Genomic DNA, 56553 nt, shown 5'->3' with positions numbered 1-56553 from the left:
GGCGTGGTCAGGCCTTCTTCAGCTTGAAGGACCACAGGCCCTTGGCCGGGTTGGCGCCCATCTGGATGGAGACCGTGTTGGTGTTGCCCTGGGTGCCGTACTGCACGTTGAAGAACGCGCTGCCCGGGATGGTGGTGTAGGTCTTCATGCTCTTGTCGGTGAACTGGCGGCCGTTCACGAGGACGATCCAGCCGTTGTCCGCGATCTTCGGGTCCACGCCGAAACGGACCGTCTGATCCGGGTCGACCTTGATCGACTCGATGTCGCCGGCCTTCTTGGAGCACTTCGCCAGCGACTCGGCGTCCAGCGCCTTGCCGTCGTTGTAGCAGAGCGCCTCGGAGTTGACCGAGCTTCGGCCTACGGTGATCGTCGCGACGGGCGACGGCTTGTCGCAGGCCGACAGGACGAGCAGTCCGGCGGAAACGGCGCCGGCGGCGGCGACGGCGCGGCGGCGTCGCAGGGCGGATTGCAGCGTGGTCATGGCCGAAGGCTATCGGGCACCCGGAGCCGTCCGCCCATGTGGGGTGCGGCGTGCCCGGTTTCGTTACGCCACTCGCGCTCGCGGCCTGCTGCCGTGCCGTGCCGAGGCGAGCAGCCCGCGCAGCGTGGCCAGCCAGCCGGCGGCCACGATCGCCGCGGCGACCACGAGGCCGAGGGCGCCGTTGAGCGGCATCACGATGCCGATCGCGCCGCCGAACACCCAGGCCACCTGCAGCAGGGTCTCGGAGCGCGCGAAGGCCGAGGTGCGCACCAGCTCCGGCACGTCCCGCTGGATCAGCGCGTCCAGGGACAGCTTGGCCAGCGCCTGCGCGAAACCGGCCACCGCGGCCAGACAGGCCACCAGGAGGGCCCCGAAGAACAGGGCGGCCACGATCGAGGTACCGAGCACCACGGCGACGACGGTCACGATGATGATCTCGGGAGCCTTGGATTTCAGCCAGGCTCCGACGGCCGTGCCGAGGGCGTTCCCCGCGCCCGCCGCCACGCCCACGATCCCCAGCGAGACCGCCGCGCTCTCCCCGGTCAGCGGGTGCTCGCGGAGCAGGAAGGCGAGGAAGAAGATCAGGAAGCCGGACAGACAGCGCAGGGCGGCGTTGGCCCCGAGGGCGTGAGTGACCGCGGGTCCCACGGTCCGCAGTCCGGGCCGCTTGAGCTGCTTGCGGTGCGGCCCGTGCAGATGCTGCTCGTCGGCCGCGAGCAGGGCCACGTCCTCGCCCTTGGCGGAGTCCACCTTGGGCGGCAGCGAGAAGGACAGGAACGTGCCTGCAACGAAGATCACGAAGGCGCCGTACAGCGGCCAGGGATCCCCGACTGCGTGCAGCCCCGCCCCGATCGGCGCGGCCACACCGGTGGCCAGGAGCCCGGCGAGGGTGACCCGGGAGTTGGCCTTCACCAGGGAGAACGTGGGCGGCAGCAGTCGGGGCACGACGGCACTGCGGACCACTCCGTACGCCTTGGACGCCACCAGCACACCCAGCGCGGCGGGATACAACTGCAGACTCCCGCTGGCCACGGCTCCCGAGATGATCAGCGCGAGCAGCGCACGGGCCAGCATGGCCCCGGCCATGGCGGCACGCCGCCCGTGGGGCAGCCGGTCCAGCAGCGGCCCGATGACGGGCGCGAGGACGGTGAAGGGCGCCATGGTGATGGCGAGGTAGAGCGCGACACGCCCCCGCGCTTCGTCCGTGGGCACGGAGAAGAACACGGTCGAGGCCAGCGCGATGGTGATCATGACATCGCCGGCGCCGTTCACCGCGTGCAGCTCGATCAGCTTGCCCAGCCCCGACTCGCCCGCGCCATGGGCGTGCGTGGCCTTCCGGATCCCGCGCGCGGTGCCGGTCACCGGGAAGTGCAGGGCACGCCCCACCGCGCGGACGGCACCGCCGACCCGGCCCGAACCGCCACCTCGAACGCTCCCCCTGTCCGCGGCTGCCACGTCGTTCATAGTGCCCCGAGACGACGCCTGATAGTGCGGTTTGAAACCAAGCGAGTCGGGCCGACGGGAGGCCGGGACTGACGGCCGGGCGGCCGAGCCGGCTGCCGGTGCCGCTTCGCGGCCGATCGGGACCGGTGGGAGGGTGGGAATCATCGCCGCGAGGCGCCGGACTGTCCCGGACCATCCACGACGGGGTAGCGTGCGTATCTCGGCCATGAAGCAGAATAGATGGCAGAGGTGCGCCCGAGCGCGAGTCGGATGCAGACGTTGATGCGGTCCCCCGGTCCGCTCCGTCCGCCTGACCGCCGGAGGCAGCCGCACTCATTGCAGACGGCGTAGGAGAGAAGCGATACCTGTGAGCGCAGCGACAACGCGAAGCCGCACCCCCGACCGTCTGTGTGCCGAGGCCGTGGACCTCGCCCGTGCCGCCGCAGAGGAGGCCGCCGCGCCAGGTGTGGTCGGTGAGCACGTCGGCCTGGTGTCCGAGGGCGACCGTGTTGTCACGCACTTCTTCGAGTGCAAGGAGCTGGGCTACCGCGGCTGGCGCTGGGCGGCGACGGTGGCCCGCGCCTCCCGTGCGAAGATCGTGACCCTGGACGAGGTGGTCCTCCTACCCGGCCCCGACGCCCTTCTCGCCCCGGAATGGGTCCCGTGGAGCGAGCGTCTGCGCCCCGGCGACCTCGGCCCCGGCGATCTGCTCCCCACCGACCAGGAGGATCTGCGCCTGGAGCCCGGCTACACGGGCGACGAGGAGCCGCCGCCGAACTCGGTCGTGTCGGAGGAGATCGCGGAACTGGCGGAGGCGGAGGACGCCGATGTGACGCCCGGTGCGCCCGCCGTCCAGCCGACGACCCCCACCCGTGGCTCGATCGCCGCGCTGGCACAGGAACTGGGCCTGCGTCGCGCCCGGGTCCTGTCCCGCTACGGCCTGCACAGCGCGGCCGACCGCTGGGAGGAAGGGTTCGGCCCCACGACGCCGATGGCCCAGGCGGCCCCGGCGACGTGCATGACCTGCGGCTTCCTCACCCCCATCGGCGGCTCCCTCGGCCAGGCCTTCGGCGTCTGCGCGAACGAGTTCTCCCCGGCCGACGGCCGTGTGGTCTCCCTGGCGTACGGCTGCGGCGGCCACTCGGAGGCGGCGGTCATGCCGAAGCCGCCCCAGCCGGCCCCTCCGGTGATCGACGAGACCCGGGTCGACCCGTTCCCCCTCCGTCCGTCCCGCGACTCGGGTTCGGTCCCGGAGGCGGGCGACGAGGAGACGGCGGAGCTGGGCCACTCGTAGCGGCGCCCGTCAGCCCTCCCGACGAAGTCCTCGGGGCCGTCCGGCGCGGCCCGTCGTATGTCTGCGGTTGCGCGCTCTACGCTGTTGCGCTTTTCTGCGGTTGTGCCGTCGCGCTGAGCGTGGAGCGTGCAACAGGGCGTCACGCCAGCCCAGTTGCCGGTGGAGACAGGCGCACGCAGCAGTCGGGGAGGGGGCGGATATTTCGCCCCCCACATGCTGACCCGCTGACCGGATGACCCGCTGACCGGATGAAACGGCTGCTCCATAAGGGGTGCCGCGCACCGTCGTCGGCCGCCGCACGGAACCCGCTCCTTGATCATCACCGCGTCGGCGCTCGGCCGGCCTTGAGGCGAGGAGCGGCCCGATGGCGGATCGGAGTGTTTCCCGAAAGCGGTCGAACCGGCGGTGTCACCGGTGGGCCGGGGTCTGTGCGGGGCTCGCCCTGGCGCTGGCCGTGGGTCAGGGCGAGGCGGCCGCGTCCGGCGATCCGGCGCCTCCGCCGCCGCAGGGGCGGATCCTCTCCTTCCCCGTGGCGTTGGCCGGGGGGCTGGCCCACCCGGATGCGCCGCCGTCCGGGGCCGACGACTGGAGCTGCCGGCCCACGCCCGAGCATCCGCGCCCGGTCGTCCTGCTGCACGGGACCTGGAGCAACGCCCATGCCGACTGGAGCCTGCTGGCTCCATGGCTGAAGCAGGCGGGCTACTGCGTCTTCGCCCCCGACTTCGGCGGGGCGCCCGGTGATCCGTTCAAGGCCACCGCGCACATCCCGGTGTCCGCCCGGCAGATCGCCGGCTACGTCGACCGCGTCCTGAAGGCCACCGGCGCCCACCAGGTCGACCTGGTCGGGCATTCCCAGGGCGGCGGTCTGCTGCCCCGCTGGTATCTGCGGTTCGAGGGCGGCACGGACCCCGCGCACCCGGAACGGAACAAGGTGCACAGCCTCATCGGCCTGGCGCCGTCCAACCACGGCACGACCGGCTCCGGCATCGGCACGCTGACCACGAAGCTGGGTCTCGACAAGCCCGTGTCCCTCGTCCTCGGGGAGGCGTACGAGGATCAGCTGGTCGGCTCCGAGGTGAACACGACGCTGGACCGGGACGGGGACACGCAGCCCGGGGTCGACTACACCGTCATCGCCACCCGGTACGACGAGGTCGTCACCCCCTACCAGCACCAGTTCCTGACCGCGGGACCCGGCGCGACCGTCCGCAACGTCACGGTCCAGGACGTCTGCCGCCAGGACGTCTCCGAACACGTGTCGATCACGTACGACGCCAACGCTCTCCAACTCGTGGGCAACGCCCTCGATCCCGCCCACGCACGGTCCGTCCGCTGCGGCATCTCCCTGCCCGTGCTCGGCGGCTGAAGGGCGTCGCCCGCCCGGCCGCCCGACGGTGCCCGAGCCCCGGCCACCCCGCTCGCGCTGTACCTTCGTCCTCACGTCGACGAGGAGAGTGAACGTGAGCAAGTACGTGCGGCCGGCGGCCGAGGGCGCCGACCCCTTCGGCACCGCCCGTCTGCGCCGCGGTGTCCTCGACGCCTGGGCCACCAGCCCCGCCCGGTTCCGTGAGGACGCCAACGCCGAGGAGGACCTGGTCCTCGGCGGCTACCGGGACCGGCTCGTGGTGGAGCTGGCCCAGAACGCCGCCGACGCCGCCGCCCGCGCGAAGGTGCCGGGCCGGCTGCGCCTCACCCTCCGCGACGGCGTCCTGGTCGCGGCTAACACCGGCGCCCCCCTGGACGCGGCCGGTGTCGAGTCGCTGTCCACCCTGCGCGCCTCGGCCAAACGTGAGGCCCAGGACACCCACGGCGCCGTGGGCCGGTTCGGCGTCGGTTTCGCCGCCGTCATCGCCGTCACCGACGAGCCCGCGATCGTCGGCCGGCACGGAGGGGTCCGCTGGTCGCTGGCCGAGGCGCGCGAACTGGCCGCCGAGACGGCCCGGCACAGCCCCGGCCTCGGTGACGAGATCCGCCGCCGCGACGGCCATGTCCCGCTCCTCCGCCTTCCGTTCGCCGCCGAGGGCTCCGCCCCGGACCCGTACGACACCGCCGTCATCCTGCCCCTGCGGGACACGGCCGCCGCCGACCTCACCGAGCGCCTCCTCGACGCGGTCGACGACGCCCTGCTCCTCGCCCTGCCGGGGCTGGCGGAAGTCGTCGTCGAAGTGGGCGACAGTGCCCCGCGCACTCTGAGCCGCCGTACCGAGGGCGCCGTCACCGTCGTGGAGGACTCGCGGGAGGGGACCACCCGCTGGCGTACCGTCTCCGCGCACGGGTCGCTCACCCCGGACCTGCTCGTCGGCCGCCCGGTGGAGGAGCGTCTGCGCCCGCACTGGTCGGTGACCTGGGCCGTACCGGCGGATGCCGACGGCCGTCCGGCGCGGCCCCGCACCACGCCCGTCGTGCACGCGCCCACCCCCAGCGACGAGCCCCTCGGCGTCCCCGCCCTGCTCATCGCGTCCTTCCCGCTGGACACCACCCGTCGGCACGCGGCACCCGGTCCGCTGACCGACTTCCTGGTGCAGCGGGCGGCGGACGCCTACACCGAACTGCTCGCCGCCTGGCGCCCGGTGACCGAGGGTGTGATCGACCTCGTACCCGGGCCGCTGGGCAAGGGCGAGCTGGACGGATCGCTGCGGCAGGCGATCCTGGAGCGGCTGCCGCGCACCGCGTTCCTGCCCCCGGCCGTCGCTTCCAAGGGCGACGACGAGCTTCCCGAGGCGCTGCGCCCGAGGGACGCCGAGGTGGTGGAGGGCGCGGGGGCGGACACCGTACGGGTGCTCGCCGAGGTGCTGCCGACCCTGCTGCCCGCCGGGCTCGAACGCCGCGTCGAGCTGCGCACCCTGGGCGTCGCCCGGCTGCCGCTGGCCGACGCCGTCGACCGGCTCGCCGGTCTGGAGAAGGACCCCGACTGGTGGTGGCGGCTCTACGACAGCCTCGCCGGGGTCGACCCCGACCGGCTCTCGGGGCTTCCGGTGCCGCTCGCGGACGGCAGGACCACGATCGGCCCCCGGCAGATCCTGCTCCCCACCCCGGACGCCGCTCTCATCCACCCCGACGTGCTCGGCCGGCTCGGGCTCAAGGTCGCCCACGAGGACGCCGCGCACCCGCTGCTGGAGAAGCTGGGCGCACTGCCCGCGACCCCGCGCGCGGTGCTGACCACCCCGCAGGTGCGGGCCGCCGTGGCGGCCTCGCTGGAGGACGAGGGCGGGGCGCTGTGGGAGGAGGACGCCCCCGACGCCGAGGAACTCGCCGACACCGTCCTGGCCCTGGTGCGCGACGCGGGTCTCGAACCCGGTGACGAGCCGTGGCTGGGCGCCCTCGCGCTGGCGGACGAGGACGGCGAACTCGCCCCGGCGGGCGAACTGGTCTTCCCCGGCAGCGCCTTCGCCCGGGTGATCCGTGAGGGCGAACTGGCTGCGGTGGACGCCGAGCTGGCCGGGAAGTGGGGCGAGCAGCCCCTGACCGCCTGCGGGGTCCTCGCCGACTTCGCGCTGGTCCGCGCCACGGACGTGGTTCTCGATCCGGACGAACTGGAGCCCCGGGAGGGCGACTTCGCCGAGCCCGACGACGCGGGCCTGCTCGACTCCGTGGACGTGTGGTGCGAGGACATCCTCGACCGCTTCCCGGACACCCCGGTACCCCCGGTGGCCACCGAGCTGGTCGCCGTGCGCGACCTCGACCTCGTGGACGACGACTACTGGCCCGAGGCGCTCGCCCTGCTCGCCCGCCCGCCGCTGCGCGACGCCCTCACCCAGCCGGTGCGGATCCTGCTGCCCGACGGCACCCACGAGGTCGTACGCCCCTACACGGCGTGGTGGCTGCGCGGACATCCCGTCCTCGACGGGCGCCGGCCCGCCGGTCTGCTCGCCGCCGGCGGTGACCCGCTCCTGCGCGGCCTGTACGACGAGGCCGACGCCACCGGATTCGACGACGAGCAGGTGCTGCGCGCGCTGGGCGTGCGGACCTCCGTGTCCGCCCTGCTGGACGAGCCCGGCGGCGCCGCCGAACTGCTGGACCGCCTCGCCGACCCCGAGCGCCCGGTCGGCCCGGCCCAGCTGCACGGCCTGTACGGCGCGCTGGCCGAGCTGGACCCGGAGCAGGTGACGCTGCCGGACGAGCTGCGGGCCGTGGTCGACGGGCGGGTGGCGGTGGTGGACGCGGCCGACACGGTGGTGGTCGACTCGCCCGATCTGCTGCCCTTCACCTCCGGCGTCGCGCTGCTGCCCGTGCGCCCGTCCCGGGCCGCCGAGCTGGCCGAGCTGTTCCAGGTGCGGCGGCTGAGCGAGTCCGTCACCGGTCGGGTGACCTCCGAGGGTGCCGAGCACGACGTACCGGACTCGGTGCGGGTGCTGCTCGGGCCGCGGACGCCGGGCACCTACGTCGAACACGAGGAACTGGTCGTGGACGGCGTGGAGATCGACTGGCGGCTGACCGACGACGGCGTCCTGCACGCGGCCACTTTGGAGGGCGTCGCCGCAGGTCTCGCCTGGGCGTCCGGCCAGTGGCCGCGCCGTTTCGAGGTGGCGGCCCTGCTGGAGGACTGGTCGCGGACGGAGGAGCTGGCGCGGGACCGCTGGTTCGACTGATGCACCGGTTCACTGGTTCATTGCGAAAAATTCAAATCCTGTACAACCATTCGCGCGCCTCGCGGATCTGATCACGCGAGCCAACAGGCTCCTGAGATCACTCGGGCCCCGGCGGCGACGACGCGCCTCCGGGCGCGGCCGCCGCCGGGGCCCACTCTCCATACAGGGGAACGCATGCGCATTCGTGCCACTGTGGCCGCCGTCTCCGGCGCCCTGGCCCTTTCCGCCCTCGCCGTGCCGGCCGCGCAGGCCGCCGAGTCGAGGGTCCCCTCGGACACCTCCGCCGCGAGCAAGGCCGCCCACACCACCGAGGGCAGGGGCAAGACGGCCTTCAGCACCGCCGCCGCCGAGGGCACGCCGTACGCCCTGGACGCCTCTTTCTCCAACGTCAAGGTCAACAGCGGCAAGAACATCGCCGTCGGTACCACCAACCTGGTCAAGGTGCCGGTCTCCTTCACCCTGACGCACGGTGCGGACGTCAACATCAAGGCGTCCGACTTCTTCGCCGGTGTCGAGCTGTACCGCGGTGAGTCGTTCGAGAACGAGATCTACTTCTTCGACAGCAACGACGCGTCCTGCACCGACTCCTCGGCGACCGTGGCCTCCTGCAAGGCCACCATCGAGATCGACCCGTTCGAGCTGCTGAACGAGGACGCCACCACCTGGAAGGCCGCCGGCTTCGCCGTCGCCTTCAACGGTGAGGACCCGGAGAACCCGAACCTGGACAACGTCGGTGTGGCGGTGAACGACCCGGTCACCTCCGTCAAGCTGCAGCGCTACTCCAAGCTGACGGTCAACGCCTCGCCGGAGCCGGTCACGAAGGGCAAGACCATCACGGTCACCGGCAAGCTCTCCCGTGCCAACTGGGACGACAGCCAGTACCACGGCTACACCGGCCAGTCGGTGAAGCTGCAGTTCCGCAAGAAGAGCTCCAGCACCTACACCACGCTGAAGACCATCACGTCGGACAGCACGGGCAACCTGAAGACGACGACCAAGGCCACGGTCGACGGCTACTTCCGCTACAGCTTCGCGGGCACCTCGACCACCCCGGCGGTCAGCGCCGCGGGTGACTTCGTCGACGTGAAGTAAGCACCGGGTTCCGGCTCCGGACACCCGCTGTTTTTCGGAGCCGGAACGTTTCTTCTCGCTTGCGCCACGGGCTGGCAATCCCGGATCAAAATCTGGCCGGGAACGACCCCTGCCGTACAACCAGCCACACCCCTCACGGATCTGATCGCGTGAGTCGACCGACTCCACGATCACCTCTCCCTCCAGGGGAAACGCACATGCGCATACGTGCCACCGTGGCCGCCGTCTCCGGCGCCCTGGCCCTCTCCGCCGTCGCCGTCCCCGCCGCGCACGCGGCCACCACGGCGCCCGACGTCACCTTCTCGAACATGAAGGTCAACAGCGGGAAGGCCATCACCCTCGGCGCGACCTCCACGGTCAAGGTCAAGGCGACCTACACCGTGACGCACCCCTCCAGCGTCTCCACCAGCAACATCCTGACCGGCCCGGTGCTCTATCGGGGCACCTCGGCGAAGGACGCCGACACGCAGGTCATCAGCGACGACCCGGGCACCTGCAGCAAGGTCTCCTCGACCACCCTGAACTGCTCGGCCACCGTCACCCTCCCCGCCGCCGAGCTGTACAACTCGGACGCCGGCACCTGGAAGACCGGCGCGCTCGCCGTCGACACCAAGAGCGACGCCACGAAGTGGCAGAACGACCTGGGCACCATCCCGGTCCGCCGCGCCGCCAAGCTCAGCACCGACGCCACACCCGAGCCGGTCAAGAAGGGCAAGACCCTCACCGTGACCGGCAGCCTGACCCGAGCCAACTGGGAGTCCGGCAAGTACGCCGGCTTCGCGGGCCAGCCGGTCAGGCTCCAGTTCCGCAAGGCGGGCAGCACCGCCTACACCACCGTCAAGACCATCACGTCGTCCTCCACGGGCGCCCTGAAGACCACGGTCACGGCCGGCTCCGACGGCTACTACCGCTACAGCTTCGCGGGTACGTCGACCACCTCGGCGGTCAGCGCCACGGGCGACTACGTCGACGTGCGGTAAGGCCCGCTGAGCGGCGCCTCTGCTGCCGCTACGCGGCAAAGCGGCGGTCCACCCACTTCCACAGCAACTCCAGGGTGGCCGCCGCCACCACCGCCACCGCCACCGCCGTCCACGGCATCGCGACGCCCACCAGCTTCAGGGCGAAGAAGCTCTGCAGGGCCGGCACGACGAGAACGAACAGGAAGGCCGCGCCCATCGCCGCCACCAGGGCGACGCGCCACCAGGTGTAGGGGCGGGCGATGATCGCCAGGACCCACATGGAGATCAGGAACAGGGTCAGGGTCGCCGCGCTGGTCTCCGCGTCCAGGGCGCCCGGGCCCGTGTAGTAGTGGCGCGCGAGCAGATACGTCACGAAGGTCGCCACGCCGGCCACCACCCCGCCCGGGACCGAGTAGCGCATCACTCTGCGGACGAAGTGGGGGCGGGCCCGTTCCTTGTTGGGGGCCAGGGCCAGGAAGAAGGCCGGGACGCCGATGGTGAGCGTGGACAGCAGGGTCAGGTGCCTGGGCAGGAAGGGGTACTCGACCTGCCAGCACACCACCAGCACCGCCAGCAGCACCGAGTAGACGGTCTTGACCAGGAACAGGGTCGCCACGCGGGTGATGTTGCCGATGACCCTGCGGCCCTCGGCCACCACCGAGGGCAGCGTCGAGAAGCTGTTGTTCAGCAGGACGATCTGCGCGACCGCCCGGGTCGCCTCCGAACCCGAACCCATCGAGACGCCGATGTCGGCGTCCTTGAGGGCGAGCACGTCGTTCACGCCGTCGCCGGTCATCGCGACCGTGTGCCCGTGCGCCTGCAGCGCGCCGACCATGTCCCGCTTCTGCTGCGGGGTGACCCGGCCGAAGACGGTCCCCTCGTCCAGCGCGTCCGCCATGCCCCGCCGGTCGGCGGGCAGCCGGCGCGCGTCCACCGTCGACCCGGACAGGCCCAGTTTGGCGGCGACCGCGCCGACGGACACCGCGTTGTCGCCGGAGATGACCTTGGCGCGCACGTTCTGCTCCGCGAAGTAGCGAAGGGTGTCGGCGGCGTCGGGCCGCAGTCGCTGTTCCAGGACGACCAGGGCGGTGGGCCGGGCACCCCGGGCCGGCTCGGGGTCGTCCAGGTCGCGGGTGGCGCGGGCCAGGAGCAGGACCCGTAGGCCTTGTTCGTTGAGGCGTGCGGTTTCGGCCAGGGCCGGATCGTCGGCCCCGAGCAGCACGTCGGGGGCGCCCAGCAGCCAGGTGCTGGCCTCGCCGTCGCCCTCGCTGAAGGCGGCGCCGCTGTACTTGCGGGCGGAGGAGAAGGGCAGCGACTCGACGCAGCGCCACTCGTCGCTGTCCGGATAGGCGTCGATGATCGCCTGGAGGGAGGCGTTGGGGCGCGGATCGGACTCGCCGAGGGCGCCCAGCACCTTGCGTACGTATCTCTCGTCGGCCCCGTCCAGCGACCTGAGTCCGGTGACGTCCATGCCGCCCTCGGTCAGCGTCCCGGTCTTGTCCAGGCAGACGGTGTCCACGCGGGCGAGCCCCTCGATCGCGGGCAGCTCCTGAACCAGGCACTGTTTCCGGCCGAGCCGGATGACCCCGATCGCGAAGGCCACGGAGGTGAGCAGCACCAGCCCCTCGGGGACCATCGGGACGATGCCGCCGACCGTGCGGGCGACCGCGTCCTTCAGGTCGTTGTTCTTCACGACGAGCTGGGTGACGACGAGCCCGATCGCGGCCGGGACCATCATCCACGTCACGTACTTGAGGATCGTGGAGATGCCGGAGCGTAGCTCGGAGTGGACGAGCGTGAAGCGGGAGGCCTCCTCGGCGAGCTGGGCCGCATAGGCCTCACGGCCGACCTTGGTGGCCTGGAAGGCGCCGCCGCCCGCGACCACGAAGCTGCCGGACATCACCTGGTCGCCGCGGCGTTTGACGACCGGATCGGCCTCGCCGGTGAGCAGCGACTCGTCGATCTCCAGCCCGTCGGCCTCCGCGCACACCCCGTCCACGACGATCTTGTCCCCGGGGCCTATCTCGATGAGGTCGTCCAGGACGATCTCGTTCGTGGCCACCTCGGTGGCATTCCCGTCCCGGCGGACGGTCGGCCGGGACTCGCCGATCACGGCGAGCGAGTCCAGGGTCTGCTTGGCCCGCCACTCCTGGACGATGCCGATGCCGGTGTTGGCGAGGATCACGAAGCCGAAGAGGCTGTCCTGGATCGGCGCGACGAACAGCATGACCAGCCACAGCACGCCGATGATCGCGTTGAACCGGGTGAAGACGTTCGCGCGGACGATCTCGCCCAGCGAACGGCTGCTGCGCACCGGAACGTCGTTGACCTGCCCGCGCGCGACGCGCTCGGCGACCTGGGCGCCGGTCAGACCGGTCGAGGGTGCAGCCGGCAGAGCCACCGGGTGCACGGGGTCGAGTTCGGCGCCCGCGTCGATATGGGTCATGCATTCGACGGTACGTGCGGTTTTGCGCCTTCACCTGCCGAGTGGGCGGAAGTTCCGACTTGGGGAGGAGCCGAGTCGTGCGCCGGTCGTAGAGCCGGCCGCCGGACAGGGACTAGTCCGCGGCGGCCGCCGCCTTCAGTGCCTCGTCCCGCTTGATCGCCGCGTCCCGCCTGCGGACGTACCAGATGCCGATGAGCCCCAGCCCGCCTCCGGCCAGGCAGGTCCACAGCCACCAGGTGCGGTCGTGGTCGTCGAACCAGCCGTAGAAGGGGAGCTGGACCAGGAAGAGGGCGAACCACACGATCGTGCCGCCGGTGATGGTGGCGACCACGGGGCCCTCCAGGGGTTCCGGCGCCTCGTGCTTGGGGGTCCACTTAGCCATGGGGCACAGCTTACGAGGCGATATCGGGGATGAACGGTCTACGCGCGGAGATAGCGCTCTGACTCTCATACGTTCATACTGAAACCGTTTGCCTTTGACCACTTCTGCTCGTATGAAACTCCAACGGGGCTCGGGGGAACCCCGTCGGTGATGAGGTCCCGCATGCCCACCTCGGCACCCGCCAAGGTCCCCGCCCCCGAACAGCCGGGCGGCACACCCGTCTACGGCGCCCTCGACCGCTACTTCCGGATCTCCGAGCGCGGCAGCTCCGTGGCCCGTGAGATCCGCGGCGGTTTCGCCACCTTCTTTGCGATGGCGTACATCATCGTGCTGAACCCGATCATCCTCGGCAGCGCGAAGGACATGTACGGGCACCATCTGGACAACGGCCAGCTGGTCACCGCGACCGCCCTGACGGCCGCGTTCACCACGCTCCTCATGGGCGTCATCGGCAACGTCCCGATCGCGCTCGCCGCCGGTCTCGGCGTGAACTCGGTCGTCGCGCTCCAGCTGGCGCCCCGGATGTCGTGGCCGGACGCCATGGGCATGGTGGTGCTGGCCGGTTTCGTGGTCATGCTGCTGGTCGCCACCGGTCTGCGCGAGCGCGTGATGAACGCCGTGCCGTTCGGCCTGCGCAAGGCGATCTCCATCGGTATCGGCCTGTTCATCATGCTGATCGGCCTGGTCGACGCCGGCTTCGTCAGCCGGATCCCGGACGCCGCCCAGACCACCGTGCCGCTCCAGCTCGGCAGCAACGGTCACCTCGACGGCTGGCCGGTGCTCGTCTTCATCCTGGGCGTGCTGCTCACCTTCGCCCTCATCGTGCGCAAGGTGCCGGGCGCGATCCTGATCTCCATCGTCGGGATGACCGTCCTCGCGCTGATCATCAACTCGGTGGCCACGGTCACCTCCTGGGGCCTGACCGTCCCGAAGTGGCCGGGCAACCCGGTGGGCACCCCCGACTTCGGCCTGATCGGTCAGTTCAGCCTGTTCGGCGGCTTCGCCAAGGTCGGCGTGCTGACCGGCGTCCTCTTCGTCTTCACGGTCCTGCTGTCCTGCTTCTTCGACGCCATGGGCACGATCATGGGCGTCAGTGACGAGGCCAAGCTGACCGACGCCCAGGGCTACATGCCGGGTATCAACAAAGTCCTCTTCGTGGACGGCTTCGCGGTCGCGGCGGGCGGCGCCAGCTCCTCCTCGGCCACCACCGCGTTCGTGGAGTCCACGGCGGGCGTCGGCGAGGGCGCGCGCACGGGCTTCGCGAACGTCGTCACGGGCTCCCTCTTCGCGGTGGCCCTCTTCCTCACCCCGGTCGCCACGATGGTCCCGTCCCAGGCGGCCACCCCGGCCCTGATCGCGGTGGGCTTCCTGATCCTCTCGAACTCCGTCAAGGAGATCGACTGGGCGGACTACACCATCGCCATCCCGGCCTTCGTGACGATGGTGATGATGCCGTTCACCTACTCGATCACCAACGGCATCGGCATGGGCTTCATCACCTTCGTGGTGCTGCGCCTGGCGGCCGGCCGCGCGAAGGAGGTCCCGGCGGCGATGTACGTCGTCTCGGCGGTCTTCGCCTTCTACTACCTGATGCCGGCCCTGGGCCTGGCCTGATCGCCCCGGGGCCTGCCCTGATCGCCCGCCCCGGGGCCCGGCCTCAACGCCCCGGGGCCGGCCCCGGCCGCCGGGGTCAGGTGACCCCGTAGAACTTCTCCGTCTCCTCGACGGCGGTCTGGAACCGTTCGTCGAAGTCGTCCCGGATGAGCGTGCGGATCACATAGTCCTGCACGCTCATTCCTCTTTTCGCCGCATGGTGCCGGAGCCTTTCGAGCAGCTCCCCGTCTATCCGCAGGCTGAGCACACTGGTCCCCATGCGTATGAGGGTCGCCACATCCGGCCACCCGGCGCGTCACTTTCCGGAATGGACTCACTCGTATGAGTGATCGGATGGTTCAGTGGCGTGCGTCACGGGCATTCGGCGTGCCCCGGGTGGTCTTTAGCGAGGGTAATGAGTTACTCTAAAGAACATGCCGGACCTTAGCCATGGCGACGACGTTGCCGCCGTGAACTCCCTCCGCTCCGCCGTGATGCGGCTGTCCCGTCGGCTCAAGCACCAGCGGGTCGACGAGTCGCTGAGCCCCACCGAGATGTCGGTGCTCGGCACCCTGTCCAACTGCGGCCAGGCCACGCCTGGCGAGCTGGCCCGCAAGGAGCACGTCCAGCCGCCGTCGATGACCCGCATCGTGGCGCTGCTCGAAGCCAAGGGGCTGGTCCGTCTGGAGCCGCACCCCGACGACCGGCGCCAGAAGGTCGTCACCAGGACCGAGCAGGCCGAGGCGATGCTCGAGGAGAGCCGCCGCAAGCGCAACGCGTTCCTGGCCGGCCTGGTCGAGGGTCTCGACGAGGACGAGTGGGCCAAACTGCGCGCCGCCGCCCCCGTGCTGGAGAAACTCGCGCACCTGTAAGCAAGCCGTCCAAGGAGGCGAACACTTTTGAGTACGGGATCCGGAGCACCTTCCGCCCCCGCACCGACCACCCCCACCACCCCTGGCCGCACCCGCAGATCCTCGATGTTCAGCTCGCTGAGGATCAGGAACTACCGGCTCTTCTTCCTCGGCCAGGTCGTCTCCAACACGGGCACCTGGATGCAGCGCATCGCCCAGGACTGGCTCGTGCTCAGCCTCACCGGTTCCTCCGCGGCCGTCGGCATCACGACGGCCCTGCAGTTCCTGCCGATGCTGCTGTTCGGTCTCTACGGTGGCGTCCTGGTCGACCGCCTCCCCAAGCGCCCCACCCTGCTCATCACCCAGACGTCCATGGCCGTCACGGGCCTCGCGCTCGCCGCGCTGACCCTCACCGGTCACGTCCAGGTCTGGCACGTCTACGTCGCCGCCTTCGCGGTCGGCCTCGCCACGGTGGTCGACAACCCGGCCCGGCAGTCCTTCGTCTCCGAGATGGTAGGCCCCGAGCAACTGCAGAACGCGGTCAGCCTGAACTCCGCGAACTTCCAGTCCGCCCGCCTGGTCGGCCCCGCCGTCGCCGGACTCATGATCACCGGCGTGGGCACCGGCTGGGCGTTCCTCTTCAACGGCCTGTCCTTCGTCGCCCCGCTCGCCGGCCTGCTGCTGATGCGCGCCCGTGAGCTGCACGTGATCGAGCGCGCGCCGCGCGGCAAGGGTCAGCTGCGGGAGGGGCTGCGCTATGTCGCCGGCCGCCCCGAGCTGATCTGGCCGATCGTCCTGGTCGGCTTCATCGGCACCTTCGGCTTCAACTTCCCGGTGTGGCTGTCGGCATACGCGGACGACGTGTTCCACGCCGGTGCCGGCGCCTACAGCCTCTTCAACACGCTGATGGCCGTCGGCTCCCTCGGCGGCGCACTGCTGGCCGCCCGCCGCGGCACGGCCCGCCTGCGCGTCCTGATCGCCGCGGCCGTGGCCTTCGGCGCGCTGGAGACCGTCGCCGCGCTGGCCCCGTCGTACTGGCTGTTCGCGCTGCTCATGGTCCCGATCGGGATCTTCGGCCTGACCGTCAACGTCACGGCGAACACCGCCGTGCAGATGGCCACCGACCCGGCCATGCGCGGCCGGGTGATGGCCCTGTTCATGATGGTGTTCATGGGCGGTACGCCGCTCGGTGCCCCGGTCGTCGGCTGGATCACCGACACCTACGGCCCCCGGGTCGGCTTCGCCCTCGGCGGCATCATCTCCGCCGTCGCGGCCGCCTCCATCGGACTGGTCCTCGCCCGCATCGGCGGTCTGCGTCTGGCGGTGGGCTGGCACCACGGCCACCCGCAGCTGCGGTTCGTGCCGAGGGAGCGGGAGCAGCTGGCGACCGCGGCCTGACCGGCCCGCCCCGGGGGGTCCTACAGGACCCTCCGGGCCAGCACCTGCCCCGGCCACTGGTCCTCGCCGACGGTGAAGGACTCGGTCGGGAGGAAGCCGTTGCGCTCGTAGAAGGCGACCAGTTTGCGGTCGCCGCCCCCGTAGCAGTCGACGCGGAGCAGCGAGATCCCGGCCCGGCGGGTCTCCTCGGCCGCGTGGGCGAGGAGCGCCGCACCGGTGCCGTGGCCCTTGAAGCGGCGGTCGGAGGCGAGGATGTGGATGTAGCGCTCGGGCTCGTCGGCGGGCTGCAGATAGGGGCCCGGGGCGTCGGTGAGGGTGAGCGTGGCCGCCGGGACGCCCTCGTACTCGGCGATGTACGGTGCGCCCTCGGTGACGTACCGGGTGATCATGGCCACCGCTCTGGGGTTCTCCGACCAGGGAGTGGTGCCCCACTGCCGGGTGCGCCCCTGTGCCACGAGCCACTCGACGCCACTGTCGAACATGCCGAGGATCGCGGGGACGTCGTCCGGCCCGCCCTCCCGGATGGTGATCTTCCCGTTCGTGTCCATGCCCCCGATCATCCCCGGCAGAGCGCCTCGGAGCAGCCGCTTGCCGCACCGCGGGCGGCTGGCCGGGTGATCCGTTCCCTGGAAGGGTGAACGGCATGAGACTCTTCGCCGCCGTGCTGCCTCCTCAGGACGTGACGAACGAACTCGCCGCAGAGGTGGCTCTGTTGCGCGGGCTGCCCGGCGCCGACGGGCTGCGCTGGACCGGCCGCCCCGGCTGGCACTTCACGCTCGCCTTCTACGGCGAGGTCGACGACGAGCTCGTACCCGGTCTGTCGGACCGGCTGGAGCGCGCGGCCCACCGCACCGCCCCCTTCCCCCTCGCCGTCCGCGGCGGCGGGCAGTTCGGGCACGGGCGGGCCCTGTGGGCGGGCGCCTCCGGTGATCTGGAGACCCTCCGCCTGCTGGCCGACCGTGCGGAGTCGGCGGCGCGGAAGGCGGGCGTGCCGATGGGGGAGCACCGGCGGTACAAGGCCCACCTGACGGTGGCGCGAAGCCGGCAGGCCGTCGACGTACGGCCGTACGTCGACGGCCTCCGCGATTTCACGAGCCGCACCTGGACCGTCGCCGACCTGGTTCTGGTGTGCAGCAACCTGCCCAGGTCCGGAGTGCCCGGGGAACAGCCCCGGTACGAGGCGGTCGCCCGCTGGGCTCTCGGCGGGGCCGGTTAGGCTCGGACACGTGGACCCAAAAACCCGGAACCGGATCATGGCCGGTGTGCTCGTGCTGATGTTTGTGGTGGTTGCCCTGTCGGCGGCGGTCAGGTAGAGGCCCCGCCGGGCGCCGGGGGACTGCTGCCCGCCGGCGGCTGTGGGCCGCGTGCGGCCGGTCGCAGTTCACCGGCGCCCCTGGGCGGAGCGTTGCTCCGGCACTACCAGGCGAAGGCCTCCGGGGACGGACCCGGGCCCGGGAAGATCTCGTCCAGGCCCGCCAGCAGCTCCTCGCTCAGCTCCAGCTCCACGGCCCGCAGAGCCGACTCCAGCTGTTCGCCGGTGCGCGGGCCGACGATCGGGCCGGTCACGCCGGGCCGGGTGAGCAGCCAGGCCAGAGCGGCCTCGCCGGGCTCCACACCGTGCTTGTCGAGCAGGTCCTCGTAGGACTGGATCTGCGCGCGGATGGTGGTGTTGGCGAGCGAGTCGGCGGCCCGGCCGGAGGCACGCCGCCCGCCCTGCGCCTCCTTCTTGATCACTCCGCCGAGCAGTCCGCCGTGCAGCGGCGACCAGGGGATGACCCCCAGCCCGTACTCCTGCGCGGCCGGAACGACCTCCATCTCGGCCCGCCGCTCGGCGAGGTTGTACAGGCACTGCTCGCTGACCAGCCCGATGGTGCCGCCTCGCCGGGCGGCGATCTCGTTGGCCTGGGCGATCTTGTAACCGGGGAAGTTGCTCGATCCGACGTAAAGGATCTTGCCCTGCTGCACGAGGACGTCGATGGCCTGCCAGATCTCCTCGAAGGGGGTGCGGCGGTCGACGTGGTGGAACTGGTAGACATCGATGTAGTCGGTCTGCAGACGCTTCAGGCTGGCGTCCACGGCACGCCGGATGTTCAGGGCGGACAGCTTGTCGTGGTTGGGCCAGGCATCGCCGTCGGCGGCCATGTTCCCGTACACCTTGGTGGCCAGAACGACCTTGTCGCGCCGGTCCCCGCCCTTGGCGAACCAGTTGCCGATGATGCTCTCGGTCCGGCCCTTGTTCTCACCCCAGCCGTACACGTTCGCGGTGTCGAAGAAGTTGATGCCCGCGTCCAGCGCCGCGTCCATGATCGCGTGACTGTCGGCTTCGTCGGTCTGCGGGCCGAAGTTCATGGTGCCGAGGACGAGTCGGCCGACCTTGAGTCCCGTGCGTCCTAGCTGTGTGTACTTCATGGTCCACAAGCCAACGGCTTGGAGTGGGCTCTAGGCAAGCAGTTGCCGGGTCAGTCGTGGGGGAAGTCGTCGGTTTTGAGGATGAGGTCGGCCACCGTGCCGGTCAGATCGATGTCGGTGCCGAAGTCCACCGGTGTCCTCTGTTCGTAGTCGCCGTCCTTGGGATCGGTGTAGACGAAGCACCGCCCCTGGTAGGGATCGGCGATGACGTATACGGGGACCTCGGCGACCGCGTAGGCGGTCCTCTTCGGGCCGTAGTCGTTGGCGGCCGTGCCCTGGGAGATGACCTCGGCGACGAACCTCACGTCCTGGTACCGCCAGTGGCCTTCGTCGTCCGCCTTCGCCGAGTCGCTGAGCATGGCGACGTCCGGGCAGAACCCGTTCTCGTGGCCCGGGAAGTCGATCCGGACGTCCGAGAACGCCGTGACCTCCCTTCCGAACCTGTCCTCAAGGGCCCATAGGATCCGGCGGATGATCTGCCAATGCGTGTTCCGCTGCGGCGTCATGTGGACGTTGCCCCCGACGATCTCGACCCTGAATCCTTCGGGGACGGGCATCCGCTCAAGGCGCTCGAACCACTCGTCCAAACGCTTGGTGTTGGCGTCAGCCATCTCGATCCTGTCTGCAAGGACGGTCATCGTGGCGCTCCTCCCCGGCTGCCCATGGACATGTGCAGCCGCGCAGTACAACGATACGCACAGTGACCAGGAGGCGTCGGAATCAAGTCACCTTGTTCCAGCCGCGTACGCCTGTCCGACTCCCCACGCCTCCCACATCGCCCCCGCGAACGCCTCCGCGATCCGGTGCTCCCCGCTCGCGTTGGGATGCGTCCCGTCGTAGGTGTCGCCGTGGATGTCGTACGACTCCGGGGGCGAGGCCAGCAGGATCGGCGACCGGGGCTCGTCCAGGTCGGCGGCCGCCTTGGCGAGCAGGACGTTGAACCGGTCCACCTGTTCGGCGAAGGGCGCGTCCGCCGCCGCCCGGATGTTCGGGATCACCGGCAGCAGCACCATGCGGATGCGCGGGGCGGCCTCACGGGCGCCGGCGACGAAGGCTCGTACGTTCTCCGCCGTCTGCTCGGCGTTCGTGTAGAAGCCCAGGTCGATCAGGCCGAGGGAGACGAGCAGCACATCGGCCCTGTGGTTGCGTACCGCCTCCCCGATCAGCGGAGCCATGTGCAGCCAGCCCTCGCCCCAGCCGGCCAGATGGGAGCGGGGGAAGTCGGGTTCGGCGTACGCGTACGACGTCGGTGCCCCGGCGGTCTTGTCGTACAGCTCCTCCCGCGGGCCGACAAAGGTGAACGGATCGCCGAACGACTCGCACAGGTGCCGCCACAGCCGGTAACGCCACGTGTGTTCGCCCGCGCTCCCGATCGTCATGGAGTCACCTACGGGCATGAACCTGAGCATCCGCTCATCATGGACGATCACGGGGGCGTCCGGGGTGTGAGGCCCACCACGCCCGTGAACACCCCGCCGGGATGGCAGGCTTGGTGCATGCGCCGACCGTTCGCCCTGCTCGCCGGGGTCCTGCTCGCGGGGGCCTGTGCGCTGCCCGCCTCCGCCGCCGACGGTGACAGTCCCGGTGATCAGGGGTTCACCATCAAGGACCCCCGGATCGCCGAGTCCAGCGGCCTGGCCGCCTCCCGTCTGCACCCCGGCATCTACTGGACGCACAACGACAGCGACGACGGCCCGTACCTCTACGCCGTCGACAGCCGGACCGGGAAGACCGTCGCCACGGTGACCCTGCGCGGGGTCGGTTCCCCGCGCGATGTGGAGGCCATCTCCATCGGGCCGGACAACCAGATCTACGTCGGCGACATTGGAGACAACCTCGACGGCACCTGGCCCTACGTCTGGATCTACCGGCTGCCCGAGCCGAAGGTGCTCAAGAACCAGACGGTGACCGCCACGCAGTACGTCGTGAAGTACTCCGACGGAGCGCGGAACGCCGAGTCGCTGATCGTCCATCCCAGGACCGGGCGGGTCTACATCATCGACAAGAAGGAGGACGGCGGGCATCTGTTCGAAGGGCCCGCGAGCCTCTCCACCTCGGGCGCGAACATCTTCAGACCCGTCGCCACCGTCGACCTCTGGGCCACCGACGCCGCCTTCTCGCCGAACGGCCGACAGCTCGTGGTCCGGGGGTACTTCGGCGGCATCTACTACGACTGGAACGGCGGGAAGATCAAGCGGGAAGGGCGGCTCGACGTGCCCCTGCAGGGCCAGGGGGAGTCGGTCTCGTACTCCGCCGACGGCACCAAGCTGATGTACGGCAGCGAGGGGGCGGGCAGTTCGGTGGAGGCACAGGACGCGCCGGGCGGGGGTTCGAGCAAGTCGCCTTCCGGCGGCGGGAGTTCGGCCTCCGGTGGCAGCGGCGGGGCCGGCGGCAGCGGGAGTTTCAAGGTCGGTGCCGTCATCGTCGCCGTCGGCGCGGTCGCTCTCTTCGGGCTTCGGCGGCTGCGGCGCCGGAGCTGAACCGGCGCCGGCACGGGAAGAGGGCGCCCGGTGGAGCACCGGGCGCCCTCATGCTCGTACCCGAAGGGTCAGAGCTTCTCGATCACGTGGTCGACGCACTTCGTCAGCGCCTCGACGTCCGCCGGGTCGATCGCCGGGAACATCGCGATGCGCAGCTGGTTGCGGCCGAGCTTGCGGTACGGCTCGGTGTCCACGATGCCGTTGGCGCGCAGCACCTTGGCGACGGCGGACGCGTCGATCTCGTCGGAGAAGTCGATCGTGCCGATGACCTGCGAGCGCTTGGCCGGGTCGGCGACGAACGGGGTGGCGTACTTGGACTCCTCCGCCCAGCTGTACAGGCGGGTCGAAGAGTCCTTGGTGCGGGCCGTGGAGAAGGCCAGGCCGCCCTGGCCGTTGAGCCACTCCAGCTGCTGGCCCAGCAGGAAGAGGGTGGCGAGGGCCGGGGTGTTGTACGTCTGGTTCTTGCGGGAGTTGTCGATCGCCGTGGGGAGGCTGAAGAACTCCGGGACGTGGCGGCCGGAGGCGTGGATCCGCTCGGCGCGCTCGATCGCGGCCGGGGAGAAGACGCCGATCCACAGGCCGCCGTCGGAGGCGAAGGACTTCTGCGGGGCGAAGTAGTAGACGTCGGTCTCGGCGATGTCGACCGGGAGGCCGCCGGCGCCGGAGGTGGCGTCCACGAGGACGAGCGCGCCCTCGTCGGCATCGGCCACGCGCTTGATCGGCATGGCGACACCGGTGGAGGTCTCGTTGTGGGTGAAGGCGTAGACGTCGACGCCCGCCTCGGCCTGCGCCTCGGGGTGGCTGCCGGGGTCGCTGGCGATGACCGTGGGCTCCGCCAGCCAGGGGGCGAGCTTGGCCGCCTTGGCGAACTTCGAGGAGAACTCGCCGAAGCTGAGGTGCTGGGACTTGTTCTCGATCAGGCCGTGGGTGGCGATGTCCCAGAAGGCGGTGGACCCGCCGTTGCCGAGGACGACCTCGTAACCCTCGGGGAGGGAGAACAGGGAGCTGATGCCTTCGCGGACCTGGCCCACCAGGTTCTTGACCGGGGCCTGGCGGTGGGAGGTGCCGAGCAGGGAGCTTCCGGTCGCGGCGAGGGCGTCGAGCGCCTCGGTGCGCACCTTGGAGGGGCCCGCGCCGAATCGTCCGTCGGCGGGCTTGATGTCAGCGGGAATCTGAATGTCGGCCACGAGACGGAGGGTATCGGCTGTGCGAAACGGGACGGGGCCGTGTCCGTCCGATGAGACGAGATCGCCGAGCCATGGACTTGTGAGGTTGTACGACGAATTTGCGAGGTTGTGGAAAACTCGCGGTGACTGTGTGTGAGCGGATGCATCCTGGAGGCATGACGGATCTCTCGGACCTCTCGGATCTCTCGGGCATCGAGGCGGAACTCCGTGGGCTCGTCCGGGGTGAGGTCGCCTTCGACGTCACCGCCCGGGCGCTCGTGACCATGGACGCGTCGAACTACCGACGGGTCCCGGCGGGCGTGGTGGCCCCGCGGGACGCGGACGACGTGGCGGCGGTGCTGGAGGTGTGCCGCGCACGCGGAGTGCCGGTGGTGGCGCGCGGCGGGGGCACGTCGATCGCGGGGCAGGCGACCGGCACGGGCGTGGTGCTGGACTTCACCCGGCACATGAACGGCCTGCTGGAGCTGGATCCGGTCACCCGCACGGCCGTCGTCCAGCCGGGGCTCGTCCTCGACCGCCTCCAGGAGGCCGCCGCCCCGCACGGCCTGCGCTTCGGCCCCGACCCGTCCACCCACAGCCGGTGCACGCTCGGCGGGATGATCGGCAACAACTCGTGCGGCTCCCACTCCGTCGCCTGGGGGACCACGGCGGACAGTGTGCGGGAGCTGTCCGTCATCACCGCGCGTGGGCAGCTGCTGCGGCCCGGGCAGGACTGGGCGGGCGCCCCGGACGGGCTGCGCGCCCTGGCGGAGGGCGAACTGGCCCGTCTGCGCACCGGCTTCCCCGACCTGCCCCGGCGTATCTCCGGGTACGCCCTCGATGCCCTGCTGCCCGAGAGGGGCGCCGACGTCGCCCGCTCCTTCTGCGGCTCCGAGGGCACCCTCGGCATCCTCACCGAGGCGGTCGTACGGCTGGTGGAGGCCCCGCGCGCGCGTGCCCTCGCGGTGCTGGGCTACGGCGACGAGAGCGGCGCCGCGGAGGCCGCCGCCGGACTCCTGCCGCTCGGGCCGCTGACGGTGGAGGGCATGGCGGCCGACCTGGTGCGCTCGCCGGCCGGGCTGCCCGAGGGCGGTGCCTGGCTGTTCGTGGAGACCGGCGGGGAGACGGCGGCCGAGGCACGCGCGCGTGCGGAGGCGATCGTCCGCGCGGCCGACGTCGTCGACTCCCTGGTGGTGACGGACCCGGCCGCCCAGCGCGCCCTGTGGCGCATCCGCGAGGACGCGAGCGGTACGGCGACCCGGATGCCGGACGGCAGCGAGGCCTGGCCCGGCTGGGAGGACTGCGCGGTGCCGCCCGCCCGGCTCGGCGCCTACCTGCGCGACTTCCGCACCCTGCTCACCGCCCACGGCCTGCGCGGCACTCCGTACGGCCACTTCGGTGACGGCTGCATCCATGTCCGCATCGACTTCGATCTGCTCACCGAGGCGGGCGTCGGCCGCTTCCGGCGCTTCTCCGAGGAACTGGCCGACCTGGTCGTGGCCCACGGCGGCTCGCTGTCCGGGGAGCACGGCGACGGCCAGGCCCGAGCGGAGCTGCTGCCACGGATGTACGGCACACAGACGGTAGGGCTCTTCGAGCGGGCCAAGGCGGTCTGGGACCCCGACGATCTGCTCAACCCCGGCATGCTGGTCCGCCCGGCCCCGCTGGACGCCGGCCTCCGCTTCGCCGTCCTGCCCCGCCGCCCGGTGGACGTGGCCTTCGGCTACCCGGCCGACGACGGCGACTTCCGCGCGGCCGTCCGCCGCTGCGTCGGCGTCGCCAAGTGCCGTACGACCACGGCGACCGGGTCCGCCGTGATGTGCCCCTCCTACCGGGCGACCGGCGAGGAGGAGCACTCCACGCGCGGGCGGGCCCGGCTGCTGCACGAGATGCTCGCGGGCGAACTGGTCACGGACGGCTGGCGCTCCACGGAGGTCCGGGACGCGCTGGATCTGTGCCTGTCCTGCAAGGGCTGCCGCTCGGACTGCCCGGTCGGCGTCGACATGGCCACCTACAAGGCCGAGTTCCTGCACCACCACTACCAGGGCAGGCGCCGCCCGGCCGCCCACTACTCCATGGGCCGGCTGCCGGTCTGGCTGCGCTGGGTGGCACGGACGCGCACGGCGCCGCTGCTCAACGGGCTCGCGTCCGTCGGCCTGTTGGCGCGGGCCGGGAAACGGCTGGGCGGAATCGAGCCGGAGCGGGAGATCCCCCGGGTGGCGACGCGGACGTTCAGCCGCTGGTGGCGGCGGCGGAAGCGGAGCACCACGGGAGACCTGCTCGTGCTGTGGCCCGACACCTTCACCGAGCACCTCTCGCCCTCGGTCGGGCAGGCGGCCGTACGGGTGCTGGAGGCCGCCGGGCTCCGGGTGGCGCTGCCACCGTCCCGGCCGTTCGGAGGCGGGGTCTGCTGCGGCCTGACCTACGTCTCCACCGGCCAGCTCGACCGGGCCCGCGCGGTGCTGCGCCGCACGCTCGACCTGATGGAACCGGCGCTGCGCAGGGGCGTCCCGGTCGTCGTCCTGGAGCCGAGCTGTGCGGCGGCCCTCCGCGCCGACCTCCCGGAGCTGCTGCACGACGACCCGCGCGCGGCCCGGCTGGCGTCGGCGGTCCTCACCTTCGCCGAGGCGCTCGAGCGGCACGCCCCCGACTGGACCCCGCCGGCCGTGGACCGCCCGGTCGCCGGGCAGACCCACTGCCACCAGCACGCCGTGCTGGGCGACACCGCGGACCGCGCACTGCGCGCGTCCGCGGGCCTGACCGGCGAGCTGAGCGGCGGCTGCTGCGGCCTGGCGGGCAACTTCGGTTTTGAGAAAGGGCACTTCGAGGTGTCGACGGCCTGCGCGGAGGAACAGCTGCTGCCGTCGGTGCGGGAAGCACCCGAGGAGGCGGTGATCCTGGCGGACGGCTTCTCGTGCCGTACGCAGCTGCGGCAGCTGGCCGGGGTGCGGGGGCGGCACCTGGCGGAGGTGCTGGCGGAAGGACTGGACGGGAATCGGGGTTGACGAAGTGACCGACGAACACGGCCGTTTGGCAGTCCTCTCGGACATCCACGGCGTGCTGCCCGCTCTGGAGGCGGTCCTGGCGGAGCCCGAGGTGGCCGCGGCCGACCGGATCGTCCTCACCGGGGACATCACGGCGGGCCCACAGCCGTCCGAGGTGCTGGACCTGCTGCGCGAGCAGGGCGACCGCGTGCTGTGGGTCGGCGGGAACGCGGACCGGGAACTGGTGGAGTACCGGCGGGGCGAGCGGACGGAGATTCCGGACCCCATCGGCCCGTTCGCGGCGCAGGCACTCCGCGCGGACCAGGTGGACTTTCTCGCCGCACTCCCCAGAACCCTCACCCTCGACGTCCGCGGCCTCGGCAAGGTCCTGTTCTGCCACGCCACCCCGCGCGACGACGAGGAGGTGGTGCTGGTCGACTCCCGCCCCGAGCGCTGGACCGAGGTCCTCACCGGCCTCGACCCCGGCATCGGCACGGTGGTCTGCGGCCACACCCACATGCCGTACATCCGTCTGGCCAACGGCCGCCTGGTGGTCAACCCGGGCAGCGTCGGCATGCCGTACGGCCGCCCGGGCGCCCACTGGTGCCTCCTCGGACCGGGAGCCGACCTGCGGGTGACGCCGTACGACGTACCGGCTGCGGTGGCCCGGCTGGTGCGCGAGTGCGCCTACCCGGACATCGCGGAGTGGGCCGAGTACTTCCTGTATGCCCGGGCGACGGACACGGAGGTGCTGAGGGTGTTCGGGCCGGGGGACGGGAGGTGACTCCGCAACCGGCTGCTGCACAGGGCGCTCGACCTCTGCATGGCCCGGCGCTGAGCCCGCGGATTTGCCAGGTGGCTCTCAGGTTCACCAGAGAATTCTCAGCCCAGGGGCCCTCTCTCAGGAATCACCAAGGAACTCCAAGGTATTCACAGCGCCCCTTTGCCATTTTTGCCGTTCGGCGGCGTGGATGGCGTGTAGGTTCTTCGACATCGGGTTCCGGACGCGGAATTCCAGGACCATAGAACTGCGAAACACTAGGAGTCGGAATGAGCTTCAAGAAGCTGGCCCCGCTGCCCCCCAAGCCCAAGTCGAAGCAGCTCCCGCCGCCCCCGAAGCCGAAGCCGAAGAAGCACGCGCACAAGCCGCTGCCCAAGCCGCTGCCCGGCCAGGGCCACTGATCCGGCGCTGAGCAGAAAGGGGTCGACGGTGCACCGTCGACCCCTTTTCTCATGAGTTCTTTGATTTCGACGGGGTGGGTGAAAGGAAGCGGAGGAAGCGAATATGGAAATCGATGAGGGTGCGGAACTCGAATACGAGGACACCCCGACCATTCCCGCCCGCACCGCGTTCCGCCGTTTCTGGCCGCTGACCAGGGGACTGCGCCGCTGGCTGCTCCTCGTCTGGGTGTGCACGGTGCTTGCCGCGCTCGCGGAGACCGAGGCGATCCTGCTCTTCAGCGACCTCACCGACCATGCCCTGCAGCAGGGTTCGCTCGGCGCGTTCTGGAGTCCGGCCGTGCAGTGGCTGGGCATTGCCGTGGTCGGCGCGCTGGTCGCGTACGCGGGCAACTCCCTCGCCGCGTGGGCGACCGAGCGCTTTGTGATGCGGCTGCGCGAGCATGTCTTCGACCATGTGCAGCAGCTGCCCCCGCACTTCTTCCAGCGCCACCGCCAGGGCGATCTGCTCTCCCGTCTGACCAGCGACGTCGAAGCGATCGAGACGATGGTCGTGTCCGGTCTCGTGGGCGCCGCCTCGGCGGTCTTCTCCGCCCTCTTCTACGCGGCCGCCGCGTTCTGGCTGCGCTGGGACCTGGCCGCCGCCACCTTCGTCCTCGCCCCCCTGTTCTGGCTGGCCGCCCGCCGCTTCTCCGGTTCCATCAAGGACGTCTCCCGCGAGGGCCGGGTCGCCGACGGCGCGATCACCTCCGTCGTCGAGGAGTCCCTCGGCAACATCGTGCTCACCCAGGCCTACGGCCGCCGGGACGCCGAGCGCCGGCGGCTGCGCGAGGAGGCGAACGCCTGGTTCCGCGCCTCCGTCCGCTCGACCCGGCTCAACGAGGCCTATGAGCAGCTCGTCCAGGTCATCGAGACGGTCTGCGTGCTCGCCGTGATCGGCATCGGCGCCTGGGAGATCTCCACCGGCCGGATGACGCTCGGCCAGCTCCTCGCCTTCGCCGCGTTTCTCGGCTACCTCTACCCGCCGGTGCGGGGCCTGGCCCAGCTCGGGCTCACGGTCACCGCGGCCACGGCGGGCGCCGAGCGGCTGATCGAGATCCTGGACGTGAGGCCTTCGGTCACCGACCCACGGCAGGGCCCGGAGACCGGCCGCCCGGACGGCACGGTCGAGGTCCGGGACGTCACCTTCCGCTACCCGGGCGCCGAGGGGACGGCCCTCGAAGGCCTGTCCTTCACCGTCAGTCCCGGCGAACTGGTGATCATCACCGGTCCGAGCGGTGCCGGAAAGTCCACGGTCTCCAAGCTCCTGCTCCGCTTCTACGACCCGGACGCCGGCGAGATCCTGCTGGACGGCGTACCCCTGCGCGACTTCCCGCTGGCCCGCCTGCGCGAGTACGTGACGCTGCTCCCGCAGGAGACCCTGGTGCTGCACGACACGGTCCGCGCCAACATTGCCTGCGGCCGGCCCGGCGCCAGCGACCGGGCGATCGAGGAGGCCGCGCGGGCGGCCGACGCGCACGACTTCATCGTCCGGCTCCCCGAGGGCTACGACACCGGGGTCGACCCCAACTCGGCCCGGCTGTCCGGCGGCCAGCTCCAGCGCCTCGCCGTCGCCCGTGCGATTCTGCGCGACGCTCCGGTCCTGGTGCTGGACGAGCCGACGACCGGCCTGGACGCCATGGCCGCCCGCCGGGTGGTCAAGCCGCTGCGCCGGCTGATGACGGGCCGTACGACGATCATGATCACCCACGACCTCAACCTCGCCCCGGACGCCGACCGCATCCTCGTCGTGGACCGCGGGCGCATCGTCGAGACGGGCCGCCACGAGGAACTGCTCGCGCGGGGCGGGGCCTACGCGCGCCTGCACCGCTCGCAGAACAACGCGTCCATGGACACCGGCGAGCTGCGTCTGCCGCTGTTCGAGGAGGCACAGCCGCCCGCACCGCCGCCCGCGCCGGTGTACGAGTACGCGCCCGGCCACGGCCCGTACGGCTACGGCCCGTACGGCTACGGCTCGTCCGGCGACAGCCCGTACGGCGCCGAAACCACCGTCTGGCCCCAGCCTGTGTACGAGGCCCATGTGCCGGTCCCCGCCACACTTCCCGACGGCCGCCCCCTGTTCCGGGACGAGGAGCCCTGGACCGGCATGTGACCGCGCCGCATCTCACCATCCAGGACAGTTACATAAAGGGTTCACACTCCTGACGGAGTCTATTACCCTGGACTCGGTAGTACATCGAGATGAACAAGATCTGATCCGAGCCAGCCCCCAGGACCGCCCGTGAGCACCCCCAGCGCCACCGCCCCCTCGACGCAGCATGCGCCCGCATCCACCGGGGGCGCCCCGCGCCGCTTCGGCTCGTTCGGGCCCGTAGGGCTGGTGCTGGCCGGCGGCATCTCGGTCCAGTTCGGCGGGGCGCTCGCGGTCACCCTGATGCCGAGGGCCGGCGCGCTCGGCGTCGTCACCCTGCGGCTCCTCGCGGCGGCGGTGGTCCTCCTGCTGGTCTGCCGTCCCCGGCTGCGCGGCCACTCGCGCACCGACTGGGGCACGGTGGTCGTCTTCGGCATCACCATGGGCGCGATGAACGGCCTCTTCTACGAGGCGGTCGCCCGTATCCCGCTGGGCCCCGCGGTCACCCTCGAAGTCCTCGGCCCGCTGGCCCTGTCCGTCCTGGCGTCCCGCCGCGCGGTCAACGCCCTGTGGGCGGGTCTTGCTCTCGCGGGCGTCTTCCTGCTCGGCGGCGGAGGCTTCAGCGACCTCGACCCCCTAGGCGTCGCCTTCGCCCTGGGGGCCGGCGCCATGTGGGCGGCCTATATCGTCTTCAGCGCCCGTACGGGCCGCCGCTTCCCGCAGGCGGACGGACTCGCCCTCGCCATGGCGGTGGCGGCCCTGCTCTTCCTCCCCCTGGGCATCGCCGAGGCGGGCACCCGTCTCCTCGACCCCACCACCGTCGCGCTCGGCTCCGCGGTGGCCCTGCTCTCCTCGGTGCTGCCCTACACCCTCGAACTCCTGGCCCTGCGCCGCCTGCCCGCCCACACCTTCGCCGTCCTCATGAGCCTCGAACCGGCCATCGCCGCCACGGCCGGATTCTTCATCCTGGACCAGGCCCTGTCCGGCACGGAGGCCGCGGCGATCGCCCTGGTCATCGCGGCGAGCATCGGCGCGGTGCGCACCCAGGTGGGACGGGGGAAGGTGCCGCCCCTTCCGGCCGAGGGTCAGTAGCCGATCGGGCTCGGCGTCGGCCGGCCGGCTTCTCCCACACCGACACGTGCTGCCGGCTCTCGCCGGTGAACGGCTCCCGGGTCCAGCCGTCCCACCGCTCGCGCAGCCGCAGCCCCGCGAGCCGGGCCATCGGATTCAGCTCCGCCGGCGCCGGTCAGTGCTTGACCGACTCCACGAAGACGGACCAGGCGCCGGCGGGGAAGAGGAGTGCGGGGCCATGCTGGTTCTTGGAGTCGCGGATGGCTATGTGGGGCTTGAGGTCGGCGACCTCAAGGCATTCGCCTCCGGTTCCTCCGCTGTAGGAGGACTTATGCCAGGTGGCTGTGCCCAAAGGTGCGCACTCAACGCACTGGCCGCCCGTGTCGCCGCTGTACGACGACTTACGCCACGGGGCTTCCGGCAGGTCCCGGCTTCTCTGCATAGCGTTCCTCCCGTACGCGAGCGATCAGCTCGGCTGAGTCCTCGATGGAGAGGGCTGCGGCCTGAAGATGATCGTAACGATGCCAACAGTCCTTGGCGATGCTCGAATTGGCGGTCATGAACCCTGAGTCGTAGTTCTCGGAGTACGTGATGTCGGCGTGATCGTCGAAGCGCATCACCGTAAACCCTCCTGCTGTAGCCGGATGTTGGCCCACACCCAGCGGCAGCACCTGCACACGCACCTCCCGGCTGCCCTGGAAGGACAACAGGTGCATGAGCTGCTCCCGCATGACCTCCCGGCCGCCGAACGGCCTGTGCAGGACGACCTCGTCCAGCACCACCCATACCAGCGGCGGCTGCTCCCGCGTAAGGATCCGCTGCCGCTCCAGCCGTGCCGCCACCTGCTCGTCCAGCCTCTCCGTCAAGCCAGCGTCCAGTACCGCTCGCGCGTACCTGGGCGTCTGGAGAAGGCCGTACACCACCTGCGCCTGATAGGTGGAGATGCTTGTCGCCTTCGCCTCCAACTCGGCGAACGGCTGAAACCAACTGGGCAACTGGTTCCGCAGCACCAGCCCCACCAGCCGTGAGAACAACCCGTCCGTCCCCAGCGCCGCGTCCAAGCGTTCGGAGAAGTCCCGCTGGGGCACCCTCGCCGCCGTCTCGATCTGGCCGATCAATGACCCCGTGCAGAAGACGGCCGATCCGAGCTGCGCCAAGGTGAGCCCCGCCGCCTCCCGGGCCCTGCGCAGCTCATAGCCGTAGTAGTCCAAGGGCGACGCGCTCGGGTCGAGCTCACGGCTTCGCATGCCGATCACCTCCGATCACCGAGAGTAGCGAGCTGCCGTCGATCGGGTGACGGGTTGTGGAAAACAAATTCATGCAAGCGTGCTTGATTGTTTCTGTCCCCGCTGCCATGCTCCCCCTCATGGCCGACCCGACGCCCGTCATCGACGACCTGCGTGCCGAGAGCGATGAACTCGATCTGCTCGTGGCCGAGTTGAGCCCCGGACAATGGGCTCTTTCCACCCCCGCGCCCGGCTGGACCGTCGCTCACCAGATCGCGCACCTCGCCTGGACCGACCACTCTGCGCTGCTGTCCGTCACCGACGCCGACGGCTTCCAGGCGCTGGTCGAGAAGGCGCTCGCCGCCCCCGACTCGTTCGTGGACGAGGGGGCGGAGGAGGGGGCGCGACTCCCGGTCACGGAACTGCTGTCGATGTGGCGGACGGGACGCACCGCGCTCGACCGCGCCCTGCGCACAGCATCACCGGGCGCCCGCTTCCCCTGGTACGGCCCGCCCATGTCCACCGCCTCCATGGCCACCGCCCGGCTCATGGAGACCTGGGCCCACGCACTGGATGTCGCCGACGCCCTCGGTGTGGTGCGGCCGCCCACCGACCGGATCCGGCATGTGGCCCGGCTCGGGGTGCGGACCCGCGACTTCGCCTTCGGGGTGCACGGACTCACCCCGCCGGCCGACGAGTTCCGCGTGGAACTGACGGCGCCCTCGGGCGAGTTGTGGGCGTACGGTTCCGAGGAGGCCGCTCAGCGCGTCTCCGGCACCGCCCTGGACTTCTGCCTCCTGGTCACCCAGCGCGCGCACCGCGCCGACCTCGCCCTGACGGCCGTGGGCCCGGACGCCGACCGCTGGCTGGACATCGCCCAGGCCTTCGCCGGGCCGCCCGGCACCGGTCGCCCGCCGAAGGCGGACCCGGCATGACGGTCCTGCGCATCGGCAACTTCTCCGGCTTCTACGGCGACCGCGCCGCCGCCCTGCGCGAGATGCTCACCGGCGGCGAGGTCGACGTCCTCACCGGTGACTACCTCGCCGAACTCACCATGCTCATCCTCGGCCGCGACCGCCTGAAGGACCCGGCCGCAGGCTACGCCCGCACCTTCCTGCGCCAGCTGGAGGACTGCCTGGGTCTCGCCCATCAGCGCGGGGTGCGGATAGTCACCAACGCGGGCGGTCTGAATCCGGCCGGACTCGCGGACGCCGTACGGCAGTTGGCCGACCGGCTGGGCATCCCCGTACGCATCGCGCATGTCGAGGGCGACGACCTGACCGCCGCCCACCCGGGCGCCCTCGCCGCGCACGCCTACCTCGGCGGGTTCGGTATCGCCGAGTGCCTGCGGGCCGGCGCCGATGTCGTGATCACCGGCCGGGTGACCGACGCGGCGCTCGTCACCGGGCCGGCCGCCGCCCACTTCGGCTGGCAGCCCGGGGAGTACGACCGCCTCGCCGGTGCCGTCGTGGCCGGACACGTACTGGAGTGCGGGACACAGGCGACCGGCGGGAACTACTCCTTCTTCGGCGAGGGGGACGTGCGCCGCCCGGGCTTCCCGCTCGCCGAGATCCACGCGGACGGCACCAGCGTCATCACCAAGCACGCCGGCACCGGCGGCTTCGTCGACGTCGGCACGGTCACCGCGCAGCTGCTCTACGAGACCGGCGGCGGCCGCTACCTCGGCCCCGACGTCACGGCCCGGCTGGACACCGTACGACTGAGCCAGGAGGGGCCGGACCGGGTGCGGATCGAGGGCGTACGCGGGGAGGCTCCGCCGCCGACGCTCAAGGTCGGGCTCAACCGGATCGGCGGCTTCCGCAACGAGGTCGCCTTCGTCCTCACCGGACTCGACATCGAGGCCAAGGCGGACCTCGTACGGGAGCAGCTGGCCGACGCGCTCGCCAAGTCGCCGCCCGCCGAGGTGCGGTGGGACCTGGTCCGCACCGACCGGGCCGACGCGGACACCGAGGAGACGGCCGGCGCCCTGCTGCGGCTCGTCGTACGGGACCCGGACCAGCAGGTGGTCGGGCGCGCGCTGAGCGGAGCCGCCATCGAACTGGCGCTGGCCAGCTACCCCGGGTTCCATGTCCTGGCGCCGCCCGGAAAGGGCGCGCCCTATGGGGTCTTCGAGGATGTGTACGTACCCCATGGTGCCGTCGACCATATGGCGGTCCTCCATGACGGGCGCCGGATGCCCGTGGCACCGGCCCACGACACCCTCGTCACCGAAGACCTGCCACAGCCATCGCTCCCCGAGCCCCTCCCGCCGGGACCCGTCCGCCGTGCCCCCCTCGGCCTCGTCGCCGGGGCCCGCAGCGGGGACAAGGGCGGGAGCGCCAACGTGGGGGTGTGGGCGCGCTCCGACGAGGCCTGGCGATGGCTCGCCCACACGCTCACCGCCGACCGGTTCCGGGAGCTGATCCCCGAGAGCCGCGACCTGCCCGTCACCCGGCACGTGCTCCCGAACCTCCGCGCCCTCAACTTCGTCGTGACGGGCATCCTCGGCGCGGGCGTCGCCGCCCAGCACCGCTTCGACCCGCAGGCCAAGGCCCTCGGCGAATGGCTGCGCTCCCGCCACCTGGACATACCGGAGGCCCTCCTGTGACGGTCCTTTCCTCCGCCCTGGACAGCAACGGCCCCGAGCACCGGGCGAGCCGCGAGGCCATGCTCGCCAAGCTCGACGACCTGGAGACCGAGCACGCCAAGGCGCTCGCCGGCGGCGGCGAGAAGTACATCCAGCGGCACCGGGGGCGCGGCAAGCTGCTCGCCCGCGAGCGCATCGAGCTGCTCCTCGACCCGGACACCCCGTTCCTGGAGCTGTCCCCGCTGGCCGCCTGGGGCAGCGACTACACGGTCGGTGCCTCCCTGGTCACCGGGATCGGCGTGGTCGAGGGCGTGGAGTGCCTGATCACCGCCAACGACCCGACCGTGCGCGGCGGTGCCAGCAACCCCTGGAGCCTGAAGAAGGCCCTGCGCGCCAACGACATCGCGCTCGCCAACCGGCTGCCCTGCATCAGCCTGGTCGAGTCCGGGGGCGCCGACCTGCCCTCCCAGAAGGAGATCTTCATCCCCGGAGGCGCCATCTTCCGGGATCTGACCCGGCTGTCCGCCGCCGGCATCCCGACCGTCGCCGTCGTCTTCGGCAACTCCACCGCCGGCGGGGCGTACGTCCCCGGCATGTCCGACCACGTGATCATGGTCAAGGAGCGGGCGAAGGTGTTCCTCGGCGGGCCGCCGCTGGTGAAGATGGCGACCGGCGAGGAGAGCGACGACGAGTCCCTGGGCGGCGCGGAGATGCACGCGCGCGTGTCGGGCCTCGCCGACTACTTCGCCGTGGACGAGCAGGACGCGCTGAGGCAGGCGCGTCGGGTCGTGGCCCGCCTCAACCACCGCAAGGCGTACGAGGATCCGGGCCCGGCGGCCCCGCCCGAGTACGACCCGGAGGAACTGCTCGGCATCGTCCCGGGCGACCTGAAGATCCCGTTCGACCCGCGCGAGGTCATCGCCCGCCTGGTCGACGCCTCCGACTTCGACGAGTTCAAGCCGCTGTACGGGACGAGCCTGGCGACCGGCTGGGCGTCCCTGCACGGCTACCCGGTCGGCATCCTGGCGAACGCCCAGGGGGTCCTCTTCAGCGAGGAGTCGCAGAAGGCCGCCCAGTTCATCCAGCTGGCCAACCAGCGGGACATCCCGCTCCTCTTCCTGCACAACACCACCGGCTACATGGTCGGCAGGGAGTACGAGCAGGGCGGCATCATCAAGCACGGCGCGATGATGATCAACGCGGTCAGCAACAGCAGGGTCCCGCATCTGTCGGTCCTCATGGGGGCGTCGTACGGCGCCGGGCACTACGGCATGTGCGGGCGGGCCTACGACCCCCGCTTCCTGTTCGCCTGGCCCAGCGCCAAGTCGGCCGTCATGGGCCCGCAGCAGCTCGCGGGCGTGCTGTCGATCGTCGCCCGGCAGTCGGCCGCCGCGAAGGGACAGCCGTACGACGACGACGCGGACGCGGCCCTGCGCGCGATGGTGGAGCAGCAGATCGAGTCCGAGTCGCTGCCGATGTTCCTGTCCGGGCGGCTGTACGACGACGGCGTCATCGACCCGCGCGACACCCGCACCGTCCTCGGCCTGTGCCTGTCCGCGATCCACACCGCCCCCTACGAGGGCGCGCGCGGCGGCTTCGGCGTCTTCCGGATGTGAGGCTCATGATTACGACTCTGCTGGTGGCCAACCGGGGCGAGATCGCCTGCCGGATCTTCCGCACCTGCGGCGAGCTGGGCATCCGGACCGTCGCCGTGCACTCGGACGCGGACGAGAACGCGCTCCACGCGCGCGTGGCCGACACGGCCGTACGGCTCCCGGGCGCGACGCCCGCCGAGACGTACCTGCGCGGCGACCTGATCGTGAAGGCGGCGCTGGCCGCCGGCGCGGACGCCGTGCACCCCGGGTACGGCTTCCTCTCCGAGAACCCCGAGTTCGCCCGTGCCGTCCTCGACGCCGGCCTGCTCTGGATCGGGCCGCCTCCGGAGGCGATCGAGGCGATGGCGTCCAAGACGCGCGCCAAGGAGCTGATGGGGATCGCGCCCCTGGGCGAGGTCACCGAGGCCGACCTGCCGGTGCTGGTGAAAGCGGCCGCGGGCGGCGGCGGGCGCGGGATGCGGATCGTGCGCCGTCTGGAGGAGCTGCGGGCCGCGCTGGAGGGCGCCGGAGCCGAGGCCGCGAGCGCCTTCGGCGACGGCGAGATCTTCGTCGAGCCGTACATCGAGCACGGCCGTCACGTCGAGGTGCAGATCCTCGCCGACGCCCACGGCACGGTCTGGACGCTCGGCACCCGCGACTGCTCCCTCCAGCGCCGACACCAGAAGGTGATCGAGGAGGCCCCGGCGCCGGGACTGGCGTCCGGGCTCACCGACGAGCTGTACACGCTGGCCGTACGCGCGGCGGAAGCCGTGTCCTACGTGGGGGCGGGAACGGTGGAGTTCCTCGTCGCCGACGGCAGGGCGCACTTCCTGGAGATGAACACCCGCCTCCAGGTCGAACACCCCGTGACCGAGGCCGTCTTCGGCCTCGATCTGGTCGCCGAACAGCTCCGCGTCGCCGAGGGCCACCCGCTCCCGGCCGACCCGCCCCGCGCCCGTGGCCACGCCGTGGAGGCCCGCCTGTACGCCGAGGACCCCGCCCACGACTGGGCCCCGCAGACCGGCACCCTGCACCGCCTGGCCGTACCCGCGGGCGTCCGCCTCGACACCGGCTACACCGACGGCGACACCATCGGCGTCCACTACGACCCGATGCTCGCCAAGGTCGTCGCGCACGCCCCCACGCGCGCGGAGGCGGTCCGCAAGCTGGCGGGCGCACTGGACCGGGCCGCGCTCCACGGCCCGGTCACCAACCGGGAGCTGCTGGTGCGCTCCCTGCGGCACGCCGAGTTCGCCGACGCCCGCATGGACACCGGCTTCTACGACCGCCACCTCGCCGGACTCACCGAGCCCGCTCCCGCTCCCTACGCCCCCCTGGCCGCGGCCCTGGCCGACGCCCACGGCCGCTCCCGCTTCGGCGCCTGGCGCAACCTGCCGTCGCAGCCGCAGGTCAAGCGGTACGAGATGGCCGGGCAGGAGCACGAGGTCCACTACCGGCACACCCGGCAGGGCCTCACGGCCGACGGAGTGCGGGTCGTGCACGCCGACGCGCGTCTGGTCGTACTCGAAGCGGACGGCGTGCGGCGGCGGTTCGACGTCGCGCGCTACGGCGACCGGGTCCACGTCAACGGCACCGCCCTCACCGCCCTGCCCCGCTTCCCCGACCCGACCGCCCAACTCGCCCCCGGGTCCCTGCTGGCCCCGATGCCGGGCACGGTCGTACGCATCGCCGAGGGCCTGGAGGAGGGCACCGCAGTACAGGCCGGACAGCCCCTTGTCTGGCTGGAGGCGATGAAGATGCAGCACCAGATCTCGGCTCCGGTCACCGGAACGCTCAGCGCCCTGCACGTCACACCGGGACAGCAGGTGGAGCCAGGAATGTTGCTGGCGGTGGTGCAGGAAACCTAGGGGCGCGGGGAACTGCGCGAGCAACCACACACAAGCCGCACGCGGAGGATCGCATGACCACCCTCATCGAGTCCGAAGAGCACAACGCACTACGGGCCGCAGTGGCCGCCCTGGGCAAGCGCTACGGCCGCGACTACATAGCCCGCACCGTGGCAGAAGGCCGCCATCCCGCAGAACTCTGGTCCGAGGCGGGCAAGCTGGGCTATCTCGGCGTCAACCTCCCGGAGGAGTACGGAGGCGGAGGCGGAGGTATTGCCGAACTCTCCATCGTTCTGGAGGAGTTGGGAGCGGCAGGCTCACCCCTCCTGATGCTCGTGGTCTCACCCGCGATCTGCGGCACGGTCATCTCCCGCTTCGGCACGGAGGAGCAGAAGCGTGCCTGGCTCCCGGGGCTCGCCGACGGCACCCGCCTCATGGCCTTCGGCATCACCGAACCCGACGCCGGCTCCAACTCCCACCGCATCACCACCACGGCCCGCAGGGACGGCACCGACTGGCTCCTCACCGGCCGCAAGGTCTTCATCTCCGGTGTCGACATGGCGGACGCCGTCCTCATCGTCGGCCGCACCGAGGACGCCCGCACCGGGCGCCTCAAGCCCTGCCTGTTCATCGTCCCGACGGACGCCGAGGGCTTCCAGCGGCATCCCATCGACATGGAACTCAACGCCGCCGAGAAGCAGTTCGAGCTGGTCCTGGACGACGTACGGCTGCCCGCCGACGCCTTGGTCGGCGACGAGGACGCGGGCCTGCTGCAGCTGTTCGCCGGGCTCAACCCCGAGCGCATCATGACCGCGGCCTTCGCGATCGGCATGGGCCGGTACGCACTCTCCAAGGCCCTCGAGTACGCCCGCGACCGTACCGTCTGGAAGGCCCCCATCGGAGCCCACCAGGCGATCGCCCACCCCCTGGCGCAGGCGCACATCGACCTGGAACTGGCCCGGCTGATGATGCAGAAGGCGGCGCATCTGTACGACGCCGGCGACGACGTCGGTGCGGGCGAGGCCGCCAACATGGCCAAGTACGCCGCGGGCGAGGCCTGTGTGCGGGCCGTCGACCAGGCCGTGCACACGCTCGGCGGCAACGGCCTCACGCGCGAGTTCGGACTCGCCTCGTTGATAACGGCCGCACGCGTGGCTCGTATTGCTCCGGTGAGCCGGGAGATGATTCTCAACTACGTCTCCCACCAGACCCTGGGCCTGCCCAAGTCGTACTAGGCCGGCACCGGCAGCCGCTTGGAGGAACCGTGTTCCGCAGCGCGTACGCAGACGTTCCGCCCGTAGAACTCCCCATCCACGAGGCCGTCCTGGGCCGTGCCGCCGAATTCGGCGGCCTGCCGGCCCTCATCGACGGCACGGACGGCACCACCCTCACGTACGAGCAGGTGGACCGGTTCCACCGGCGACTGGCCGCCGCCCTCGCCGACGCGGGCGTGCGCAAGGGCGACGTCCTCGCCCTGCACAGCCCCAACACGATCGCCTTCCCGACCGCCTTCTACGCGGCCACGCGCGCGGGTGCCTCCGTCACCACCGTGCACCCGCTCGCCACCCCGGAGGAGTTCGCCAAGCAGCTCGGCGACAGCGGCGCCCGCTGGATCGTCACCGTCTCCCCGCTGCTGGAGTCCGCCCGCCGTTCCGCCGAACTCGCCGGTGGGATACGGGAGATATTCGTCTGCGACAGCGCGTCCGGGCACCGTTCGCTGATCGACATGCTCGCCTCCGCCGCCCCCGAGCCGGAGATCGACTTCGACCCGGCCGAGGACGTCGCCGCGCTGCCGTACTCCTCCGGCACCACCGGCATCCCCAAGGGTGTGATGCTCACCCACCGGCAGATCGCCACCAATCTCGCCCAGCTGGAGGCCCCCGTCCCGGCGGGCCCCGGCGACCGCATCCTCGCCGTACTGCCGTTCTTCCACATCTACGGCCTCACCGCCCTGATGAACGCGCCCCTGCGCAAGGGCGCCACGGTCGTCGTCCTGCCCCGCTTCGACCTGGAGACCTTCCTCGCCGCCATCGAGAACCACCGCATCACCGGCCTGTACGTCGCCCCGCCGATCGTCCTCGCCCTCGCCAAACACCCGGCCGTCGCCCGCTACGACCTCTCCTCCCTGAAGTACGTCATCAGCGCCGCCGCCCCGCTGGACGCCCAGCTCGCCGCCGCCTGCGCCGAGCGGCTCGGCCTGCCCCCGATCGGCCAGGCCTACGGCATGACCGAACTGTCGCCCGGCACCCACGTCGTCCCGCTGGACGCCCTGCACCAGGCGCCCGCCGGCACGGTCGGCAAGCTCATCGCCGGCACCGAGATGCGGATCGTCTCCCTCGACGACCCCGGCAAGGACCTCGGCACCGGCGAGCCGGGCGAGATCCTGATCCGCGGCCTGCAGGTCATGAAGGGCTACCTCGGCCGTCCCGACGCCACCGCCGCCATGATCGACAGCGAGGGCTGGCTGCACACCGGAGACGTCGGCCACGTCGACGCGGACGGCTGGCTCTTCGTCGTCGACCGCGTGAAGGAACTCATCAAGTACAAGGGCTTCCAGGTGGCTCCCGCCGAACTGGAGGCCCTGCTGCTCGCCCACCCCGGTATCGCCGACGCGGCCGTCGTCGGCGCCTACAACGACGACGGCAACGAGGTCCCGCACGCCTTCGTCGTCCGCCAGCCCACCGCCGACGACCTGAGCGACAACGAGATCATGCTGTACGTCGCCGAACGCGTCGCGCCCTACAAACGCGTCCGCAAGGTCACCTTCATCAAGGGCGTGCCCCGCGCCGCCTCCGGGAAGATCCTGCGACGGCAGCTCAGGGAGCACACATGACCACACTGATCGGACGCACGCGCGCGCGTGCCGTGGAAACCCTCAGCCTGGATTCCACCGACACCCGCAACGCCCTGTCCGCCGCCCTCCTCGGCCGGCTCGCCGAGGCACTGACCGACTGCGGGAAGGACCCGGACGTCCGCGCGGTCGTCCTCACCCACACCGGCACCACCTTCTGCGCCGGCGCCGACCTGCGCGACCCACCGGACCCGGACGCCTTCGTGGGCCTGCTCCGGCAGATCGTGGAGCTGCCCAAACCCGTGGTCGCCCGGGTCACCGGACACGTCCGCGCCGGCGGCCTCGGCCTCCTGGCCGCCTGCGACCTCGCGGCCGCCTCCACCCCGGCCACCTTCGCCTTCACCGAGGTCCGCATCGGTGTCGCCCCCGCCGTGATCTCCCTGCCGGTGATCCCGCGCACCGACCCCCGCGCCCTGGCCCGCTACTACCTCACCGGCGAACGCTTCGACCCCGCCGAGGCCGTACGCCTCGGCCTGCTCACCGTCACCGCCGACGACGTGGACGAGGCCCTCGCCCCCGTCCTCGACGGCCTGCGCCGCTCCTGCCCGAACGCCCTGGCCGAGACGAAACAGCTGCTCACGGCTAGGGTGCTGGAGACGTTCGACCGGGACGCGGCGGAGCTGACCGCGCTCTCGGCCCGGCTGTTCTCCTCCGCCCAGGCCCGGGAGGGGATGACGGCCTTCCTGGAAAGACGGGATGCGGCATGGGTGGTGTGAGTACGGCGGAACGGGACCGCGTACCCAAGCAGGACCGCAGCCGGGCCACCCGGCAACGGCTCCTGGAGGCCGCCGTGGCCTGCCTGGCCGAGCACGGCTGGGCGGGCTCCACGGTCGCCGTCGTCGCCGAGCGCGCCGGGGTCTCCCGCGGCGCCGCGCAGCACCACTTCCCGACCCGCGAGGACCTGTTCACCGCCGCCGTCGAGTACGTCGCCGAAGAGCGCTCCAGCGCGCTGCGCGAGCTGTTCCCCGAGGGCGCCGCGGACCGCCGCGCCGTCGTCTCCGCCCTGGTCGACCTCTACACCGGCCCCCTCTTCCGCGCCGCCCTCCACCTGTGGGTCGCCGCCAGCGACGAGGAGCAGCTGCGCCCGCGCGTGACCGAGCTGGAGGCCCGCGTCGGCCGCGAGACCCACCGCATCGCCGTCGAGCTGCTCGGCGCCGAGGAGTCCCGCCCCGGCGTCCGGGAGACCGTCCAGGGCCTGCTCGACATGGCCCGCGGCCTCGGCCTCGCCAACCTCCTCACCGACGACACCGCCCGCCGCCGGCGGGTCGTGGCCCAGTGGGCCGTGCTGCTGGAGGCCGCCCTGGGCTGAGGGGGTTGCCGCGGGGGCGCGTTACCCTTGGGCCCATGCTTCCGATGCTCGTTCGACGCCGCCACGTGGACTACGTGCGCGTCACGAGCATGGGCTGTCGGCTTTCGGCCTGAAATCAGCCCCTTTTCTCCCTCTTCTTACGGCATTCTGGGCGCCGCCCTACCCTCGGCGGCCTGCCCGTGGCCCACACACCCTGTGGACGCATCCATGACGACGCACATCGCGACGACCCCGTCGTACGACCAGCTCCCGATCATCGACCTGTCGGCCGCCGACCGCGGCCCCCGGGCCCGTGACCTGCTCCACGCCCAGTTGCACAGCGCCGCCCACGACGTCGGTTTCTTCCAGCTCGTCGGGCACGGCGTGACGCGGGCGGAGACCGACGCGCTGCTCCTGGCCATGCGCGCCTTCTTCGACCTCCCCGAGGCCGACCGGCTGGCTCTCGACAACGTCAACTCCCCGCACTTCCGCGGCTACACGCGCACCGGCGACGAGCGCACCCGCGGCGCCCGCGACTGGCGCGACCAGCTCGACATAGGCGCCGAACGCCCCGCCCACGTCCCCGGCCGTGGCGAGCCGCCGTACTGGTGGCTGGAGGGCCCCAACCAGTGGCCGGCCGCCCTCCCCGAGCTGCGCACCGCAGCCCTGGCCTGGATCGACAAGCTCAGTGCGGTCGCCCAGCGCCTCCTGCACGAACTCCTGACCGCCATCGGCGCCCCCGCCGACTTCTACGACCCGGTGTTCGGCCGGCACGCCCACCCGCACCTCAAGCTCGTGCGCTACCCGGGCAGCGCCGGTGACGGCACCGACCAGGGCGTCGGCGCCCACAAGGACTACGGCTTCCTCACCCTGCTCCTGCAGGACACGGTCGGCGGGCTCCAGGTCCAGCGCGAGGACGGCCTCTTCCACGACGTGCCCCCGCTGGACGGCGCCTTCGTCGTCAATCTCGGCGAACTCCTGGAAGTGGCGACCAACGGCTACCTGCTCGCCACCAACCACCGGGTGATCAGCCCGTCCGGGGCCACCGAACGCTTCTCGGTCCCCTTCTTCTACAACCCCCGCCTGGACGCCAGGATCGAGCCCCTCCCGTTCCCGCACGCCCCGATCGCCCCCGGCATCACCACCGACCCGGCCAACCCCCTGTTCGCCGAGTACGGCTACAACGAGCTCAAGGGCAAGCTGAGGGCGCACCCACTGGTGGCGGAGCGGCACCACGCGAACCTGCTGACCGCGGCGTGAGGGGCGGCCGCGGACGTGCACACCGCGGGGCGGAGCCTCAGGGGCTCAGCCGCTCCACGTCCCAGGCGCCGTCGGGCCGGGCCACGTACCGCAGCCGGTCGTGCATGCGGTTCTCGCGGCCCTGCCAGAACTCCACGGTCTGAGGCGCGATCCGGAAACCGCCCCACTGCGGCGGAACCGGCACCGGCTCACCCTCCGGATGACGCACGCCCAACGCGGCATAGGCGTCGTCCAGCTCGTCACGGGACGTGATCACCGACGACTGCGCGCTCGCCCAGGCACCCAGCTGGGAACCGTGCGGACGGGTGCGGAAGTACGCGGCGGTCTCGTCCCGGTCGGTGCGGCGGGCGACACCGGTGACGATCACCTGGCGGGCGATCGGGTGCCAGGGGAAGAGCAGCGAGATGTACGGGTTGCCGGCCAGCTCACGGGCCTTGCGCGAGTCGTAGTTGGTGTAGAAGACGAAGCCGTCGGTGTCGTACTGCTTCATCAGGACGGTACGGGAGCTGGGCCGGCCGGCCGGGTCCGCCGTGGCGACGACCATCGCGTTGGGCTCGTAGAGCGAGCCTCGTACGGCCGCCCGGGCCGCGTCCTCGAACCAGCGCGAGAACTGGTCCATCGGGTGCGCGGCGAGATCCTTCTCGTCGAGACCCTGGGCCCGGTACTGCTTGCGCATCGCGGCGGGATCGACGAGGGGGTCGAGGCTGGGTTCGCGGTCGGTCACGCGGTCATCTTGCCGCATCGAACGCGTGGCACTCAGTGTCGGGTGGGCTGCCCAACCATGGCACTCGGAGTTATCGTTCTGCTTCCCGCGCGGTTTGGGTGACCTCCGGTCGATCGGGGCATCACGGGGGTGACCGCCGCCGACACTTTCACGAGGAGCCGCCTGATGTCCGACTTCGTACCCGGGCTCGAGGGAGTCGTCGCGTTCGAGACGGAGATCGCCGAACCCGACAAGGAGGGCGGCGCCCTGCGCTACCGCGGCGTCGACATCGAGGACCTCGTGGGACACGTCTCCTTCGGGAACGTGTGGGGTCTCCTCGTCGACGGCGCCTTCAACCCCGGACTCCCGCCCGCCGAACCCTTCCCCATCCCGGTGCACTCCGGTGACATCCGCGTGGACGTACAGTCCGCGCTCGCCATGCTCGCCCCGGTCTGGGGCCTCAAGCCGCTGCTCGACATCGACGTGGCCCAGGCCCGTGCGGACCTCGCACGCGCCGCCGTCATGGCCCTGTCCTACGTCGCCCAGTCCGCGCGCGGGCAGGGGCTTCCGATGGTGCCGCAGCGGGAGATCGACAAGGCTCAGTCGGTCGTCGAGCGGTTCATGATCCGCTGGCGCGGCGAGCCCGACCCGAAGCACGTCGCCGCCGTCGACGCCTACTGGACGTCGGCCGCCGAACACGGCATGAACGCCTCCACCTTCACGGCCCGGGTCATCGCCTCGACCGGCGCGGACGTCGCCGCCGCGCTGTCCGGGGCGGTCGGTGCCATGTCCGGCCCGCTGCACGGCGGCGCCCCCTCCCGGGTGCTGGGCATGATCGAGGAGATCGAGCGGACGGGTGACGCCGAGGCGTACGTGAAGAAGGCCCTGGACCGCGGAGAACGGCTCATGGGCTTCGGCCACCGGGTCTACCGGGCCGAGGACCCCCGCGCCCGCGTACTGCGCCGCACCGCCCGCGAGCTGGGCGCCCCGCGCTTCGAGATCGCCGAGGCGCTGGAGAAGGCGGCGCTGGAGGAGCTGCACAACCGTCGCCCGGACCGGGTGCTGGCGACCAACGTGGAGTTCTGGGCCGCGATCATGCTCGACTTCGCGGAGGTCCCGGCGCACATGTTCACGTCGATGTTCACGTGCGCCCGGACGGCGGGCTGGTCGGCTCACATTCTCGAGCAGAAGCGGACCGGTCGGCTGGTGCGGCCGTCCGCTCGCTATGTGGGGCCGGGGACGCGCAGCCCGCAGGACATCGAGGGCTTCGCGGACATCGCCCGCTGAAACCCCGTCCGGTCTCCCGTCGCACACGCAGACGACCCGCGAGCTCGGTTCCTCCGCCTGCTCGGCGGGGGAGCCGGCCGGACGTACCGGCGAGCTCGCGGGTCGGGTGACTGTCTGGATTGGGCCGGCTGCGTGTCTGTCGCCCACGCCGGTCCGGCACCGCACTAGGTGTGGTGGCAGGCCGCTAGCCCGCAGCCACCTCGCGCGTCCGGGTTTCACTCATTTACCCGATCACCTCCCTTCTGCTTGCTCTGCAGCCTAGGCACCGGCCGAGAACGGCTCAACTGTTTTTCCCGGACGAGGATGCTCACCACGGAGGCGATGCCGAACACCAGCAGGACGCTGTTCCGGTCGCCGCCCATGCCGTACGTGCCGAGGAAGGCGGCGATGTGCGTGTAGAGGACCGGATCCTGCAGATCAGGGGGCTGCTCGACGCCGGACCGCCGACGCGGGTCATCAAGCAGCTTCTGCCCTGCCTCGGCGGGCCCCGGACCATTCACATCCCCGGCCCCACTCCGGAGACGATCGCCACGCTGGAGGCCGAGCTGCAGCGGATCTCCGGGCGCATCGAGTGCCTGCTGCGCAGCCGGGACGCCGTCGCCGGCCATCTCGACACGACGCGTCGCTCGCAGCGCCCGGCGGCCGGGGCCCCCGGCGGCCTGAATGCGGTGGACGGGCCGCCGTCCGGGCCCCTAGCGTGCGGCGCATGACTGATCTTCGGATCGAGCCGGTGGACGGCGATCCCATGCTCGAACAGTGGCGCCACGTGCACAACGTCATCGTGCCGCCCGCCGCCATGTCCCTGGACGACGCCCGGCAGCGGCGGGAGCGGTACCGGCTGGAGAACGCGTACCTGGGGGACGTGCTCGTCGGCTGCTCCACCGTGCGGCCGCCGGCCGGGGAGGACGCCGTCGCGACCGTCATCGCGCGCGTGCTGCCCGAGTACCGCGGGCGCGGCTTCGGCAGGGCCCTGTACGAGAACGGGCTCGCCCACGCGCGCGGGCTGGGCGCCGAGGCGGTCGAGACGTGTGTGCTGGCGGTGAACGCGGACGGGCTGCGGTTCGCCGAGCGGCAGGGGTTCGTGGAGATCGACCGGTATGTGCTGGACGGGCAGAGCGACGAGTGGGTCGACCTGCGGCTCGAGCCGGACTCCGGTGCCGGGCATTGATTCCTGCAATCTTGCGGGAACAGGATGTGGGCTGCGTCACGTTCGAGTTGAATGAAGGCCAGTGAGCGAAACGAGCGCCGTACGTGCGCCGACGCAGCGTCCAGGGGGTCGAGGTGAGTGCTTCCCGGCGGAGTGGGACCACCGACGAGCTGGGGCCGGACGAGCCCGAGCCGGAGGGTCCGCACGGCCCTGAAGGGCCGGAGGAGTCCGGCGGCTCCGATCTGCTCGCCGCGCTGCTGGACGGCATGGACGCGGCCCTGTGCGCCTTCGACGCCGATGGTGTGGTGACGCACTGGAACCGCGAGGCGGAGCGCATCCTGGGCTGGACGGCGGCCGAGGCGGTCGGCCGGCACGGGTTCGCGGGGTGGGCGGTACGCAGCGCGGACGCCGAGGACGTCCAGGCACGTCTGATGTCCGCCATGCACGCACCGGGCCGGCAGGTCCATGAGTTCGCCCTGGTCACCAAGGACGGCGGCCGGGTTCTCGTACGGACCCAGTCCGCCGCCGTCCGTGGGCCCGACGGGAAGCCGGCGGGTGTGTACTGCGCGTTCAGCGAGGTGCACGCCCAGATCGATCTCGAGCGGTCCATCGCGCTCAGCGAGGCGCTGTTCGAGGACGCGTCCTGGGGTGTCGTGCTCGTCGACGCCGATCTGCGGCCCGCCGTCGTCAACGCGCACGCGGCCCGGGCCCTGGGCATCGGCCGCACGTCCGCACTCGGGCGGCCGCTCGGTGAGCTGCTCGCGCAGGGCGTCGAGGAGCTGGAGAGCGCGCTCACCCATGTGCTGGCCGAGGGCGCGCCGCCCGCACCCGCCGAGATGTGGGTGACCGTGCGCGCGCCCGAGGGCGAGAAGCGGCGCTGCTGGCGCAGCGGCTTCGTGCGGCTGGCCTCGCCGCTGGCCGAGGAGCCGGTGCCGCTCGGGGTCGGCTGGCTGTTCCTGGACGTCACCGAGGGCAAGCAGGGCGAGCAGGAGGCGGCCCTGCTGCGCTTCCGCGGCAATCAGCTGCACCGCGCGGCCCGTGCCGCCGCCGAGTGCGAGGACCCGGCGGAGGTGGCCACCGTCCACCTGGACTTCGCCCTCGCCGGATTCGCCGACCACGCCCTGCTCGACCGGCTGGCGGCCCCTCCGCGCGCGGAGGGCGACGACGCGGTTCCGGTGCGGCTGGTGCGGCTCGCCGCCACCCCTGCGGGGGGACCGGGGCCCAGCCTGCTCACGGGCGCGGCGGGGCTGCCCGTGCGCTACGAGGAGGGGCATCCGGCGTTGAGCTGTGTCGAGCGGGCCGGAAGCGTGCGCGCGGACGCGGGCTCGATCCCGGCCGAACGGGCGCGGGAGTGGGCGCTGGCCCGGCAGTGGCCCGGTGACGCGGTGCACGCCCTGTGTGCGGTGCTGCGCAGCCGGGGCCGGACGCTGGGTGTGGTCACCTTTCTGCGCGGGGCCGGCCGCAGCCGCTTCGAGCGCTCGGACGCGGCCTACGCGGAGGACGTGGCCGTACGGATCGCGGCTGCGCTGGATCTTGCGGAGGCGGTCCGGGAGAAGCCGAAGCCGGGGGAGTGACGGCCGGGAGCCGCGGGGGCGCGCGGCGGCCGGTGCCCTCAGTGCCGGTAGAAGATCCGGTCCCCGTATTCCGCCATGACCCGCCCGTTCCAGTCGTGGCCGCCGTCCACGTTGCCCGAGCGCAGCAGCGGAGGCTCGATGCCGCGGTCGGCGAGGGTGGCGGCCGTGGTGGCCATGACGGCCTGCATCAGGGCGCTGGTGACGACCGTCGAGGCGGGGGCGAAGGGGGCGGGGATGGTGTCGAGGGTGAGTTCGGCGTCGCCGACGGCGATCTTCGAGTCCAGGACGATGTCGCAGTGGTCCTTCAGGAAGGTGTCCGAGGAATGCCGGGACGTGGTCTGCGCGGCGTACGCCACGGACGTCACGCCGATGACCTTCACGCCGAGGGCGCGGGCGTTGAGGGCCATCTCGACGGGCAGGGCGTTGCGTCCGGACAGGGAGATGATCACGAGGGCGTCGCCGGCGCGCAGGGGCGAGGTGTCCAGGACGGCGGCGGCGAGTCCGCCGACGCGTTCCAGGGCGGAGCCGAGGGTGGCCGGGGTGACGTCCACGCCGACGACGCCGGGGACGGCGAGCAGGTTCATCAGGGCGAGTCCGCCGGCGCGGTAGACGACGTCCTGGGCGGCCAGCGAGGAGTGCCCGGCGCCGAAGGCGAACAGGCGGCCGCCGGCCGCGACGGTGTCGGCGAGCAGGGTGCCGGCCGCGGTGATCGCCTCGGCCTCCTCCTCCCGGACCCGTTGCAGCAGGCCGATGGCGGCGTCGAAGAACAGGTCGGCAGGCGTGCCGTCGCTCATGCGGTGCCCCTTCGCAGCGTCCGTGTCGCGGATCACCGTGCGGTCTGGACCAGTGCGGTGTCAATACGGCCGAAGGGTTGTGCAGGTGCGCGGCGTTGCGCGGCATCCGGCGCCGCCCGCGGCCGCCCGCGTTTTCGCGGTGGCGCCCGCTTGTCGGTGGGATCCGGCAGAATTGGTGTCAGGGCCAGCGCACGCGCCGGGCGAGCTTCCGGCAGAGGTAATCGAGGGGCACGTATGTCCGGACTGATCGACACCACGGAGATGTATCTCCGCACCATCCTCGAACTCGAAGAGGAAGGCGTCGTCCCCATGCGAGCCCGCATCGCGGAGCGGCTCGACCAGAGCGGGCCGACGGTGAGCCAGACGGTGGCGCGCATGGAGCGCGACGGCCTGGTCTCCGTGGCCAGCGACCGGCACCTGGAGCTGACCGACGAGGGCCGCAGGCTGGCCACGCGCGTGATGCGCAAGCACCGCCTGGCGGAGTGTCTGCTCGTCGACGTGATCGGCCTGGAGTGGGAGCAGGTCCACGCGGAGGCGTGCCGCTGGGAGCACGTGATGAGCGAGGCCGTGGAGCGCCGGGTGCTGGAGCTGCTGAGGCACCCGACCGAGTCGCCGTACGGCAACCCCATCCCGGGCCTGGAGGAGCTGGGCGAGAAGGACGGGGCGGACCCGTTCCTGGACGAGAGCATGGTGTCGCTGGCCGACCTGGACCCGGGCACGGACGGCAAGACGGTCGTCGTCCGCCGCATCGGCGAGCCGATCCAGACGGACGCTCAGCTGATGTACACGCTGCGCCGCGCGGGTGTGCAGCCCGGCTCGGTGGTCAGCGTGACGGAGTCGGCGGGCGGGGTGCTGGTGGGCAGCGGCGGTGAGGCGGCCGAGCTGGAGGCGGACGTCGCCTCCCATGTGTTCGTCGCCAAGCGCTGAGCATGAGAGGGCCCCGGCGCCGTGTGGCGCCGGGGCCTGTCCTCCCCTGTTCTGACCCGGAGCCCCGAGCTCTCAGGGTCATCCCCCTCGGACCGTTTTTCCCCGAGCGGTCCGCCTCCCGCCAGAAAGATCCCCTCGGCGGCGGCGATCATTCCTTGAGGGGTGTCACTCGAATGAGGGGTCTTGTCCGCAGAGGCAGCATTTTCGAATAGGCATTCGATAGTCTGCGGCGGCAGCACGACGGCGACAACGGCAGTACACCGGTACGAGGCAGGCGGAGCTGGGGGGTGCCAGGCCGATGGCACGGCGTATCGACGTGACGGGAGCGGGCGGGGTGCGCCTGGCTGCCTGGGAGTACGCGGACCCGCCCAAACCGGGGGCCGAGCCCGGCGCCCCGGGCGTGTTGTTACTCCACGGTCTGATGGGCCGCGCCTCGCACTGGGCGTCCACCGCCCGCTGGCTCGCCGAGCGCCACCGCGCCGTCGCGCTCGACCAGCGCGGCCACGGCCAGAGCGACAAGCCCCCGCAGGCCGCCTACACCCGGGAGGCCTACGTCGAGGACGCCGAGGCCGCCCTCGAACAGCTCGGCCTCGCCCCCACCGTCCTCATCGGCCACGCCATGGGCGCCCTGACCGCCTGGCAGCTCGCCGCGAAACGCCCCGACCTGGTGCGCGGCCTGATCATCTGCGACATGCGGGCCTCCGCGCTCGGCGCGACCTCGCAGCGCGAGTGGGCCGCCTGGTTCCGGTCCTGGCCCGTCCCCTTCGCCACCCTCGCCGACGTCCGCAAGTGGTTCGGCGGGGACGATCCCTGGGTGGAGCGTCCGAACCCCTCCCGCGGCGCGTTCTACGCCGAGGTGATGCACGAGTCGGCCGACGGCTGGCGCCCTGTCTTCGAGCCGGAGCAGATGCTCCGGACCCGCGAGAGCTGGGTGTACGACGCCCACTGGGAGGAGCTGGCTCAGGTCGGGTGTCCTGCGCTCGTGGTCCGCGGGCTCGACGGCGAGCTGGGGCGGGCCGAGGCACAGGAGATGGTGCGGGTGCTGCCCCGGGGCGAGTATGCGGAGGTCGCCGAGGCGGGGCACCTTGTTCACTATGACCAGCCGGGGGCTTGGCGGGCGGCGATCGAGCCGTTCCTGGAGGCTGTGCCCGGGGCCTGAGGGCCGTTCGCCTTCCTGCCCGCGCGGTGTCCGTGCGTCGGCGGGTGCGGGGTGCACAGGCGCCGTCAGCCCTTGCTCACCGCTGTCAGGATCTCCGGCAGGCGGACCGCCGTTCGGGGTGCCGCCAGCCGTAGCCCCACCCAGGTGATCCCGGCCCCGTACAAGGCCCCCACCGGCAGCAGCACCCAGCTCCACGCGTCCCCGTCAGCGGTCACGTAGCGCCAGATCGTCAGGGCGATGACGGGGGAGCAGAGCAGCGCGGCCGCGACCATGCCGCCGAAGATCGAGATCCAGGCGAGCCCGGCCTGGCCGGGGGCCACGTTCTTGTGGCCCTCCTGCGGGATGGAGTACGGGAAGCGGGCCGAGGTCCAGGCGCCGGTCGCCAGCATCGCCCCGAGCAGCGCGAGGGACAGTCCCAGCACCTCCGGCAGCCGGGCCCAGGCGCCGAGCAGCGCGGTCGTCAGGACGGTCACGAGGGTGGCGTACGGCAGGGTGATCACCAGCAGGGCCAGCGCCCGCCCGCGCAGCTCGGCGTATGCGTCCCGCGCCGAGGAGATCGTCAGGGCCACCATCCAGAAGGCGGAGGTGTCCTGCCCGAACTGGTTGTACATCTGGATGCCGAGCATGCCGGCGGCGAAGCACGCGAAGTAGATCGACCCGGTGCCCTGCACCGCGTTGAAGACCGGCACGATCAGCCCGATGGCCAGCGAGGTCACCCAGGCGGCCTTGGTCTTCGGGTCGCGCCAGATGTAGCGCAGGGTGCGTTCCATGACCGTGCCCGTGCGCCCGCCCGGCAGCAGCCGCCTCAGGCCGGCGGAGGAGGTGCGGTCCCGCGCCCCGGCATCGAGAGCCTGGACGGTGGACCCGTCGGGCGAGGTCATCAGCCGTGTGAGGTTTCGGCTCCAGAGCGCGATCAGCGCCGCCGACCCGGCCAGCGACACAGCGAGTTGAGCGAGGGCGGTGCCGTACGACCCCTCGCTCGCCGCCCGTACCGCCCCCACGGCCGACGCGGGCGGTACCCAGGACAGCACGTCCGCGACCGGCTGCAGCTGTCCGAGTCCCGCCGAACCCAGGCGCTGGGCACCGAAGTTGACCAGCTGTGCCCCGATGGCGATCACCAGCCCGCTCAGCACGGCCAGATCGCGTCCCTTCCTGCTGGTCAGCAGTCGTACGTTGGCGGCGGCGACGGCCCGCGCGAGCGCCACGCAGACCAGCAGGGAGAGCGGGACGGCGACGAGCGAGAACACGTACCCTGCCGTGCCGTGCGCCACCGACAGTGCGCAGCCCGCCAGCACCAGCAGTGTGAACAGCGGCCCGATGCCGACGAGTGAGGCGGCCAGCAGCGCCCGTACCAGGGGTCGGGGCCGCAGGGGCAGCATCACCAGGCGGGTCGGGTCCAGTGTCTCGTCACCGCTCGGGAAGAACAGCGGCATCACCGCCCAGCCCAGCGCCAGCACGGCCGTACCGGGCACGGCGACCGCTTCGGCGTGTGCGTGCCCGCGCAGCGCCAGCAGGCCCAGCAGCTGCAGCAGTGCGAACAGCAGCGCCACGACGGCCGAGGCGACGAACGCGGCACGCCGGCCCGCCGACTGCCTGAGCCCGTTGCGCAGCAGCGACACCTTCAGCCGTACGACGGTCGAGGTCACGTTCGTCATCGGGCCGCCCCGCCGCCCAGCCAGTCCAGATCGGACCCGGCGTCCAGGCCGCGCGCCCCGACCAGCTCCAGGAAGGCCGCCTGCAAGGTGGAATGTTCCCCGCGCACCTCGGCCAGCGTCCCCGTCGCACGGATGCGCCCCGCCGCCATGACGGCCACCCAGTCGCACAGCGACTCGACCAGCTCCATCACGTGCGAGGAGAACACGACGGTGGCTCCGGAGGCGGTGTACCGCTCCAGCACACCGCGGATCGTCTGTGCGGACACCGGGTCGACGCCCTCGAACGGCTCGTCCAGGAACAGCACTTCGGGATTGTGGAGGAGTGCGGCCGCGAGCCCGATCTTCTTGCGCATGCCGGTCGAGTAGTCCACGACGAGTTTGTGCTGCGCCCCGGCCAGGTCCAGCACGTCCAGCAACTGGGCGGCCCGCTTGTCGACCTCGGCGCCGGGCAGCCCCCGCAGCCGCCCCGAGTACCCCAGCAACTCCCGCCCGGAGAGCCGCTCGAACAATCGCAGCCCCTCGGGCAGCACTCCGATCCGCGCCTTGACGGCCACCGGGTCCTGCCACACGTCGTGCCCGACGACCTCGACGGACCCCTGATCGGGCCGTAGCAACCCGGTCACCATGGACAGCGTGGTGGTCTTCCCGGCCCCGTTGGGCCCGACCAGCCCGATGAACTTCCCGGCGGGCAGATCGAGATCGATCCCGCCCACGGCAACCTGCTGCCCGAATTGCTTCCAGAGTCCCCGCACGCGAACCGCAGCCTCGTTCATGTGTGAACCCTACGGCGACCGCCGTGCCCTCAGGGGGCGGGACCGGGCCCGCTGTGCGGCTCCGCCGCGCGGGTGCACGCTACTTGTCCCTGCCGCAGGCGTAGGCCAGCGGCGAGATCAACTCCTCCGCATCCGGCAGCCATCGATTCGCCGGGGTGGGCCGGCAGGCCCACTGCACGGCACCGCGCGAGCCGAAACGGGTCGGCGGAGCGGCCACGTAACTTCCCTCCCCGAGCGGTACCAGGTCCAGCGAGGCCAGCGACCAGCCGAGCTTGCGGACCAGATCGGGAACCTTCACCGAAGCCCCCGGCAGCACGAAGAACTGCATCCGCCGCGCGGGGGTGAGCGTCACCGGCCCGAGGGTCAGCTCCATCCGCTCCATGCGGGCCAGTGCCAGGAAACCGGCGCTCTCCGGGACGGACAGCGCATCGAACGTACGCCCTGTCGGCAGCAGGATCGACGCCGTCGGCTGCTTCTGCCACATCCGGCGCGCGACGGTCGCACTGCCGGTCGCCTGCGTCGCCCAGTCGGGGCGCGCGGGGTGCGCACCCGGCGCGGGGCAGGAGGCGTCGCCGCACGAGCAGCGCTGCGCCCCGTCGACGGCTTCCAGCCAGGTGCCCGGGAACACGTCCCAGTGCCGCTCCTCGGCGTAGCGTACGGCGGTTTCCAGCAGCGATTCCCCGCGCTGCTGCGGAATCTGAGCGGCTTGTGTGCCGGCGATCGTCTCTTCCACGGTTCACTCAACTCCCGCACCCACCTGGAGTTACGGCCACGGCGCGCGCGGGGGAGGAGCATCGATTCCGCACCTGGGGCGCACGGGTGCACAGGTGGGGGCGCGCAGGAGGAACCCGGGCGTGGGCTGGGTAGCCAGGGATGGGGATGGCATCTGCCTTTACCCCGGCAAACCGCACATGTCACGCATTGACGGTATGTCAGCTGGGCAGTGATCTTCACGACCGGATCCTTCCGGCCGCATCTTCACGCTCCAGGGGTTCGCAGGGGGTAGCACATGGCCGCGAGGCCTCTTGTCGCGAGGCAGCCGAACGAACGGCTGCAGGCTCTCATCCAGGAAGCGGGGTGCTCGAACGCCGGGCTGGCCCGGCGGGTCAACATGTGCGGTGCCGAGCACGGTCTCGACCTGCGCTACGACAAGACGTCCGTGGCCCGCTGGCTGCGCGGTCAGCAGCCGCGGGGCCGGGCCCCGGCGATCATCGCGGAGGCACTCGGACGCAAACTCGGCCGTACGGTCACGATCGACGAGATCGGCATGGCCAACGGCAAGAACCTCGCCTCGGGGGTCGGTCTCCAGTTCTCGCCGACGGTACTGGGGGCCATCGAGCAGGTTTGCGAGCTGTGGCGCAGCGACGTGGGCCGGCGGGACTTCCTGTCCGGCTCGTCCGTCGCCGCCTCCGCGCTGGTCGAGCCCAGCCGCGACTGGCTGATCTCCGCGCCGGACTCCCAGGTGGCCCGGCAGGCGGGCCCGCGCGTGGGCCAGTCCGACGTGGCCGCCGTACGGTCCATGACCCAGGCGCTGGTGGACCTCGACCACCAGTTCGGCAGCGGGCATGTGCGCCCGGTCGTCGTGCACTACCTCAACAGCGTCGTCTCCGGGCTGCTCGCGGGGTCGTACCGCGAGGCGGTCGGCCGCGAGCTGTTCGCGACCGTGGCCCGCTTGACCGAGCTGGCCGGGTACATGGCGGTCGACACCGGGCAGCCCGGCCTGGCCCAGCGGTACTACATCCAGTCCCTGCGCCTGGCGCAGGCGGCCGGCGACCGCGGCTACGGCGGCTACATCCTCGCCGCCTCCATGAGCCACCTCGCCGCGCAGCTCGGGAACCCGCGCGAGATCGCCCAGCTGGCGCGGGCCGCGCAGGAAGGGGCGCGCGGACGGGTGACCCCGCGCGCGGAGGCGATGTTCCACGCGGCCGAGGCGCGCGGGCACGCCCTGCTCGGTGACGTCCGCGCCGCGCAGGCGGCTTCCGGGCGGGCGGTCTCGGCGATGGAGCAGGCGGACGCGGCCTCAGGGGACGACCCGGTGTGGATCGCCCACTTCGACGAGGCCTATCTGGCCGACGAGCTGGCGCACTGCCACCGCGACCTGGGGCAGGCCGAGGCGGCGGCGCGGTGTGCCGAGCAGTCGCTGGCCGGGCACCCCGAGTCCCGGGCCCGGCGCCGTGCCATCGGCTATGCGCTGCTCGCCACGGCCCAGGTGCAGCAGCGCGAGATCGAGCAGGCCTGCAGCACCGGGATGAAGGCGGTGGAACTGCTGGAGAGGCTGCGCTCCAACCGGGGTGCCGAATATCTGGAGGACCTCCAGCAGCGTCTGGAGCCCTTCCGGGACGAAGCGGTCGTACGGGAGTTCGGGGCCCGTCTCGACCTCCAGCAGGCCGCCTGAACACCGGCCCCGCGACGCGTGAACGCACGGGAAACGGCACCCGGATCCGAACGGGCGGCCATGAACAGCGTGCCGCGGGGCCGTTGTGTTACCGCTGTCACAGGGAACAAGATCGCGCCCTGAGCTGCATGGCACCCGGCTCGGGGGACCCGGTAGCGTGGGCCGACGATTCCGAAGGTCCCCCATTCGTAGGAGTCCCGGTGACGCAGAGTGGACAGGGCGATGAGCCCTCGGCGCGGCCCGCGCGCGAAGGCATCGTGCTGCCCTCCGACGGAGGCGAGCCCCTGCTGCCGGGCATGACCGGCGCTCCCGCCTCGGCCGCACCCGCCGGCGGCCAGGCCTGGGGCGGCCCCTGGGGCCCCGGCCGGCAGCAGGCACCCCAGCAGGACCAGGGCTGGCCCCCGGCGCCCGCCCAGCAGTGGGGCACCCCGGACCAGCAGCCCGCCGCCGGCAACGGCCCCGGCCCGCTGCCCCCGGAGGGCGCACCGGCGCAGTCGTACGGCGATCAGGCCTACGGCTCCGGCGGCCAGAACCCGGCGTACGGCTCCGCGGGCCAGGCGCAGGCGTACGGCGGGGCTCAGCAGCCCTCGTACGGCGCCGGGCAGCTCGAGGACGGTGCGGGCGGGCAGCCCGCCTACGGAGCCCCGGCCCCGTACCAGCAGCAGTACCCGGCCGCGTCCCTGCCCCCCGCCACGCCGGACGCGTACCCGGCGCAGAGCGCGCCCCTGCCCCCGGCGGCCGACAACGCGACCGCGTACTTTCCGCCGGTCTCCGCCCCCGCGGCCGAGGGCGCGACCCAGTACATCCCGCCCGTCCCGGCGGCCTCCGCGCCCGAGGGTGCGACCCAGTACCTGCCCCCGGTCCTGCCGGCGGCCCCCGCCGACGAGGGCGCCACGCAGTACATACCGCCCGTGGCGGCCGGTGCGCTGCCGCCCGAGTCCGCCGGGGAGGAGACGCGGTTCCTCGGGCGGGCACAGCAGCCGTCCGCGCCGGCCGCCCACTCCGACGCCGAGGCCACGCAGTACATCCCGCCGTACGCCGGCCAGGCGCAGGGCGGCGACCGGCAGCCGCCGGCCGAGTTCGACAACCTCTTCCGCAGCGGGCCGGCGGGCGCCCAGAGCCCGGCGGGCGCCACCCAGCAGATGCCGCGCATCCGGCCGCAGAACGACTACCCGGGCGCCGCGCAGCCGTCGTACAGCCCGCCCATGGACTCGTACAGCCGGCACCCGGACGACGACGATGACGGCCGGCGCCGGGGCCGCAGCGGCTCCCGGGTGCCGCTGATCGCCGCGATCGGCGTGGGCATCGTCGTCGTAGGCGTCGGCGCCGGTGCGCTGCTCAGCGGCGGTGGCGGGGACAAGGGCAGCGACAACAAGACCGTCGCCGCCTCCGCCCCGGCCACCGATGGCTCCGCCTCGCCCGCCGCCGACCCCGCCGAACAGCAGGCGGTCGCCCTGGACAAGCTGCTCGCCGACAGCGGCAGCAGCCGCGCCTCGGTGATCCAGGCGGTGGCGAACGTCAAGCAGTGCAACAACCT

The 56553-nt window shown here is 71.8% G+C and carries 50 protein-coding genes and 1 pseudogene (2 of these 51 only partly in view); 31 read left to right on the top strand and 20 right to left on the bottom strand.

Annotation, left to right across the window (positions count from 1 at the left end; translation table 11 throughout):
- The 3 genes from ACIRU3_RS16130 to ACIRU3_RS16120 form a co-directional block, all read right to left on the bottom strand.
- On the bottom strand, positions 1–35 hold the 5' end (the start) of the coding sequence (locus ACIRU3_RS16130) for a futalosine hydrolase (RefSeq protein ID WP_404056593.1). 721 nt of this gene lie to the left of the window's left edge; the window shows 35 of its 756 coding nt (coding positions 1–35); it begins with the start codon at positions 33–35; the stop codon falls past the left edge of the window.
- Positions 8–481 (bottom strand): DUF2771 domain-containing protein, encoded by a 474-nt coding sequence (locus ACIRU3_RS16125; protein ID WP_404056591.1) that lies wholly within the window; start codon positions 479–481, stop codon positions 8–10. Before ACIRU3_RS16125 ends, ACIRU3_RS16130 begins: the two co-directional genes overlap by 28 nt.
- A 63-nt stretch (positions 482–544) precedes the next feature.
- The gene (locus tag ACIRU3_RS16120) at positions 545–1945 is read right to left on the bottom strand and encodes an MFS transporter (protein ID WP_404056589.1); all 1401 of its coding nucleotides are present in this window, start codon (positions 1943–1945) and stop codon (positions 545–547) included.
- A gap of 346 nt (positions 1946–2291) precedes the next feature.
- Between ACIRU3_RS16120 and ACIRU3_RS16115 the strand changes: the two genes are divergently transcribed.
- The 5 genes from ACIRU3_RS16115 to ACIRU3_RS16095 all read left to right on the top strand — a co-directional run bounded on the left by ACIRU3_RS16115 (position 2292) and on the right by ACIRU3_RS16095 (position 9879).
- A complete protein-coding gene (locus ACIRU3_RS16115) occupies positions 2292–3218 on the top strand; it encodes a DUF3027 domain-containing protein (protein ID WP_404056587.1) in 927 nt (308 codons plus the stop codon).
- A 364-nt stretch (positions 3219–3582) separates the two neighbouring features.
- Positions 3583–4584 carry an esterase/lipase family protein gene (locus ACIRU3_RS16110; RefSeq protein WP_404056585.1) on the top strand — a complete coding sequence of 334 codons (1002 nt, stop codon included), beginning with the start codon at positions 3583–3585 and terminating at the stop codon, positions 4582–4584.
- A gap of 94 nt (positions 4585–4678) precedes the next feature.
- Positions 4679–7807, top strand: coding sequence for a sacsin N-terminal ATP-binding-like domain-containing protein (locus tag ACIRU3_RS16105; RefSeq protein WP_404056583.1), 3129 nt, complete (start codon positions 4679–4681; stop codon positions 7805–7807).
- Positions 7808–7981: 174 nt separating this feature from the next.
- Positions 7982–8899, top strand: coding sequence for a hypothetical protein (locus ACIRU3_RS16100; protein ID WP_404056581.1), 918 nt, complete (start codon positions 7982–7984; stop codon positions 8897–8899).
- 197 nt (positions 8900–9096) lie between these two features.
- Positions 9097–9879: a DUF5707 domain-containing protein gene (locus ACIRU3_RS16095; RefSeq protein ID WP_404056579.1), complete on the top strand. Its 783-nt coding sequence runs from the start codon at positions 9097–9099 to the stop codon at positions 9877–9879.
- A 28-nt stretch (positions 9880–9907) separates the two neighbouring features.
- On the opposite strand, the gene ACIRU3_RS16090 is transcribed toward ACIRU3_RS16095, so the two are convergent.
- Together ACIRU3_RS16090 and ACIRU3_RS16085 are read right to left on the bottom strand one after the other, a co-directional pair.
- Positions 9908–12304 (bottom strand): HAD-IC family P-type ATPase, encoded by a 2397-nt coding sequence (locus ACIRU3_RS16090; protein WP_404056577.1) that lies wholly within the window; start codon positions 12302–12304, stop codon positions 9908–9910.
- A 112-nt stretch (positions 12305–12416) separates the two neighbouring features.
- Positions 12417–12686 (bottom strand): DUF2530 domain-containing protein, encoded by a 270-nt coding sequence (locus ACIRU3_RS16085; protein WP_404056575.1) that lies wholly within the window; start codon positions 12684–12686, stop codon positions 12417–12419.
- 162 nt (positions 12687–12848) lie between these two features.
- Here ACIRU3_RS16085 and ACIRU3_RS16080 point away from each other — a divergent pair, with 162 nt between their 5' ends.
- Complete coding sequence (locus ACIRU3_RS16080; protein ID WP_404056573.1) at positions 12849–14300, top strand: NCS2 family permease; 1452 nt, start codon at positions 12849–12851, stop codon at positions 14298–14300.
- 76 nt (positions 14301–14376) lie between these two features.
- Here ACIRU3_RS16080 and ACIRU3_RS16075 read toward each other — a convergent pair whose 3' ends face one another.
- On the bottom strand, positions 14377–14559 hold the full coding sequence (locus tag ACIRU3_RS16075) for a ribbon-helix-helix protein, CopG family (RefSeq protein WP_359061963.1): 183 nt from the start codon (positions 14557–14559) through the stop codon (positions 14377–14379).
- 154 nt (positions 14560–14713) lie between these two features.
- Here ACIRU3_RS16075 and ACIRU3_RS16070 point away from each other — a divergent pair, with 154 nt between their 5' ends.
- Both ACIRU3_RS16070 and ACIRU3_RS16065 read left to right on the top strand, forming a co-directional pair.
- Positions 14714–15151 (top strand): MarR family winged helix-turn-helix transcriptional regulator, encoded by a 438-nt coding sequence (locus ACIRU3_RS16070; protein WP_404056571.1) that lies wholly within the window; start codon positions 14714–14716, stop codon positions 15149–15151.
- A gap of 27 nt (positions 15152–15178) precedes the next feature.
- Positions 15179–16528, top strand: coding sequence for an MFS transporter (locus ACIRU3_RS16065; RefSeq protein WP_404056569.1), 1350 nt, complete (start codon positions 15179–15181; stop codon positions 16526–16528).
- A gap of 20 nt (positions 16529–16548) precedes the next feature.
- Here the strand turns inward: ACIRU3_RS16065 and ACIRU3_RS16060 are convergent, their stop codons facing one another.
- The gene (locus ACIRU3_RS16060; protein WP_404056567.1) at positions 16549–17076 is read right to left on the bottom strand and encodes a GNAT family N-acetyltransferase; all 528 of its coding nucleotides are present in this window, start codon (positions 17074–17076) and stop codon (positions 16549–16551) included.
- Positions 17077–17171: 95 nt separating this feature from the next.
- Here ACIRU3_RS16060 and thpR point away from each other — a divergent pair, with 95 nt between their 5' ends.
- Positions 17172–17744: an RNA 2',3'-cyclic phosphodiesterase gene (thpR, locus tag ACIRU3_RS16055; RefSeq protein WP_404056565.1), complete on the top strand. Its 573-nt coding sequence runs from the start codon at positions 17172–17174 to the stop codon at positions 17742–17744.
- A 200-nt stretch (positions 17745–17944) separates the two neighbouring features.
- On the opposite strand, the gene ACIRU3_RS16050 is transcribed toward thpR, so the two are convergent.
- The 3 genes from ACIRU3_RS16050 to ACIRU3_RS16040 form a co-directional block, all read right to left on the bottom strand.
- On the bottom strand, positions 17945–18937 hold the full coding sequence (locus ACIRU3_RS16050) for an aldo/keto reductase (RefSeq protein ID WP_404056564.1): 993 nt from the start codon (positions 18935–18937) through the stop codon (positions 17945–17947).
- A gap of 50 nt (positions 18938–18987) precedes the next feature.
- Positions 18988–19575, bottom strand: a complete 588-nt coding sequence (locus tag ACIRU3_RS16045; RefSeq protein WP_404056562.1) for a Uma2 family endonuclease — start codon at positions 19573–19575, stop codon at positions 18988–18990.
- 87 nt (positions 19576–19662) lie between these two features.
- Positions 19663–20346 carry a GDSL-type esterase/lipase family protein gene (locus ACIRU3_RS16040; RefSeq protein ID WP_404056560.1) on the bottom strand — a complete coding sequence of 228 codons (684 nt, stop codon included), beginning with the start codon at positions 20344–20346 and terminating at the stop codon, positions 19663–19665.
- A gap of 87 nt (positions 20347–20433) precedes the next feature.
- Here ACIRU3_RS16040 and ACIRU3_RS16035 point away from each other — a divergent pair, with 87 nt between their 5' ends.
- Entirely contained in the window at positions 20434–21417 is a 984-nt protein-coding gene (locus tag ACIRU3_RS16035; protein ID WP_404056559.1) for a WD40 repeat domain-containing protein, read from the top strand.
- A 68-nt stretch (positions 21418–21485) separates the two neighbouring features.
- Here ACIRU3_RS16035 and serC read toward each other — a convergent pair whose 3' ends face one another.
- Positions 21486–22604, bottom strand: coding sequence for a phosphoserine transaminase (gene serC, locus ACIRU3_RS16030; RefSeq protein WP_404056557.1), 1119 nt, complete (start codon positions 22602–22604; stop codon positions 21486–21488).
- A gap of 155 nt (positions 22605–22759) precedes the next feature.
- Between serC and ACIRU3_RS16025 the strand changes: the two genes are divergently transcribed.
- The 5 genes from ACIRU3_RS16025 (at position 22760) to ACIRU3_RS16005 (ending at position 29969) form a co-directional block, all read left to right on the top strand.
- Complete coding sequence (locus tag ACIRU3_RS16025; RefSeq protein WP_404056555.1) at positions 22760–25588, top strand: FAD-binding and (Fe-S)-binding domain-containing protein; 2829 nt, start codon at positions 22760–22762, stop codon at positions 25586–25588.
- 4 nt (positions 25589–25592) lie between these two features.
- Positions 25593–26351 (top strand): metallophosphoesterase family protein, encoded by a 759-nt coding sequence (locus ACIRU3_RS16020; protein ID WP_404056553.1) that lies wholly within the window; start codon positions 25593–25595, stop codon positions 26349–26351.
- A 266-nt stretch (positions 26352–26617) separates the two neighbouring features.
- The gene (locus ACIRU3_RS16015) at positions 26618–26749 is read left to right on the top strand and encodes a hypothetical protein (RefSeq protein WP_362244567.1); all 132 of its coding nucleotides are present in this window, start codon (positions 26618–26620) and stop codon (positions 26747–26749) included.
- A gap of 103 nt (positions 26750–26852) precedes the next feature.
- Complete coding sequence (locus ACIRU3_RS16010; protein WP_404056550.1) at positions 26853–28898, top strand: ABC transporter ATP-binding protein; 2046 nt, start codon at positions 26853–26855, stop codon at positions 28896–28898.
- Between the two features lie 129 nt (positions 28899–29027).
- Positions 29028–29969, top strand: coding sequence for an EamA family transporter (locus tag ACIRU3_RS16005; protein WP_404056548.1), 942 nt, complete (start codon positions 29028–29030; stop codon positions 29967–29969).
- Positions 29970–29991: 22 nt separating this feature from the next.
- Here the strand turns inward: ACIRU3_RS16005 and ACIRU3_RS16000 are convergent.
- The 3 genes and pseudogenes from ACIRU3_RS16000 to ACIRU3_RS15990 all read right to left on the bottom strand — a co-directional run.
- Positions 29992–30117: pseudogene (locus tag ACIRU3_RS16000) on the bottom strand (SAM-dependent methyltransferase); the annotation flags it as partial.
- Positions 30118–30123: 6 nt separating this feature from the next.
- Entirely contained in the window at positions 30124–30300 is a 177-nt protein-coding gene (locus ACIRU3_RS15995) for a DUF397 domain-containing protein (RefSeq protein ID WP_404056918.1), read from the bottom strand.
- Between the two features lie 49 nt (positions 30301–30349).
- On the bottom strand, positions 30350–31195 hold the full coding sequence (locus ACIRU3_RS15990) for a helix-turn-helix domain-containing protein (protein WP_404056546.1): 846 nt from the start codon (positions 31193–31195) through the stop codon (positions 30350–30352).
- Positions 31196–31314: 119 nt separating this feature from the next.
- Between ACIRU3_RS15990 and ACIRU3_RS15985 the strand changes: the two genes are divergently transcribed.
- From ACIRU3_RS15985 to ACIRU3_RS15945, 9 genes are all read left to right on the top strand, one after another.
- On the top strand, positions 31315–32109 hold the full coding sequence (locus ACIRU3_RS15985) for a TIGR03084 family metal-binding protein (RefSeq protein WP_404056544.1): 795 nt from the start codon (positions 31315–31317) through the stop codon (positions 32107–32109).
- Entirely contained in the window at positions 32106–33782 is a 1677-nt protein-coding gene (locus ACIRU3_RS15980; protein WP_404056542.1) for an acyclic terpene utilization AtuA family protein, read from the top strand. The genes ACIRU3_RS15985 and ACIRU3_RS15980 overlap by 4 nt, the downstream gene beginning before the upstream one ends.
- Entirely contained in the window at positions 33779–35377 is a 1599-nt protein-coding gene (locus ACIRU3_RS15975) for an acyl-CoA carboxylase subunit beta (RefSeq protein ID WP_404056540.1), read from the top strand. Before ACIRU3_RS15980 ends, ACIRU3_RS15975 begins: the two co-directional genes overlap by 4 nt.
- 5 nt (positions 35378–35382) lie before the next feature.
- The gene (locus ACIRU3_RS15970) at positions 35383–37224 is read left to right on the top strand and encodes an acetyl/propionyl/methylcrotonyl-CoA carboxylase subunit alpha (RefSeq protein WP_404056538.1); all 1842 of its coding nucleotides are present in this window, start codon (positions 35383–35385) and stop codon (positions 37222–37224) included.
- A 53-nt stretch (positions 37225–37277) separates the two neighbouring features.
- On the top strand, positions 37278–38438 hold the full coding sequence (locus ACIRU3_RS15965; protein WP_404056536.1) for an acyl-CoA dehydrogenase family protein: 1161 nt from the start codon (positions 37278–37280) through the stop codon (positions 38436–38438).
- Positions 38439–38467: 29 nt separating this feature from the next.
- The gene (locus tag ACIRU3_RS15960; RefSeq protein WP_404056534.1) at positions 38468–40036 is read left to right on the top strand and encodes a 4-coumarate--CoA ligase family protein; all 1569 of its coding nucleotides are present in this window, start codon (positions 38468–38470) and stop codon (positions 40034–40036) included.
- Positions 40033–40770: an enoyl-CoA hydratase family protein gene (locus ACIRU3_RS15955; RefSeq protein ID WP_404056532.1), complete on the top strand. Its 738-nt coding sequence runs from the start codon at positions 40033–40035 to the stop codon at positions 40768–40770. The genes ACIRU3_RS15960 and ACIRU3_RS15955 overlap by 4 nt, the downstream gene beginning before the upstream one ends.
- Positions 40758–41363 (top strand): TetR/AcrR family transcriptional regulator, encoded by a 606-nt coding sequence (locus tag ACIRU3_RS15950; RefSeq protein WP_404056530.1) that lies wholly within the window; start codon positions 40758–40760, stop codon positions 41361–41363. Before ACIRU3_RS15955 ends, ACIRU3_RS15950 begins: the two co-directional genes overlap by 13 nt.
- Positions 41364–41570: 207 nt before the next feature.
- Entirely contained in the window at positions 41571–42602 is a 1032-nt protein-coding gene (locus tag ACIRU3_RS15945; RefSeq protein WP_404056528.1) for an isopenicillin N synthase family dioxygenase, read from the top strand.
- Between the two features lie 37 nt (positions 42603–42639).
- Here the strand turns inward: ACIRU3_RS15945 and pdxH are convergent, their stop codons facing one another.
- A complete protein-coding gene (gene pdxH / locus ACIRU3_RS15940; protein ID WP_404056526.1) occupies positions 42640–43326 on the bottom strand; it encodes a pyridoxamine 5'-phosphate oxidase in 687 nt (228 codons plus the stop codon).
- 165 nt (positions 43327–43491) lie between these two features.
- Between pdxH and ACIRU3_RS15935 the strand changes: the two genes are divergently transcribed.
- Positions 43492–44592, top strand: coding sequence for a citrate synthase 2 (locus tag ACIRU3_RS15935; RefSeq protein ID WP_404056524.1), 1101 nt, complete (start codon positions 43492–43494; stop codon positions 44590–44592).
- Between the two features lie 215 nt (positions 44593–44807).
- Here the strand turns inward: ACIRU3_RS15935 and ACIRU3_RS15930 are convergent, their stop codons facing one another.
- On the bottom strand, positions 44808–45200 hold the full coding sequence (locus ACIRU3_RS15930; protein WP_404056522.1) for a hypothetical protein: 393 nt from the start codon (positions 45198–45200) through the stop codon (positions 44808–44810).
- Positions 45201–45298: 98 nt separating this feature from the next.
- Here ACIRU3_RS15930 and ACIRU3_RS15925 point away from each other — a divergent pair, with 98 nt between their 5' ends.
- Positions 45299–45760 (top strand): GNAT family N-acetyltransferase, encoded by a 462-nt coding sequence (locus ACIRU3_RS15925; RefSeq protein WP_404056520.1) that lies wholly within the window; start codon positions 45299–45301, stop codon positions 45758–45760.
- A gap of 113 nt (positions 45761–45873) precedes the next feature.
- Complete coding sequence (locus ACIRU3_RS15920; RefSeq protein WP_404056916.1) at positions 45874–47313, top strand: PAS domain-containing protein; 1440 nt, start codon at positions 45874–45876, stop codon at positions 47311–47313.
- A 38-nt stretch (positions 47314–47351) separates the two neighbouring features.
- On the opposite strand, the gene ACIRU3_RS15915 is transcribed toward ACIRU3_RS15920, so the two are convergent.
- Entirely contained in the window at positions 47352–48107 is a 756-nt protein-coding gene (locus ACIRU3_RS15915; protein WP_404056518.1) for an SIS domain-containing protein, read from the bottom strand.
- A 234-nt stretch (positions 48108–48341) separates the two neighbouring features.
- Between ACIRU3_RS15915 and ACIRU3_RS15910 the strand changes: the two genes are divergently transcribed.
- The gene (locus tag ACIRU3_RS15910) at positions 48342–49034 is read left to right on the top strand and encodes a metal-dependent transcriptional regulator (protein WP_031169316.1); all 693 of its coding nucleotides are present in this window, start codon (positions 48342–48344) and stop codon (positions 49032–49034) included.
- Between the two features lie 298 nt (positions 49035–49332).
- Positions 49333–50193, top strand: a complete 861-nt coding sequence (locus tag ACIRU3_RS15905; protein ID WP_404056516.1) for an alpha/beta fold hydrolase — start codon at positions 49333–49335, stop codon at positions 50191–50193.
- A gap of 65 nt (positions 50194–50258) precedes the next feature.
- Here ACIRU3_RS15905 and ACIRU3_RS15900 read toward each other — a convergent pair whose 3' ends face one another.
- The 3 genes from ACIRU3_RS15900 to ACIRU3_RS15890 all read right to left on the bottom strand — a co-directional run bounded on the left by ACIRU3_RS15900 (position 50259) and on the right by ACIRU3_RS15890 (position 53354).
- Complete coding sequence (locus tag ACIRU3_RS15900; protein WP_404056514.1) at positions 50259–51848, bottom strand: transporter; 1590 nt, start codon at positions 51846–51848, stop codon at positions 50259–50261.
- Entirely contained in the window at positions 51845–52621 is a 777-nt protein-coding gene (locus ACIRU3_RS15895) for an ABC transporter ATP-binding protein (protein WP_404056512.1), read from the bottom strand. The genes ACIRU3_RS15900 and ACIRU3_RS15895 overlap by 4 nt, the downstream gene beginning before the upstream one ends.
- Positions 52622–52700: 79 nt before the next feature.
- Positions 52701–53354: a bifunctional DNA primase/polymerase gene (locus ACIRU3_RS15890; RefSeq protein ID WP_404056510.1), complete on the bottom strand. Its 654-nt coding sequence runs from the start codon at positions 53352–53354 to the stop codon at positions 52701–52703.
- Between the two features lie 276 nt (positions 53355–53630).
- Here ACIRU3_RS15890 and ACIRU3_RS15885 point away from each other — a divergent pair, with 276 nt between their 5' ends.
- Positions 53631–55016, top strand: coding sequence for a transcriptional regulator (locus tag ACIRU3_RS15885; RefSeq protein ID WP_404056508.1), 1386 nt, complete (start codon positions 53631–53633; stop codon positions 55014–55016).
- A gap of 200 nt (positions 55017–55216) precedes the next feature.
- Positions 55217–56553, top strand: partial view of a hypothetical protein gene (locus ACIRU3_RS15880; RefSeq protein ID WP_404056506.1) — the 5' portion only. Its footprint extends 349 nt past the window's final position; the window shows 1337 of its 1686 coding nt (coding positions 1–1337); the start codon lies at positions 55217–55219; the stop codon falls past the right edge of the window.

Origin of the sequence: Streptomyces sp. NPDC101151, assembly GCF_044768335.1 — a bacterium.
Taxonomy (GTDB): domain Bacteria; phylum Actinomycetota; class Actinomycetes; order Streptomycetales; family Streptomycetaceae; genus Streptomyces.
The sequence above is the reverse complement of the archived record's forward strand: the minus strand, read 5'-3'. Positions and strand labels throughout refer to the sequence as shown.

Bases quoted from the DNA above. Each gene is read 5' to 3' on its own strand.
- ACIRU3_RS16125 (WP_404056591.1), bottom strand. From the start codon at position 481: ATGACCACGCTGCAATCCGCCCTGCGACGCCGCCGCGCCGTCGCCGCC.
- ACIRU3_RS16120 (WP_404056589.1), bottom strand. From the start codon at position 1,945: ATGAACGACGTGGCAGCCGCGGACAGGGGGAGCGTTCGAGGTGGCGGT.
- ACIRU3_RS16110 (WP_404056585.1), top strand. From the start codon at position 3,583: ATGGCGGATCGGAGTGTTTCCCGAAAGCGGTCGAACCGGCGGTGTCAC.
- ACIRU3_RS16100 (WP_404056581.1), top strand. From the start codon at position 7,982: ATGCGCATTCGTGCCACTGTGGCCGCCGTCTCCGGCGCCCTGGCCCTT.
- ACIRU3_RS16095 (WP_404056579.1), top strand. From the start codon at position 9,097: ATGCGCATACGTGCCACCGTGGCCGCCGTCTCCGGCGCCCTGGCCCTC.
- ACIRU3_RS16090 (WP_404056577.1), bottom strand. From the start codon at position 12,304: ATGACCCATATCGACGCGGGCGCCGAACTCGACCCCGTGCACCCGGTG.
- ACIRU3_RS16085 (WP_404056575.1), bottom strand. From the start codon at position 12,686: ATGGCTAAGTGGACCCCCAAGCACGAGGCGCCGGAACCCCTGGAGGGC.
- ACIRU3_RS16080 (WP_404056573.1), top strand. From the start codon at position 12,849: ATGCCCACCTCGGCACCCGCCAAGGTCCCCGCCCCCGAACAGCCGGGC.
- ACIRU3_RS16075 (WP_359061963.1), bottom strand. From the start codon at position 14,559: ATGGGGACCAGTGTGCTCAGCCTGCGGATAGACGGGGAGCTGCTCGAA.
- ACIRU3_RS16070 (WP_404056571.1), top strand. From the start codon at position 14,714: ATGCCGGACCTTAGCCATGGCGACGACGTTGCCGCCGTGAACTCCCTC.
- ACIRU3_RS16060 (WP_404056567.1), bottom strand. From the start codon at position 17,076: ATGGACACGAACGGGAAGATCACCATCCGGGAGGGCGGGCCGGACGAC.
- thpR (WP_404056565.1), top strand. From the start codon at position 17,172: ATGAGACTCTTCGCCGCCGTGCTGCCTCCTCAGGACGTGACGAACGAA.
- ACIRU3_RS16050 (WP_404056564.1), bottom strand. From the start codon at position 18,937: ATGAAGTACACACAGCTAGGACGCACGGGACTCAAGGTCGGCCGACTC.
- ACIRU3_RS16045 (WP_404056562.1), bottom strand. From the start codon at position 19,575: ATGACCGTCCTTGCAGACAGGATCGAGATGGCTGACGCCAACACCAAG.
- ACIRU3_RS16040 (WP_404056560.1), bottom strand. From the start codon at position 20,346: ATGCTCAGGTTCATGCCCGTAGGTGACTCCATGACGATCGGGAGCGCG.
- ACIRU3_RS16035 (WP_404056559.1), top strand. From the start codon at position 20,434: ATGCGCCGACCGTTCGCCCTGCTCGCCGGGGTCCTGCTCGCGGGGGCC.
- ACIRU3_RS16025 (WP_404056555.1), top strand. From the start codon at position 22,760: ATGACGGATCTCTCGGACCTCTCGGATCTCTCGGGCATCGAGGCGGAA.
- ACIRU3_RS16015 (WP_362244567.1), top strand. From the start codon at position 26,618: ATGAGCTTCAAGAAGCTGGCCCCGCTGCCCCCCAAGCCCAAGTCGAAG.
- ACIRU3_RS16010 (WP_404056550.1), top strand. From the start codon at position 26,853: ATGGAAATCGATGAGGGTGCGGAACTCGAATACGAGGACACCCCGACC.
- ACIRU3_RS15990 (WP_404056546.1), bottom strand. From the start codon at position 31,195: ATGCGAAGCCGTGAGCTCGACCCGAGCGCGTCGCCCTTGGACTACTAC.
- ACIRU3_RS15985 (WP_404056544.1), top strand. From the start codon at position 31,315: ATGGCCGACCCGACGCCCGTCATCGACGACCTGCGTGCCGAGAGCGAT.
- ACIRU3_RS15980 (WP_404056542.1), top strand. From the start codon at position 32,106: ATGACGGTCCTGCGCATCGGCAACTTCTCCGGCTTCTACGGCGACCGC.
- ACIRU3_RS15970 (WP_404056538.1), top strand. From the start codon at position 35,383: ATGATTACGACTCTGCTGGTGGCCAACCGGGGCGAGATCGCCTGCCGG.
- ACIRU3_RS15965 (WP_404056536.1), top strand. From the start codon at position 37,278: ATGACCACCCTCATCGAGTCCGAAGAGCACAACGCACTACGGGCCGCA.
- ACIRU3_RS15955 (WP_404056532.1), top strand. From the start codon at position 40,033: ATGACCACACTGATCGGACGCACGCGCGCGCGTGCCGTGGAAACCCTC.
- ACIRU3_RS15950 (WP_404056530.1), top strand. From the start codon at position 40,758: ATGGGTGGTGTGAGTACGGCGGAACGGGACCGCGTACCCAAGCAGGAC.
- ACIRU3_RS15945 (WP_404056528.1), top strand. From the start codon at position 41,571: ATGACGACGCACATCGCGACGACCCCGTCGTACGACCAGCTCCCGATC.
- ACIRU3_RS15935 (WP_404056524.1), top strand. From the start codon at position 43,492: ATGTCCGACTTCGTACCCGGGCTCGAGGGAGTCGTCGCGTTCGAGACG.
- ACIRU3_RS15930 (WP_404056522.1), bottom strand. From the start codon at position 45,200: ATGGCCGGCGACGGCGTCCCGGCTGCGCAGCAGGCACTCGATGCGCCC.
- ACIRU3_RS15925 (WP_404056520.1), top strand. From the start codon at position 45,299: ATGACTGATCTTCGGATCGAGCCGGTGGACGGCGATCCCATGCTCGAA.
- ACIRU3_RS15915 (WP_404056518.1), bottom strand. From the start codon at position 48,107: ATGAGCGACGGCACGCCTGCCGACCTGTTCTTCGACGCCGCCATCGGC.
- ACIRU3_RS15910 (WP_031169316.1), top strand. From the start codon at position 48,342: ATGTCCGGACTGATCGACACCACGGAGATGTATCTCCGCACCATCCTC.
- ACIRU3_RS15905 (WP_404056516.1), top strand. From the start codon at position 49,333: ATGGCACGGCGTATCGACGTGACGGGAGCGGGCGGGGTGCGCCTGGCT.
- ACIRU3_RS15900 (WP_404056514.1), bottom strand. From the start codon at position 51,848: ATGACGAACGTGACCTCGACCGTCGTACGGCTGAAGGTGTCGCTGCTG.
- ACIRU3_RS15895 (WP_404056512.1), bottom strand. From the start codon at position 52,621: ATGAACGAGGCTGCGGTTCGCGTGCGGGGACTCTGGAAGCAATTCGGG.
- ACIRU3_RS15885 (WP_404056508.1), top strand. From the start codon at position 53,631: ATGGCCGCGAGGCCTCTTGTCGCGAGGCAGCCGAACGAACGGCTGCAG.